The sequence below is a fragment of the Bacteroides sp. AM41-16 genome (assembly GCF_003603495.1).
GTDB classification, from domain to species: Bacteria; Bacteroidota; Bacteroidia; order Bacteroidales; family Bacteroidaceae; genus Bacteroides; species Bacteroides uniformis.
The window spans coordinates 1-57671 of the sequence record NZ_QTNE01000026.1 but is presented as its reverse complement, the minus strand read 5'-3'; the positions used below and the strand labels follow the sequence as shown (position 1 = coordinate 57671).

Genomic DNA, 57671 nt, shown 5'->3' with positions numbered 1-57671 from the left:
CCGCTTGCATAGAGCCAGAGCAGGCTGCAGCCGATGCCTATGATGATGAAGCTACGCAGGGCGTCGCTGCTGACGAGTTCGGCACGCATCTCTCCCAAGTTGGCAAGGATGCCGGAGAGCTCGTTGGCGGGTATCATCTGCTGGTTGACGGCATTCTGCAGCATCTGTGCCTCTTGGGCGGGCACGTAGCCGGAGCCGATGCTGCCCGGGGCAACGGCAAGCAGCAGGGCGATGCCTGCAGTGAGCAGCAGGCTGATGCCGAGGGGCTTCTTTTCCTGTTTTAAGATTTCCGGCTCTTCGAGCAGGCGTTTCAGGGCAAAGATAGCCAGCAAAGGTATCGTGAACTCTGCTATGACAAGGATGGAGGACACGGCGCGGAACTTGTTGTACAACGGGACGTAATCGATGAAGAAATCCGTCAGCGGCATGAAGTTCTTGCCCCAGGACAAGACGATGGAGAAGAAGGTGGCTCCTATCAATGCCCACTTCAACGGTCCTTTCACGATGAAGCATCCCAGTACGAACAGAAACAAGACGAATGCTCCGACGTAGACGGGACCCGACGTCATGGGCTGGGTACCGAAATATTGTGTCAGTGAGCCGTACAGACTGCTGTACATCGGGTTTGCCTTGCTCATGGCAGTTTCACTCTGGCTGAGGGCGGCAGATGCTCCGCCTTTGAAGTTGGGCACCAGCAGAGTCAGTGTTTCGTCGATGCCGTAGCTCCACTGGGTGATGTAGTCGCGGTCCAGCCCGCTACTGGTCTGCTTGGCAGCGTCGCCGGTCTGCACCAGTTCGCTTTTGCCGCGCATGGTTTCTTTGCTGTAGGCATAGGTGTGATAGAGGTTGGATACGTTGGCGGCTATGCCGACGAGGGCTGCCACAATCAGTACGGCACTTGCCTTGAAGAACTGGGGCAATGTCTTGGTACGCCATGCTTTCTCGAAGTAGGCTCCCACAAAGAAAAGGATGACGAAGAAGAAGTAATAGGACATCTGCACGTGGTTCGAGGTGATTTGCAGGGCCACGAACAAGGCGGTGAGGATGCCTCCCCACAGCAGTTTCCCACGATAGGCGAGCACAATGCCTGCTATGGTGGGCGGCACGTAGGCAAGGGTGATGAACTTCCAGATGTGTCCGGCAGATATCAGGATGAAGAAATAGGACGAGAATGCCCACATGATACCGCCCAGTCCGGCCAGCCAGACCGGTATGCCGAAGACGCGCAGCAGGATGTAGAAGCCGAGCATCAGCATGAATGTGAGGCACACATAGTCGGGCAGGAAGAGTTGGTAGGCTTTCTGTACCCACTGCAGTGACTTGGTGGAGTCATACGAAGGGGCTATCTGATACATGGGCATACCGCCGAACAGCGAGTTTGTCCAACGGCTGCGTTCGCCCGTCTGTTCGTAATACTCCTTGACTTCTTGTCCTGCCCCTGCTCCTGCAGCCGTGTCGTGCTGAAAGAGAATACGGTTTTCTATATCCGCCGGGAAGAAGTAGGCGAAGGAAAGGAGGACGAATGCCAAGATGGCAATAAGGTCGGGAAGAAGCTTCTTCATGAGTTATAAGTTATGAGTTATCAATTAATCAATTGTGGGGCAAAGATAGTGCAAACCGAATACAGAACTTTCATGCTTGCGTGAAAAAGTTTTGTTGAGGTGCAGCCTATCTTCGCTTTTGTGGCAAAGATACATAAATGCAGATTGTTATTGTCACGTTATCGGCAGAATGTTGTACCTTTGCCTTTCCAAAAAAAGATTAAAGTGCTTTAATGGTAATATGCAAGCTTAAATTATTATAGATATGACAATAGGGATAATCAGTGCAATGGACAGCGAACACCGCCGGTTGGTGGAGCGCTTGCAGGATAAGAATACGTCGGGCGATGGTAGTTTCCGCTATGTGGAAGGTACATTGGGCGGTAACCATGTAATCTTGACGCAATGCGGCATCGGTAAGGTGAGTGCAGCGGTAGGAGCTTCGGAACTGATACGGCGCTTTTCTCCGGACTGCATCGTCAGCACCGGTGTGGCGGGCGGCATTGATGCTTGCCTGAAGGTGACGGATGTAGTGGCAAGCCAACGTCTGGTGTATCACGACGTCTGGTGCGGCGACGGTAACGAGTACGGACAAGTGCAAGGTTTTCCCGCCTCTTACGAGGGATGTTCCTCTCTGTTGAAACATGCCTTGTCGCTGAACGAAGCCGGAATGGAAAGCCGCATCCACAGCGGACTTGTCTGTACCGGCGACCAGTTCATCACCAACCGTACGGAGCTGGATACCATCAAGCAACGTTTCCCCGACGGTCTTGCCGTTGATATGGAGTCTGCCGCCATTGCGCAGACTTGCTATCTGTACAATGTTCCTTTTCTCAGCTTCCGCATCATCAGCGACACACCCGGAGTAGAGGACCATGCTTCGCAGTATGCCGATTTCTGGGGAACCATGGCAGAGCGTTCGTTCCTCACGATATGGACCTTCCTCTCCACCCTTCCCAGCAATTTATAACTCATAACTTATAACTCATAACTCATGAAGAAGATTCCCAGTTTTACAATTGACCACATCCGCTTGTTGCGCGGTATTTACGTATCCCGCCAGGATGAAGTGAACGGAGAAACAGTCACTACTTTCGACATCCGTATGAAAGAGCCCAACCGTGAGCCTGCCTTGGGACAAGGTGCTCTGCATACTATCGAACATCTTGCCGCCACCTACCTGCGTAATGACCCGCAGTGGCAGGACAAGATTATCTATTGGGGCCCCATGGGCTGCCTCACCGGTAATTATCTGCTGATGAAAGGTGACTTGAAGCCGCAGGACATACTGGTGCTGATGCAGGACACCTTCCGCTTTGTTGCCGAATATGAAGGTGAAGTCCCCGGTGCCGCTCCGCAAGATTGCGGCAACTACCTGCTCCACGACCTTCCGATGGCTAAATGGGAGTCTGCCAAATACCTGCATGAGGTATTGGAACAGATGAAAGAGGAGAATATGAAATATCCGGAAAAAGAAGAAAAATAAGGGGTTAGGGATTAAGGATTAGGGATGGGTTTATACCTATATTAAAGTCTATGCGACCCCAATAATCCCTAACCCTTAATCCCTTATCCTTTATTATCACACAATCTCAATCCCCTGCTCCTTGCAAAGCTGTAATCCCAGGTCTTTCAGCTTGAATTTCTGTATCTTGCCACTTCCCGTCATGGGGAATTCTTTGATGAAGAAGATATACTTGGGTATCTTGTAGCGTGATATTTTGCCGATGCAGAAGTCTCGTACATCCGATTCGTGCATATCCACTCCTTCGTGCAGGATGATGAAAGCGCCTACGGCTTCACCGTACTTCTTAGAGGGAATACCGGCTACCTGCACGTCTTTTACGCCTTCCAGTTGATAGAGGAACTCTTCTATCTCGCGGGGATAGATATTCTCACCACCGCGGATAATCATGTCCTTGATGCGTCCTGTGATGCGGTAATTGCCGTCCTCGTCCTTCACTCCAAGGTCTCCCGAGTGCAGGAAACCGTTCTCGTCAATGACTTCGGCTGTGGCTTCCGGTTTTTTGTAGTAACCCTTCATGGTGTTGTATCCGCGGTTGCACATTTCACCTTGTACGCCTACGGGACACTCTTCTCCGGTTTCGGGGTCGATAACCTTTACTTCCGTATGTTCAAAGTCGTGTCCTACGGTATTGCAACGTACATCGAACGGGTCGTCTATCCGGGTGGCGGTCATTCCGGGAGCAGCTTCGGTCAGCCCGTAAACGCTGGTTACCTTCATGTACATTTTCTCTTCCACCTGCTTCATCAGCTCTACCGGGCAGAGGGAACCTGCCATGATACCCGTACGGAGGCTGGACATGTCGAACATGTCGAACATCGGATGGTTCAGTTCGGCAATGAACATGGTGGGTACGCCGTAAAGTGCCGTGCAGCGCTCCTTGTGGATAGAGGCGAGCACTACCAGTGGGTTGAAGCGTTCCACCATTACTTCTGTACAGCCGTGTGTCAGGCAGTTCATGGTGGCAAGTACCACGCCAAAGCAGTGGAACAATGGTACGCAGACGCAGAGCTTGTCATCGGCGGTAAACTTCATGTGCTCACCGGTAAGGAAACCGTTGTTGGCAATGTTGTAGTGGGTAAGCATGACGCCTTTCGGGAATCCCGTAGTGCCGGAGGTGTATTGCATGTTCACTACATCGTGGCAAGTGACCTGACTTTTGAGTTCATTCAGGCGGCTGTCTTCTATATTGTTGCCCAAGAGAAGTATTTCGGCCGTGTTGTACATGCCCCGGTGCTTCTCCTGCCCCACGTAGATGACGTTTTTCATATAAGGGAAACGTTCGCTTTTCAAGTGTCCGCGTTGGCAGGTCTTCAGTTCCGGAAGCATGGTATAGGTCATCTGCACAAAGTCACTGTCCTTTTCGCCATTGACGATGCAGAGGGTATGCATGTCGGAGTTCTGGCAGAGATATTCCAGCTCGGACTGTTTGTAGTTGGTGTTTACCGTTACGTAGACGGCACCTATCTTGGCGCAAGCGTATAATAGAGTCAGCCAGTCGGGTACGTTAGCTGCCCAGATACCTACGTGTGTTCCTCGTTCCACGCCGATGGCGATAAGCCCTTTGGCCATGTCGTCCACCCGGCGGTTGAACTGGCTCCAGGTGAAACGCAGGTTGCGGTCGGAGTAAACGATATATTCTTTGTCTGGTGTTGTTTCGGCCCAATGTTCCAACCATTGGCCGAGGGTGCGTTCGTATAACATGATGTGGAAGTTGAAAGTGGAAAGGTGAAAATAGAAAGTATTTATCATTTTCCATTTTCACCTTTCAATTTTCCATTAATTTAAATTGGTGTATAAACTACTGCAAGTATCTTGGCTGCCTGCCCTTCATAGGCGTGTACGTGGTGCGGAACGATGGAATCGTAATAGATGCTGTCACCTTCTTCGAGCAGGTAGGTGTTTTTGCCGTAACTGATTTCCATGGTCCCTTCCATCACCATGATGAATTCTTCGCCTTCGTGTGAGGAGAGTACAAAGTCACTGTCGTCCGTAGCGGCCACATCAATGATAAACGGCTCCATGTGGCGGTCGGCTTTGGATTTGGAGAGTGAATGATACTCCATATGCTTGCGGCTGTGGATGGCATTGTTGGAGAAACTGATGCTGTTCTGCGACTCGTCCTTACGGCAGACTACGGGACCGTTCTCATCTTGGTCGTCAAGAAAAGTCCCCAAACGTACACCCAGTACACGCGCTATCTTGATGAGGGGAGCCAGTGACGGGAGGTCGATGTTGTTTTCTATACGTTCAATCTGTTCGATAGCAAGTCCCGAACGCTGTGCCAGTTCTTCCATACTGATGGATTGGCTTTCACGGAGTGATTTTATTTTTTCTCCTACAATTTTGCTGGTATCCATAATGATAGTATTTTGGGGTCGAAAAGTTATAATTTATAGTTCTTAAACCGCAAAAATAAGAGAAACTTTTACTTGATGCAACATTCTGAGGGAAAATATTGCTGAAATATCTCCGCAGGTCGGCTTATTTGTATAATATTCTTCTGTTCTGTTTCTCTTTCTTCCCCAAAGTTCTGTTTATAGCCGCTTCAAGTCTTGTTCCGATACGTGCTTTCCTTTGTACGCTTTGCCTGCTGCATTGAAACGATAGCTTAGGTTCAGGGAGAAGCTGCGCGAGTCCGGGTTTGCCTTTTTCGTATAGGTCAGCCGGGGACCGAACAGCATGAAGGAGCCATACCGGGAATTCCACAGGTCATTGGCTTGCAGTCCGAGCGTCAGCCTTTTGTTGAAGAATGTTTTGCGGATGCCAGCGTCTATGCCCCAATAGGAACGTTGCAGCATGGCGCCGAAGTTGCCTTCGCTCTGGTAGTCGGCATCAAGGGAGAGAATCCACTCGTCCGGAAGCTGGAGACTGTTTTGCAGAAAGAGGTAAATGCTGCCGCGGTTCATATTCTTGCTACTGCCTTGATTGGTGACTTTGAAGAACGGTTGGGCGAAGTAGATGCCGAGCTCCGGTTTCCAGATGCCGACGGTGGGTGACAGATGGGCAGAGGCGGTGAGATACTGCATCCGTTTGAAATTTCCGGTAGTGAAGATGACAACATCCGGATTGTCCTCGTATTCTTTGGTCATGAAGGCAATGGCATTGCGGCGGTATTGGTAGTTAAGTCCGAATTGTACCCACTTGTAAAGGGCCGTGAACTGCAGGTCGTGGTTGGTTTCGGGGGTAAGCAGCGGGTTTCCGCCTTCGTAGATGAAACGGTTGTTATAACTCAGTGTGCTACGTAGCTGGAAGAAGCTGGGGCGGTTGCTTTTGGCTGTATAGCTGAGATTGGCTTGGGCTTTGCCGAGAGGAAAGTCTACCGATAGGTTGGGGCACCAGTCATTGTAAGTACGACTTTGACCGGACACGTACTTTTCCTGCTCCCAATAGTCGGAGACGGCATGCTCGAAGCGCAGTCCTGCAAGAAGGCTGATTTTTCCTAATGTCAGTGAGTATTCGGCAAAGACGGCGGACTTGCTTTCGTCGATTCGACTGTCTGTATCGGGAAGTATGTGCTGCCGGTTCAGGAAATTGTCATTTCGCCGGATGAAGGTGTAATCGGCACCGGTCTTCAGTTCACCTTTCCAAAGGGGATGGGTCAGAATCAACTTGGCGGCATAAAGGCGGTTGTCGGCGTGGTTGAAAGAGCTGATGTCGCGATTGCCTTCGGTCTGGCTTTCTTCTTTAGCCTCCTGGTGATTATAACTTTTTCCGTATACCAGGTCGGTGTTGAAGTTTATGTGGAGTTGCTTTATGCTGCCCTGATAGTAGGCATTCAGCTGGTGCCGGTTGGTTTGCTGCAAGTTTTGGGAGGAATGTATGGTGTGATCGGCCAATTCTTCATTTGCCCGGACGGTATATGCCGAATGGTCACTGCTGTGATAATCGGGGGTACGATGAAACTCATAGGAGGCACCGAGGCTGTGTTGGGGGGTGAAGTCGTAACTGGCGCTTGCTTTTCCTCCGGCAAGTAATCCCTTATTATATAAGTGAACCCGGTTATTTACATCCCATTGTATTTCGGACGGTATCTGGTAGCGAACCTCCTGGTGGCGTTTTCTGTTTTCATAATTGGTGTACAGCATGCCCAGCAGGGACAGTCCTTTCTTCTGATAATTCAGATTGACTTGTCCGTAATGGCTGCTGCGTCTCCGTTGGGTGATTCCTGCACGGAAATTACCGCCAAAACTGTCTCTTTTGTTACGTACGGTGCGTATGCGTACAACGGCTTTAACGGTAGCATCGTACTCTGCACCCGGGTTGGTGATGAGCTCCACTTTTTCAATATCGGCGGCAGAGAGGCGTTGCAGCTCGGAGTTGTCTTGCAGAAGGCGGTTATCTATATAGATGACCGGTGTCCCTTTGCCAAAAACGGTATACCCCTCATCAGAGGAGCGCAGTCCGGGGATATGTTTCAATACGTCGTTGGCATCATTCAAGGATGCGAGCAGGGTTTGCCGTACGCTTGTCTCCAACTTTCCGCCCTTTAGTCGGAAAACGGGGCGGGCGGCGGTGATGACGGTTTCCGCAAGTAGCACGGCATCGGTTTGCAATATCCAGTTGTGGGTACTCCCGGTGGGGCAAGGCTGGCAAAGGGCTTTGTAACCGATGGAAGAAACTTGTAGTAGATAGTTTCCGGGAGCGGGAGGGAGAAGTTCAAAACTACCGTCGCTTCGGCTACACGTTCCTTGTATGAAGGTGGAATCTTCGGAAAGGAGGGCGATGTTGGCAAACTCTATCGGTTGCTTTTCCTCTGTGAGAATTTTACCTCGGATGGAGGGTGTTGCCGGGCTGGTTTGTGCTTTTGTTGTCGTGACGCTCATTAGGAGCAGGGCAAGAATACATATTATCTGTTTCATGTTCCGGTTGCTGTTTGATTTCGGGACACGAAGGTATCCGCTTTCTGCCGGGATGGAAGAAACAAAAAGCGGATAGTTGTCTGACATTTGCCTGACAATAGACTGACAATACTTTCTTTTGTCCTTTTAAAGGGGGAAGATGATTACTTTTCTGTATCCATCTCTCCGGTGAACGAGATGGACTGTTTGTTCATGGGTTGCACATGGATACTGGTAGAACCATCGGGAAAGATGGTGAGGCGGTACTCATAATTGTCTTCATCACTACGGGTCTTGAAGTCTATTTGGATTTTGCCTTTTTTGAGTGCTCTGGTTGTGTATCCGGTGATGGATGCATTGAAATTCAGGCTCTTGCCTCCTCCATACGGAGCATTGTAGGCCACTCCAAAGTAAGGCAGGTAAGAGAAAACGGAGTCGTTTCTGATTTCCAGTGTGTAGTTGGTGGTCAAGTTACGGCTACCGCCTCTCATCGGTTGCATCCGATCTACGTTGATTTTGTATTGTTTAGCAGCAATAGCTTCTTTTACAGCACGTTCAGTGCGCTCTTTCTTTTCGTTACGGTTTTGGGCGGTTGTCGGCATTGCGACAGTCAGGCAGATTAGCCCTAATAGGATAAGTTTGTTAGTCTTCATGATTCTATAATGTTTAGGTTTTTATTTCCAGTCCGTAGGCGCGGCCACGATCTGTTGTTATTCTGAGGTTGCTGTTATCCTCGACAATGGGCTTCAGACGCCGTATCAATGTGTAAAGCGTTTCGTCTGCATTGTCTTTTCCCGGCCATAGCGATTGGCAGATGTCGGATTTGAAAAGTAGGTGTGAGGAAGAAAGGTAGAACATCTCCATCAGTGTGTACTGCATGGGGGTGAGTTTTAGCTTTTCCTGCTGTTCGTTATAGAAGCAGGCTTCCTGGAGGGAAAGCGAAAGGTTGCCGAAGGTAATGAAGTTTTCTTGTTGCTGCCCGTTACTGGCATTAGTCTTTGTGCGCCGACGGAAATAGAAAAAGGTGAATCCTCCCCACAGCAGGGCGGCCAATAGCAATGTTGCCGGAATTGTCTGCTTGGATAAGCTGAACAGCATGGTAGCTGAGCAACGGGCATATCCCCGGAAGGAAAGTGTCAGTCCAGATGCATCGGCTGTGGTGGAGAGCCATACCAATGTGTCGCTGGCAAGACATCCGGCAGGAATCTCATTGAATACGGTGGCGGGAGAGTTCTTTTTCAGTATATGCAGCGAAAGGGTAGAGACATCTTTCAATCCGGTGATGGACAATGCTTCGGTAAAGGCTCTGTGGGAACCGTTTACAGAAACGGGGGCACCTATCACTTCTTGTAGTTTGGCATAAGTCTGGATTGTGTCCGCATTCAACCATAATCCCTTGTTCTGCAATACTGTGCGTTGCAGTGCCTGGTTCAGGTCAGAGACCACACGTTGTTCTGCCTGCGAATAGCTGCGATAACCGAAGCCGAATGATAGCAGTATCAATAGAAAAGTGATTGCTATCGAAAGATTTGCTGCTGATACTTTTCTTTTCATGGATACAAAATTAGGTATAAATCGGATTATAAACAAAAAAGGAAGTTTCCTTTTGGAAAACTTCCTTTTTTAATGGTTTTGCCGCAAGTAGATTACTTACGCAAGCCGAGTTCTTTGACGATAGCACGATATCTGGTGATGTCGCGGTCCTTCAGATAAGTCAGCAACGCACGGCGTTTACCTACCAACATAGTCAAAGCTCTTTCTGTACTATAATCCTTTCTGTTGAGCTTAAGGTGCTCAGTCAGACGAGCAATACGGTAGGAAAACAAAGCTATCTGAGCCTCAGCTGAGCCAGTATCAGTGTTAGACTTTCCGTATTTGCCGAAGATTTCTTGCTTTTTAGCAGCGTCTAAATACATAATGTTTAATTAAAAGTTATTATAAATATTCCCTTTCGGGGCTGCAAAGATAGGGATAAACTTTTATATCACAATGATATTCAGCAAAAAAATCATATCTATACTGCATATCTAATCCAAAATCACTAACTTTGTCGCTTGAAAATAATAGGTATTATATGCAAAAGATTAGAAACATTGCAATTATTGCCCATGTGGACCATGGGAAAACGACGCTCGTTGACAAGATGCTTTTGGCCGGAAACCTTTTCCGCAGCAACCAGAGCACAGGTGAATTAATGTTGGATAACAATGACCTGGAGCGTGAACGAGGTATAACGATTCTCTCAAAGAACGTTTCTATCAACTACAAAGACACCAAGATTAACATTATTGATACTCCGGGACACAGTGACTTCGGAGGTGAAGTGGAACGTGTATTGAATATGGCGGATGGATGCATTCTGCTTGTGGATGCTTTCGAAGGTCCTATGCCGCAGACACGGTTTGTATTGCAGAAAGCTCTGCAGATTGGTCTGAAACCTATCGTTGTTGTGAATAAGGTGGATAAGCCAAATTGCCGTCCCGAAGAAGTGTACGAGATGGTGTTCGACTTGATGTTCAGCCTGAATGCAACCGAGGACCAGCTGGATTTCCCCGTTATCTACGGTTCTGCCAAGAATAATTGGATGAGTACCGACTGGCAGCAGCCGACTGATAACATTTATCCGCTTCTGGACTGTATCTTGGAGAATATTCCTGCCCCCGAACAGTTGGAGGGTACACCGCAAATGCTGGTTACTTCGCTGGATTATTCTTCGTATACCGGGCGTATTGCTGTGGGCCGCGTACACCGTGGCATATTGAAAGAAGGCATGAATGTGTCTTTGGCAAAGCGTGACGGGAGTATCGTGAAATCAAAAATCAAGGAATTGCATACATTCGAAGGTATGGGCCGTGTAAAGGTGCAGGAAGTGTCTTCCGGTGACATCTGTGCGTTGGTAGGTATCGAAGGATTCGAAATCGGAGATACGGTCTGCGATTACGAAAATCCGGAAGCGTTGCCGCCTATTGCCATTGATGAACCTACGATGAGTATGCTCTTCACCATTAATGACTCTCCGTTCTTCGGTAAGGAAGGTAAGTTTGTTACTTCCCGCCACATCCACGACCGTTTGATGAAGGAGTTGGATAAGAATCTTGCACTTCGCGTGCGCAAGAGCGAGGAAGACGGCAAGTGGATTGTTTCCGGCCGTGGCGTGCTTCATCTTTCCGTACTGATTGAGACCATGCGTCGTGAAGGGTATGAGTTGCAGGTAGGGCAACCGCAGGTAATCTTCAAGGAGATTGACGGCGTGAAATGCGAACCTATTGAAGAGCTTACCATCAATGTTCCCGAAGAATATGCCAGCAAGATGATTGATATGGTGACCCGTCGTAAAGGTGAAATGGTGAAGATGGAAAGTGCCGGCGAACGTGTAAATCTTGAGTTCGACATGCCGTCGCGCGGTATCATCGGTCTGCGTACCAATGTGTTGACCGCTTCTGCCGGCGAGGCTATCATGGCACACCGTTTTAAGGAATATCAACCGTATAAGGGTGAGATTGAACGGCGTACCAACGGTTCTATGATTGCCATGGAGTCCGGTACGGCTTTTGCCTATGCCATTGACAAGTTGCAGGACCGCGGCAAATTCTTCATTTTCCCGCAGGAAGAGGTTTATGCAGGCCAGGTAGTGGGCGAGCATTCCCATGACAACGACTTGGTGATTAATGTAACGAAGTCCAAGAAGCTTACCAATATGCGTGCCAGTGGTTCGGATGATAAGGCACGTCTGATTCCTCCCGTACAGTTCTCTCTTGAGGAGGCACTGGAGTACATCAAGGAAGACGAATACGTGGAAGTTACTCCTAAATCAATGCGTATGCGTAAGGTTATCCTCGATGAGCTTGAGCGTAAACGAGCAAACAAGAACTGATAAACAGAAGAGTTTTAGTTGTTATATATGAAAGGAGTGCCCCGCCGAAAGGTGAGGCACTCCTTTTTATTGTCGTCATTCAAACGAAAGTCAATCGATGAATTTTACCTTTGCCGCATTACGGGGTTTGGCAGCGGGCGTTTCGTCCGGATAGCCGAAAGCGATACAGTAAAGTAGCTGATAGCCTTCCGGAATATCCAGTTTCTTCAGGTATTCGGCAGCAGCCGGAGTAGAGGTCATGAAGCGCGTGGGACCGCCCAAGCAGCAAGAACCGATTCCCATGGACCAGGCTGATAGAATCATATTCTCACCCAGCAGTCCGCAGTCAATCTGCGAAAGGTCATAAGACGGGTCATTGGCAATAAATACTACTGTAGAAGCGTTGCGAAACATGTTCTTGAATTTCGGGTCTTCGGCGGCTTTGGGATTTTCCTTCTTGTAGATTTCCGTAATGCCGTTGATGAAATCCGGGTTATCCACTACACGCACTTCCCACGATTGCTTGTTCTGTCCGTTGGGTGCATTGATACCGCAATCCAGGATAATCTGCATGGTGTCGCGATTCACGGCTTGCGGTTTGTACTGGCGGATGCTGCGGCGTGACATGATGGTTTCAATCACCGCATTCTCTTTGCTTTCATTTGCATTGGCAACTTGGGTCTCTTTCTGGACCTGGGCACCGCAACTGCAGAGCAGTAACAAACTTGCGCCTGCCAACATCAATCTGATACTTTTCATATTGCTTTATTTGAATAATGGTTTCTGCAAAACTACTAAAACTTTCGGATTATCAATGAGATAGAGATATTAAAAAAGAAAAAAGGCATCTCCCGGAGGAGATACCTTTTCCATATGTTTCTAACTTTATTGTCAGATTAGAGCTTCGGACCAGCAGCAACCAAAGCCTTACCAGCTTCGTTGCCAGTGAACTTAGCGAAGTTCTTGATGAAGCGACCAGCCAGGTCTTTTGCTTTTTCTTCCCATTGGCAAGCGCATTCGTAAGTATCGCGAGGATCAAGAATCTTCGGATCTACATTAGGCAATTCAGTAGGAACCACGAAGTCGAAGAAAGGAATAACCTTCGTCGGAGCCTTGTCGATAGAACCGTCGAGGATAGCGTCGATGATACCACGAGTATCTTTGATAGAGATACGTTTGCCGCTACCGTTCCAACCAGTGTTAACCAAGTATGCCTTAGCACCAACCTTGTTCATCTTCTTAACCAATTCTTCTGCATATTTAGTAGGATGCAAGCTCAAGAAAGCAGCACCGAAGCAAGCAGAGAATGTCGGAGTCGGTTCAGTGATGCCACGTTCTGTACCAGCCAACTTAGCAGTAAAGCCAGACAAGAAGTAGTACTGAGCTTGTTCAGGGTTCAGGATAGATACCGGAGGTAATACACCGAATGCGTCGGCAGACAAGAAAATTACCTGGTGAGCGTGAGGACCCTTGGAAACCGGCTTAACGATGTTATTGATGTGGTAGATAGGATAAGAAACACGAGTGTTTTCAGTTACGCTCTTGTCAGCGAAGTCAATCTTACCGTCAGCAGCTACTGTAACATTCTCCAACAGAGCGTCACGCTTGATGGCAGCGTAGATATCGGGTTCGCTTTCTTTATCCAGGTTGATAACCTTAGCATAGCAACCACCTTCGTAGTTGAATACACCTTCGTCATCCCATCCGTGTTCGTCGTCACCGATCAACAGACGTTTCGGGTCAGTTGACAAGGTAGTCTTACCAGTACCGGACAGACCGAAGAAGATAGCAGAGTCAGTACCTTCCATGTTAGTGTTGGCAGAGCAGTGCATAGAAGCGATACCACGCAACGGGTTCTTGTAGTTCATGATAGAGAACATACCCTTCTTCATTTCACCGCCGTACCAAGTGTTCAAGATAACCTGTTCGTTGGTCTTCAAGTTGAATACAGTAGCTGTTTCAGAGTTCAGACCCAGTTCCTTGTAGTTGTCAACTTTTGCCTTAGAAGCGTTGAATGATACGAAATCGGGTTCTCCGTAGTTAGCCAGTTCTTCAGCAGTCGGGCGGATGAACATGTTAGTTACGAAGTGAGCCTGCCATGCCACTTCCATGATGAAACGTACTTTCATACGAGTAGCGGGGTTGGCACCACAGAAGGTATCAACAACAAACAGACGCTTGCCGCTCAGCTGCTTAACAGCTTTAGCTTTCAAGTCAGCCCAAGCTTCTTCAGAGCAAGGTTTGTTGTCGTTTTTGTATTCTTCAGAAGTCCACCATACAGAATCCTTGCTGGCTTCATTCATTACGAAGAATTTATCTTTAGGAGAACGACCGGTATAGATACCTGTCATTACATTTACAGCACCCAGTTCAGTTACCTGACCTTTTTCAAAACCTTCCAAACCTGGTTTGGTTTCTTCTGCGAACAGTACATCGTAAGACGGGTTGTGGATAATTTCCTTCACGTCTTGGATACCGTACTTGCTTAAATCTAAATTTGCCATTTCTTTTAATGATTTAAAATGTTGGTATTTGGTTTATAATCTCTTTCCTTAATCTCTTTTTACCTTTGATTTACAAGGAAAAACGGGTGTAGAAAAGCTCTTTTTTTCCTGCTTTTCAGCAGGTCCCTTGTTTTTCGCCTACAAAAGTAATACTTTCTTTTTAAAGAAAAGCTCTATTAGAGAAATTTTTCTCTAATAGGAAATCTTTTATAAAACCATAACAATATCTGCTAACTGAATGTTGCAAATTGGGTGAAATTCGTTTACTTTGCACATCAAAACATTCTATAATTATGAAGGTTATCAACTTTGCCGAGACAAATTCTGTCTTGAACCAATACGTGGCGGAAATTCGTGATGTAGCAGTCCAGGGCGACCGTATGCGCTTCCGCCTTAATATTGAACGCATTGGAGAGATAATGGCGTATGAAATGAGTAAGGAACTGACGTATTCTGTCAAGCAGGTACAGACTCCCTTGGGGGTGGCGTCGGTCAGCACACCCGATGACGAGGTGGTGATTGCCACTGTTTTCCGTGCCGGATTGCCTTTGCATACTGGATTCTTGAATATGTTCGACCATGCCGGGAACGCTTTTGTTTCCGCTTACCGTTATTATAAGGATAAGGAATGCCGTACGGTGGATGTACACATCGAATACATCGCTACTCCGGATTTGTCCAAGAAGACATTATTGATTGTAGACCCGATGCTTGCCACGGGAGAAAGTATGGAATTGGCCTGGAAGGCCTTCGTCACCAAGGGGATGCCGGCCAAGTTGCAGATAGCTTGTGTCATAGCCAGCCAGCAGGGCGTAGAGCATCTGGAAAAGCTGTTCCCTGGAGATGAAGTGACCTTGTGGTGTGCAGCAATCGACCCGGAGATGAACGAGCATTCCTATATCGTTCCCGGGCTGGGAGATGCCGGAGATTTGGCGTTCGGTGACAAGATATAAGGTTCATATATCTTTTCCATCAGCCTTTTCCCAAGTGCGGGCCTATAATGACCCGGTTCATAATAATTGTGGATGTCTTCCGTGTATTCGTTGATACCGGTGAAATCAAATACATTCCGTTTTCCGAAGAAGCGCTTCAGTGTCTTTACGTCGGCAGGGTTTATGTTGACTTGCAGGTAGTCGGGACTGATAATGATTTTTACATCGGTATCATGTTTCCGGCAAATCCACTTTATTTCCTGCAACAGATTGATTTGCTTTTCCCTGAGCACTTGGGGGGCTTCCCGGTATTTCCCGTCTCTATAATTCTTCATTTTCTCTTTGGTGAATTCTCCTTTCCGGTTTTCCCAGTACTTATCTCCCTCTTCCTTTATCATTTTCTCTCTGGGATTTAACACGTCATTGGTTACCGGGTTTCGGGTGGAGCCATAGGGGTTTATAACCCCTTTCATGTAAGGGCGATAGGTATGGAACAGCTTGTAGTCCAGATAGGGGAAGAGAAAGTTCGGGTAGAAGAAGGCTTGGCAGAATTCCTTCTGAAACTTGAAGCTGCTTATTCCCGATATGGCGGGTGGCAGAATGTTGGAATGTCCGGTCAGGCAACGGTCGTTGTGCAATGATTCCTTGTCGATAATCAGCAGCAGGTTCTTGATTGTTGCACCTGCCTTGTCCAGTGCCTTCAGCTTCAGGCAGACGGCGGCAAGGCTTTCGGCATTTCCGAATAGCCGTACGGCTCTTCCGCCGTGGAGGTATTTCTCCCATTCATGGCATTGATAAGCCATAGTGCAGGAGTTTCCCATGATATAGGAGTCGATGGGGATGGTATCCCGGTTGTTCAGATACATCTGCCACCCCACGTGCCCTTCGTTTAGTACAACCGGGGTTTGGTCGTATCGTTCATAGTTCTTCAGGACCATGAAAGGGTCGTCCAGGAAATAGACTGCCAGTAGGGCTATAAAAGGGATAAAAAGGATAAAGAGCTTTTTCATGAAACGTATGGCTGCGTTCCGTTCGCTGTTTTTCTTCATCATGTGTCTTTATTGTCAAAATTGTAAATATATGAAGCTGTCCGAGTTGAACTGTCCCAGTGTGAAAAGTATTATGGCGAGCAGATAATAGATACTCCATCTTACGGCTGCCGGCTGTCGTCCGAGGGCTTCTAGCAAATCATGCTTGGACATGAAATATTCGTAAACCAATATCAGTACGAGTGCGCTTCCTGCCACAATGCTGTTGTGGTCCGGCATTCCGATGTTCATTTCCTTCCAACTGTAATGTACGCCGAAGGAGAGGTGGCTGATGTAGTGGAACGCTTCGGCCATAGAACTTGCCCGGAAGAATATCAGAGATACGGCAAAAAGTAGGTAGGTCCTTACGACGGATAATGTGGCATATAAGCGGCTTCCCAATTGGGCTTTCAGTCTGCGGTGAAATGCTGTGGTCTTCATCTCGTAGAAGATGATGACACCTTGAATTAGTCCGTAGACAGCGAAGTTCCATCCGGCACCATGCCAGATACCCAGTCCCGTGAAGGTCAGCGCCAGACTTAGAAATACGCCCCATTGTCCCCATCCACGCAGGTTCGAGGACAACGGGAGGTACAGATAGTCGCGTACCCAGAATGAAAGCGACATGTGCCATCGGCGCCAGAAGTCGGCAGTGGTCTGTGCAATGAACGGCCGGTTGAAGTTTGGGCTGAGCTTGAATCCCAGCATGCGCGCTCCTCCCAATGCGATGTCGGTATATCCGGAGAAGTCGGCATACAGCTCTATCGGATATAGGAGGCATGCCATCAGCAATTGCACGCCCGAGGCTGTGTATACCGACCCGAAGACACCGTCTATGTATGGGGCGATGGAGTCGGCCAGTATCAGTTTCTTTATTAGTCCCACGACAATCAGTCTCATTCCGTAGACCATGGATGTATAGTCCGTGGCTTTGCAGGACTTCAGTTGGGGGAGCATGTCACTTGCTCTTTCTATGGGACCGGAAAGGAACTTCATGAAGAAGAGCATGTATATCATGAAGTCGGGCAGGCTCTTTTCCGGTTCTTCTTCTTGCCAGTAGATTTCTGTCAGGTACGAAATGGCCTGGAAAGTATAGAAAGAGATTCCCAGTGGAAAGAGAATGTGGCAGTTTGTAAGCCGGTCAGCATACCGGAATGCCAACCAGCTTACAACCAGAAAACACACACCTGAAAAATAAATTCCCTTCATGCCGCTTTCCCGCTTGGCCTGTCCTATCCATTTGCCAAGGTAGAAGGTGGTAAGCGTGAGGATGAGGGCCGTTATCAGAAAAGCGAGGTGGTAGAAGCCTATGAAGAGGCAGCTGGCTGTCAGTAAGGTCGCTTTTCTGAATCGTGAAGGAAGCGTATGGTATAGAATGAAAGTACACGCAAACAGTACGACGAAGTTCAGGGATATGAATGACATTTCCTAGTTGGTTTTGGTTAAAATGGCATGGCAGATGTCTCCCACGTTTTTGAGTTTTACAATATCTCTGAAGGTGAAGCGTACATTGAATTTCTTCTCTATCTTGTTTATCAGTTGCATGTTGGTCAGTGAATCCCATCCTTCCACATCCTGGGCGGTGGTCTCATTGTCAAGTACAATGTTCTCTCTTTTCAGTACCTCCCGAAAGATGAGGCTCATTTCATTCAAAATAGTCTGTGTATCCATTGTCAAGTTTAAATTAGTTCTTGTATTTTCTTTCTGTCTGTTTTGCTACTGGTGTTCAGCGGAAACTGTTCCAGGCAATGCATATGCTTGGGAATCATGTAGTAGGGAAGCCTGCTATACAGATATTCCTCCATCTGCTGTTTGTCGAGCTGTTTCTTCTCTACGACGAGATGTAGTTCGCACTGATTGCCGTTGTCGTATTTGGGAATGACGACTACACGGCATTCACCGTTGAAAAAGTTTTTTGCCACATGTTCAATCTCGCTCAGCTCGATGCGAAATCCTTGTATCTTTATCTGTGAGTCTTTTCGTCCGCAATAGATGATGTCACCGTCGGCATCCATCCGGCAGAGGTCTCCCGTCTTGTAGTATACTTTTCCATTGGCGGTCTCTACGAGGCATTCCCCGTTTTTTTCGGGAGCATTCCAGTATCCACCCATCACTTGATTGCCGCTAATCCATAGTTCGCCGGTTTCTCCGGTAGGCAGCGGGCGACCGTCGTTATCCATAATTAGGGCATCGATGCCTTCGAAAGGCCTTCCGATAGCGGTCATGCCGTTGTGATGCTTGCAGGAGGTGACGGGTATCCGGTAGGCAGTGCAGTAGATGGTTCCCTCTGTCGGTCCGTATAGGTTTATGAAAGAGGCATTGGGGACACATTTTCTGAAAGCATCCAACAGCTCTGCGTCAGAAGCCTCGGCAGTAACCACTAGATATCTAAGTGCGGGGAGGTGTATCTCCGGAAAATAGGGACGTAGCAGCTGGAGCAGTGAAGGGGCCACGGCAGCGAAGGTCAGGTCGTATTTTTCCAGAGTTTCAATTACGTTGATGTATTTCACGCCTTCCGGAGAAACGGTGTATATGCAAGCACCCAGCGTCAGCGGATATAGAAAGGATACGATGGAAACGTCAAAAGTGAGTTCGAACATCTGCAGCATCCGGTCGTTCTCGTCCAGTTGCCAGCCGAGGCGGTGGTAGGCGGTATAGAAAGCATTCAGGTTACGGCGGGAGATGGGTACTCCTTTGGGTTCGCCCGTGCTTCCGGAGGTAAAGATGATGTAGGCATTTTCCTCTTCTGCCGTATGGAGGATGTCTTCTGCGGCATGGAACGTGGCGGAGTTCTCTGCCTGCTCTATTTCGGAGGTACATATCAGTTCCAGATTCCGGGTGTCGAGGTTCAAGACATGGATATTCTCGGTATGCAGCACGAGGCGAATGCCTGCCGAGTCGGCAATTCTGTCGTTCCTATGTTTGGGGTAGGAAGGATGCAGGATGACGTATGTCTTTCCGCAAATCAGTGCAGATAGTATGGATGCGTATGTTTCCAGTCTGTTTTCTGCGACGATGCCGATAATTTTGTCTTCTCTGTCCTTGAATAGGGAGGATATTTTCTGTACGCAAGTTGCCAGCTCTCCATAAGTGCAGGCCGTGTCTTCGATGACGAATGCCGGTCGGTCGGCATATTTGCCGAAGGCTTTCATGATGTCGCCAATCAAGTCATTTGGATACTTTTTCATTTAGTCCGTTATGTTATAGTTCAGTTTTTGCGGAAGCGATGTTTGTCCGTCGTTCATTAAAGACAGTGGTTTCCCGCAATCTCCCTACCGGGAAATCCTTAAGATTTCTAAAAAAGGAGGGATACTGTTCGGAATAAAAGAAACAGAGGGGGCAAATACATACTCACCACAGGATAACACGGATTAACACTGCTAAAAGCTCTTTATTATCAGAACTCCTAAGGCAATCTGTGTTAATCCGTGTTATTCTGTGGTGAGTATGATATACTCTTCGGGCAAAATGGGTTTGCGAACAAAGTCCTTATTTTGCCCAGAACAGTTTGTGGTAGTAAGTGTCTTCGGCTGACACCTCTTTATAGTAGGGATTGTAGTTGACTTCCGTATTCGGGTATCTCCAGCGGTTCGGCACATTTGTGATGGTACCGGCCACTTCGGGGAAGGCCAGGCCGGACGGATAGCCGGTACGTCGGATATCACTCCATGCCTCACGACTGGCTAGGAAACCGAAATGCAGCCACTTTTGGGTAATGATAGCATCCAGCTTGTCTGCATATTCCGTGCTGTTCCATTTGGCAGCAGCGAAAGAGGCTGTTTCTTCGGCAGTGGGGGCATTATACCGGCGTGCGTTTTCACCCGTACTTACCGAGTCGTAATAGTAGTAAAGCGTGATGGACTGGCTGACAGCCTTTTTGAACTCTTCTTCCGCTTTTGCTTCATTCTTTGCCACTCCATACCCCATTTCATAGGATTCCGCTTTCAGGAAATGGATTTCGGGTGAGGCCATTATCAGCATGTCGAATTTATCGTTTTCCCAAAAGAAACCTTTCTGCGTGATTTGTGAGAAACCGGTGTTGCTGGTATTGACTTCGTCTTGTGCCTGCGAGTTGTAATATTCCGTCAGCTCATCTGCCACGGTAAGGTCTGTGCCCAGATAACGGTGTTCGTCCAATTGACCGGTGTTTTGGTTGGTAATCTTCACGGGATTGAAGTTGAGCAGGATGCGCGGGTCGTCTTCTCCTTTCACATAAACGCCGCTCAGTGGGTCATTGCTGGTCATATCATAGTTGCCATGGCCCAGCATGCGGTCGATGATGGCGCCCGAAGCAAGTCGGTTAGTTACCCAGTCACCCAGTCCGTGGCCTGCGGTGAAGTTCAGTTGCCCAGACTTCTGGTTGACAATGAGAATGTTGTTTTCTTGTTCCTCTATCAACGGATAGGCTGACGGATTTTCCAGGATTTCCTTGATGGCGGTACGGCCTTCCGCCTGCAAGTCTCCTTGCGCGGCTACGCGCATGGCAAGGCGCAGTCGCAAGGAGTTTGCATAGCGTTCCCATTTGTCCATGTCCCCGTTGTTGATAAAGTCTTGTGTATTGAAGTTCCTCGGTGTGGGGATGGAACGGAACCGTGGAGCAATTTCTTTGAGCTCATCAAGAATGGTTTTATAAATATCCTCGGCCTTGTCATAATGAGCATACGATTTACCTACATCGTTGGTAAGCGGCAGCGTACAAGCTTCCGAGAAAGGCATATCCCCGAAAACGTCCACTGTGGCGGCAAAGAAATCGTACAACTGTACTTTGGCGGCAAGATAGAATGCCTCGTCCTGGGCTTGTTCTGCCGCGCTTTCTTCCTCGTAGAGAGATTCCAGCTTACGGAACTGGGCCAGTGCCGAATACACATTGTCCCACTGTCCGTCAATAGCGGGTATATAGCCGGGGGTATACATATCCGTAGTGTTGGAGTAGCCGAAGGTTTGTGCATACTTGCCCGTAAACTGTGAATCGAATCCGAAGAACCGGTTGTATTCGTAAACATCATAGTCCTTTACTTTTTGGAAGACTCCTACCATCAGATTACTGATGGTGACTTGGGTTACTTTGGAGGGGTCTTCGTATTTGCTGTCGAAGTCATAATCCGTACAGCCTGATGTTGTCAGGAGGAATGCTCCCAATGAAACAAGAGATAATATCTTTGTCTTTTTCATACTCTTTTTTGTTTTTTGGATGGTTGTTTTGTCAGAAACTTGCACGAAGTGAAACACCGAAACTGCGGGTAGCTGTGGTAGAACTTCCCACGGTAGCCTGGTTGGTCCAGGATGTTCCGACGGACGACTCCGCATCGTAGTTTTTCAGTGCTTTGTAGAAGTAGAAGAGATTACGTCCGAAGACCGACACACTCAGCCGGCCCAGTCCCAGTTTGGAGATCATCTTTTCGGGAAATTGGTAGCCGATGGTCAATTCACGCAGTTTGACATAAGAATTGTCGAATACCGAATGGCGGTATGTCAGCTGTTCGGCCTCCGTTCCCCAATTATAGGTGGTGTTGTAGTAATAGCCTGCCGGAATGATACGTGTGTTTCTTTCGCCAGTGGAGGCCACTACACCCGGAAGAATGATGCCGTCGTGGTAGATTATCTCTCCGTTGGGGCCGACACCCGTGGAAGGGTCTACTTGTACCGGAATTCCGCTGGAATTGTTGTCGCCCGGATAGTAATAGGATAGTCCGCCGTGTTCCGTATCACGGTACTTCAGGGATTCGGGTGTCAGACCCACTGCGGTGGCATATTGGTTCATTTCGTTGATAACATCTCCTCCGATGCGGAAGTCGATACTGAAATCGAGGAATACATTCTTGTAGGAGAAAGAGTTGAATAGACCTCCTACGCCTGCCGGATTGATGTTGCCGACTTTCTGCAATTCGGTTTGGTTGAGGTAAAGACCTTTATCGGAAACGAGGTACTCACCGTTTTCGTTCACCTGGGGAACCTGCGCATAGATGTCACCCATTGGCTGGCCTTCCACAGCTTGTATTTTTATTCCACTACCTCCGGAGTTGAGTATTTCCAGATAGGGCACTCCATCGGCCAGTTTCACTACTTTGTTCTTATATACACCATAGTTGGCTGTCAGGTCCCAGCGGAAATCTCTGGTCAGTATGGGAGTGGCACTGATTGATATATCCCAGCCGTGGTTGGCTACCTCGCCCACATTCATCAACACATTCTTTACGCCTGATGTGGAAGGTTGCGGCGTGGAGAGTATCTGGTCCTTTACACGGTTGTTGTAGTAAGATACATCTATACCCAACCGGTTGTTTAAGAACTTGCTTTCCAGACCTATCTCGTATTCGTACTTCTTTTCCGGACGGATATCTGCATTCCCCCATGAAGAGGGAATGGTGTTCCAGGTGAATCCGTTGTCCGAACCTTGCTCGTAGACGATATTGGCGGTATAGGTTTCAGGAGCATTTCCTACGATACCGTATGAGAGGCGCAGTTTTCCATAGTTCCACCATGACGGCATGTGGAAGGCTTGGGTGAAGAGGAAACTCAGATTGGCGGAAGGATAGAAAAAACTTTGGTCTTTTAGGGTAGACGAGCGTTCCTGGCGTCCGGTCAGTTCAAGGAATAGATAGTTGTCCCATCCCAGGCTCAGTGTACCCATATAGCCGGTTTTCAGTAGTTCCATACGTTGCAGGGTACTGCTTGGCGTGTAGCGGCTGGCATTGAGGTCGAACCAGTTTTCCGTGACAAGCCCGCCATTGGTGGAGACCCTGATATTGTTCATATTTTCGTAGCGTCCGGTCCAGCCTACGGTGGCGGCAATGTCGAAGCGGTTGATATTATAGTTGAAGTTCAACATAACATCTCCATAGACAATGTCGTAACGGCGGTTGATGGACTGGAAGCTACCGTTGGGGTCGTATAGGGAATTGGGTTGTTCGCTTTCATATTTCAGTGTTTGCTTCACATCTGTGATATCAGTTGAAACCTGGGCGCGCAGACTCAGCCAGTTGGTTATCTGCCAGGTGGGGCGAATCATACCGATGAGCCGGTTCTCTGTCTCGTCGCTATGGTGATGGTACATATTCCACAGCATGTTGTTCACTCCGGTGGCGTAACTGGGGTCGTAGGCCCATGATTCCTCAGGAGTCAGCGTGGCGTTTCCTCCGACAAAGGTATTACGGTATCCCAGACTGGTGACGTAACTTTGTTTCAGATAGGGAATGTCCAGGAAGGTGGAGAACATGTTGCCGAAACCGCTGTATAGGTTGAGCGAGGTTTGCGGGCGGTCTTCTACATTCTGTACGATGTAGTTAAGGGAGTATTCCAGTTTCAGCGGTTTCGCCAGTTGATACGAACCGGTCAGCTTGAAGTTGTGTTTGGTGAAGCTTCCGGTCAGGGCATTGGGAATCTCGTCCATGAATGTGTAGGAGAAGCGGTTGCTGGTGGTTTCCGTCCCTTGTGAGATGGCGAGATTGTAAGTCTGGGTCCAGCCGGTGCGAAACAACTCTTTCCACGGGTTGTCGGTCAGTGCCTGGTAGGGGCGCATCTTCCCGTCCCAGTAAAGTACCTCGCTGCCGTCGTATTTCGGGCCGAAGGACAAGGTGGTGGAACGGAGGCTTTTGTAGCTTTGTCCGTTTAGGGTTCTCTGATAGAAGCCTCCCGTCTGTTTCTCATAATCGCTGTATGCGGTGTTGTAGGTTCCCGGCCCGTATACGGTCTGTACTTTTGGTAGATAAGCCGGTAAGTTTGCCATGACTTGGGCATTGAAGTCCACCGTCAGCTTGCCGCTTTTGGTGCGCTTGCTAGTGATGACTACCGCACCGTTTGCAGCCTCCGAGCCGTAGAGAGCTGTGGCGGAAGCTCCTTTCAGAATACTGAGGCTCTCGATGTCCTCTGGGTTGATGTCTACCAGACCATTGGAACGGATTTGTCCGTCGTTGCCAAATTCGGCGAAGTCCGTGCTTTTACCCGTGCCGCCGTTGCGGATGGGTACACCGTCCAGAATGATGAGTGGCTGGTTATTTCCAGTGATGGAAGTCAGTCCGCGTACGTTGATGGAGACAGCTCCGGCAGAACCGCCTTGTGTCTGTGTGATGCGGACTCCCGGTGCTTTACCGTACATGGCAGAGGCAAAGTTGGGTGCTCCTGCCTTTACCAATTCGTCTGCACTGATGGTACTGATGGCATAGCCGACACGTTTCGTGTCTTTTTTGATACCCATTGCCGTTACTACGACTTCTTTCAGTTGCTGGGTATCTTCGCTGAGTGTAATCTTCAGGTCGCCTTGCTTTTTTCGTTTTGCCAGGTTTATCTCCCGAGTAGCATAGCCCATGTAAGCGATAGAGAGTGTTGCATCTGCAGGAACGGTCAGTGTGAAGTTGCCGTCCACATCGGTAATGACGCCGTTGTTGGTGCCTTTCTGTATGACGCTGGCACCGATAAGCGGTTCTCCCGTTACATCTCTTACAATGCCTGTAATGGTTCGGTTCTCTTGTGCAAAGGCTGTTCCGGTGAAAAGAAATGTTAATAACCAACTTGCAATAATCAAACTTTTTTGGAAGTGCGACGCTGAATGTGGAATGTCACACCGTTTTCTCATCCTGATTTTCATACTACTGAAAAATAATTGATTTATCTTATTATAAATGTTACGTCCTTTCGGCAGATATTTTAGCAAGAGGTATGCCAAACGAAAGGCAGACTATCCTTTTAAGGATGAATAATGTTGATAATCAATTGCTTATTTTCTATCGGGAAAAAGGGAAGTTCGGGTGTTTGTGGTGTGGAGATGTGGAAAAAATCCACAGTAGGTATTCCACAATTTCCCTCTCTTCCCTTGAAGTCTTGTTGTCGACCCTTATTGGTAGCCTTGTTCATCGGAGGTATGCTCTATCACTACAATAAAATCTGGTGCAGTTGCAGTGGTTGCATTTTTTTTCAGGGTGGGAGTGTTTTTGACCTTTATCCGGGAAGGATTACTCGAACGAAAGAGCTATCAGCCTGCGGTTTGTGAGATTGATATTAAGCCAGTATAAATCAGAGAATTACTTTCAAAATGTGACTACTATGGTTACTGTGGCAAATATAGTTATTCTTGATGGAAGAACTGCATGTTTGGCGTAATAAGTATCTATGTTTGGGAGAGAAAGGATAGGGAGGTACTCTTACTTTTAGGAAATTAATATCATGTTTGCACCTTATTTGTTTCGTGCAAACATGATATTAATAAATCTTAGTGGTTTATTTTACTTCCCACGTATCATTCGTCATCAATAACTCCTCGAAGTTGTGATACTTCTTCTTGGCAGACACCTCTTCGATTTGTTCATGAACAGCATCGTCGTAAGTAGGAGCTTCCACATCGCGGATAACACCGAGTGCAATCGGGAAGTCGGGACCTTCCATCAGGGCAAGCTTCAGTTGCAGGGTGTTGTCCATGCAGTGGGCATCGTGGATGAGGATATCCTTCTCTGTAATGCCGTTCTCACCGAGTTTCACGACTTTTAGACCAAAGCCTTCCTGCATCAGTCCGTATTCGTTGTTCTCGCCGAAGAGCATTGGTTCGCCGTGTTTCAAGTAGATAGCATTCTTGGCGCGGTCTTCCTTTTTGGCTACGGAGTCATGCGTACCGTTATTGAAGATAACGCAGTTTTGCAGAATCTCGCAAACGGAAGCCCCTTTGTGAGCCATGGCTGCCTTCAATATTTCCACTGTCCCCGGAGCATCGGTAGCTACCGCGCGGGCAAAGAAACGGCCGCGGGCACCGAAGCAAAGCTCTGCCGGGTGGAATGGATCTTCTACCGTACCATAGGGAGACGACTTGCTGACGAAACCACGTGGAGAGGTCGGAGAATATTGACCTTTGGTCAGACCGTAGATGCGGTTGTTCAGCAGAATCATGTTCAGGTCGATGTTACGGCGTACGGCGTGGATGAAGTGATTACCGCCGATGGCCAGACCGTCACCGTCGCCGGAGATTTGCCATACCGTCAGGTTGGGATTGGCAACCTTGGCACCTGTAGAGATGGCAGCAGCACGTCCGTGGATGGTCTGCATCGCATACGTATTCATGTAATAGGGCAGACGGCTGGAGCAGCCGATACCTGAGATGACGGCATTCTCCCAAGGAGCTTTGCCGATTTCTGCCATTGCTTTGTGCAGTGAAGCCAGAAAGAAGTGGTCACCACAACCCGGACACCAACGGGGTTGTCCTTTTTTATAGTCTTTTGCTGTATATTCGCACATAATCTTTTTTAATTGATAGTTGATAATTGATAGTTGATAATTGGTGGCTGGTCATTGATAATCCGCATATTACGCATGGTTATTATCAATTGTCAACTGTCAATTATCAATTAATTTATTGAACGCTGCGACCAGCTCGGCAACGACGAACGGTTGTCCTTTGACTTCGTTGAACTGGTACGGGGTGAAGTTGTCTATCTTCATACGTAGATAACCTGCAAATTGTCCGAGATTCTGTTCGGCAACTACCACCTTCTTGTACTTCTTCAGAACGGTTTCCGTGTTCTTGGGGAGCGGATTCAGATAAGTGAAGTGGGCGAGGGCAACCTTCTTGCCTGCCTTGTTCATCTCTTCCATGGCCGAATACAAGTGGCCGTATGTACCGCCGAAACCGACAATCAGCAAATCGGCATCGTCTGCACAGCCTTGCACTTCTACATCAGGTACGGGGATTTTGGCAACCTTCTCGGCACGCAGGTGGCACATCAAGTCATGGTTTTCGGGATCGGTGGAGATGGCACCGGTATTGCTGTCTTTCTCCAGACCGCCGAGGATGTGCATATAGCCTTCTTGTCCGGGGATGGCCCAATAGCGGACACCTGTTTCGGGATTGCGTTTGTACGGAGTATAGTTGTCCTTCATTTCGGAAGTCACGTAGGGAGGGGTGATGGCGGGATAGTCTGCCAGTTTGGGCAGCTTCCAGGCGCCGGAGCCATTGGCAACAAAGCCGTCGGTCAGCAATACGACCGGGGTCATGTGCTCCAGTGCAATTTTGCTTGCCATGTAGGCTGCGTCGAAACAGCTTGTGGGTGAAGAGGCGGCGATGACGGGCATTGGGCTTTCACCGTTGCGGCCGAACAATGCCTGCAACAAGTCTGTCTGCTCTGACTTGGTGGGCAGACCGGTAGAAGGACCGCCACGTTGCACGTCGAGCACAACCAGCGGAAGTTCTGTAATGACTGCCAGGTTCATAGCTTCCGATTTCAGGCAGACACCGGGACCGGAAGTGGAGGTCACAGCCAGCGCACCTGCAAAAGCGGCGCCGATAGAAGTGGCGCAACCGGAAATCTCGTCTTCGCATTGCACGGTCATCACGCCCAGAGACTTGTGCTTGGAGAGTTCGTGCAGTACATCGGTTGCCGGAGTAATGGGATAGGAGCCGAGGAACAGCTTCAAGCCAGCCTTTTCAGCTGCGGCGATGAAACCGTAAGCAGTTGCTTTGTTCCCCGTGATATCCATGTATCTGCCGGGAACGGTAGTCTTACTTTCAATCTTATATGTATGGGCTACGGAAGCATGGGTGTTGTGTCCGTAGTTATATCCTGCATGGATGACCTTGATATTTGCCCCGGCAATTTCGGGCTTTTTGGCGAATTTCTCGCGGATGAAATCTTCGGCTATTTTCAGATCGCGGTTGAACAGCCAGCATACCAGGCCTACTGCAAACATATTGCGGCATTTCAGCATGGACTTGTTGTCCATTCCGGTGTCGGCAAGGCAGTCTTTCACCATCTTCGAGATGGGGGCGGCGATGACATCCTGCTTAATACCCATTTCCTCTATCGGATTATCGGTCTTGAAAGCGGCCTTTTCCAAGTCTGACTTCTGGAAAGCATCTGTATCGATGATGATACAAGCAGTGGATTTAGCAAACTTATATTGGGTTTTCAGTGCGGCGGCGTTCATCGCTACCAATACGTCGCATTTGTCACCTGGGGTATAGACTTTCTCTGCACCGATATGTACCTGAAAACCGGAAACACCGGTGAGTGAGCCTTGCGGGGCGCGGATATCTGCCGGATAGTCGGGGAATGTACTGATATCATTGCCCACGGTAGCCGAAACTGTTGAAAAGATGTTGCCGGCGAGCTGCATACCATCGCCGGAGTCTCCGGAGAAGCGGACTACCACTTGCTCCAGTTCTTTGACCATCATGTCGTTTGCCATAACTTACGAATTACTATAGATTAATTTTTGGGGGTTACTGTATTCTATCACTGACCGACAAATTTCGTAAAGTTAATCGGATTAACAAAACTTTTTTCGGAAAATCGACAGAATACATTATCTTTGCATCCGCAATCTACTGCAATATGCAGAATCTATGCAAAAGGTCTTGTAGTTCAACGGATAGAATAGAAGTTTCCTAAACTTTAGATCCGGGTTCGATTCCCGGCGAGACTACAAAAAAGGAGGAAATCCATTTCGGATTTCCTCCTTTTTTAGTTTATAGTTTTTTGTCCAAATTCTTATTTGGCTACTTCTACAGCTGGTTCGGTACCTTTTTTGTTCTTCATCAGCAGATATGCGATAGGAGATGCAACGAACAGAGAAGACAGTGTGCCGAATACAACACCCAGAATCATGGCAAATGCGAAGCTGCGGATGGAATCACCACCGAGGATGAAGATACACAGTAACACAATCAAAGTACTCAGTGAAGTATTGATGGTACGTGCCAGAGTTGTGTTCAATGAGTCATTGAACAACTGGAATCTGTCACGCTTCGGATAGAGGCCGAAGAATTCGCGTACACGGTCGAAGATTACCACCTTGTCATTGATAGAGTAACCGATAGCTGTCAGGATGGCACCGATAAAGGTCTGGTCGATTTCCAGAGAGAACGGCATCCAGCCCCAACAGATAGAGTAGGCACCCAGGATGATGATGGTATCACAAGCCAATGCGGCTACTGAACCGATACTGTATGCAATATTGCGGAAACGGATCAGGATATAAATACCGATGGCAATCAATGCAAGTACAACGGACCAGATGGCTGAAACCTTGATATCGTCTGCGATACTCGGACCTACCTTCTGGGAACTGATGATACTTCCGCCCGTATGGTTTTCACGGTCGATGAAGGTTTCCAAAGTGATGTTCTGAGTCAGCAACGGTTTCAGTGTTTCGTATAAGTATGCTTCGATTTCAGAGTCAATGTTGTTACCTTCTTCTTCGATACGGTAGTTGGTACTGATACGTACGGTCTTACCGTCCGTACCGATGGCGATAACGCTGACATTGGCATCGCCGAACTTGCTGGAGATAAGCTCGCGAACTTGTTCCGGCTCTACCTTATTCTCAAACTGTACTTTGAAGTTACGTCCACCAGTGAAATCGATACTCTGGCTCAATCCACGGGTAGCGAGGAAAGCGATACATATCACTATGATAGCTCCCGTAGTGGTCAGCCACAATTTGTTCTTGCCCATGAAGTCGAAGTGTGCATTCGCCATCAAGTTCTTTGAAATCTTGGAAGAGAATGTCAGATTCAGCAGTTTGTCCTTGCTCATGAAATGGTCATAGAACAGACGCGTCATGAATACGGCAGTAAAGAACGAAATCAAGATACCGATAATCAATGTAGTGGCAAAACCACGGATAGGACCTGTACCGAAGTTGAACAAGATAATACCGGTGATGATAGACGTCAAGTTGGAGTCGAAGATAGCAGAGAAGGCGTTGGAGTAACCGTCAGCCAATGCTTTCTTTACACCCTTGCCTGCACGGAGTTCTTCTTTGGTACGTTCGTAAATCAATACGTTGGCATCTACAGCCATACCCAGTGCCAACACCATACCGGCAATACCGGACATCGTCAATGCTGCTTGGAAAGAGGAAAGGATCCCCAATGTGAAGAACAAGTTCAGCACCAAAGCACCATTGGCAACCATACCCGGAATGAATCCGTACATAGAGCACATGTAAACCATCAGCAGAATCAATGCTACGATGAATGACATGATACCGGCATTGATGGAAGCTTGTCCCAGTGAAGGACCTACGATATCTTCTTGTACGATGTGCGCAGGAGCTGGCATCTTACCTGATCTTAACACGTTTGCCAAGTCTTTTGCTTGTTCCGGAGTAAAGTGACCGGTAATCTGTGAGTTACCGCCAGTGATTTCATTGTTTACGTTCGGTGCGGAATAAACATAACCATCCAACACGATAGCGATGCTCTTGCCGATATTCTGTTTGGTGAGCTGAGCCCAGCGACGTGCACCGTCAGTGTTCATAGACATACTTACGGCAGGTTTACCGTAATGGTCGTATTCGTCTTTGGCGCTAACCACTACATCACCTTCCAGAGGCGCCTTGCCGTTACGTTCTGTGGAACGGATGGCATAAAGTTCGAAAGTCTGAGCTTTCGGATCATATTCATAAGGAGATACTCCCCATTTCAGACGCAAGTCTTTCGGCATTTCGGCCTGAACTTCCGGCATGGAAAGGTATCTGTTGATTTCAGCTGTATCCTTGTAGTTGGCATAGGCTACAACAGGACCTTGTCCGCTGGGGTTGACTTGCAAGATTGCGAACAGCGGGTGTTCTTTCTTTATTTGTGCAAGGTCAGCGGTTTGTGTCTTGTTTTCACCCTTTAAAGCAGCGGCAAGACTGTCGGCTGTGCTGGTAGCTTGGGCTACGGCAGGAGCTTCGGTAGCTGCGCTGTCTGCCTCTTCTGCCGGAGTTTCGCTTGCAACGATGGCACGCAACTTGGTGTCGGCAGCTTGCAGATAGGGAGTAACGTCTTTTGCTGTGTATGTTTCCCAGAATTCCAGATTGGCAGAACCTTGTAATAATTTTCTTACACGTTCAGGCTCTTTGATACCCGGAAGTTCTACCATGATACGGCCCATTTTGTCTTCCAGACTCTGGATATTGGGCTGAACTACACCGAAACGGTCGATACGGGTACGAAGTACATTGTAGGAGTTGTCAACAGCTGCCTTTACTTCTTCGCGCAATACTTTCTCAACTTCCGCGTCGGTAGATTTCTGAGTTACCTTGTCTTTTAATTGTTGGGTTGCGAACAGCTGTGACAGCGGAGCACCCGGAGCAAGCTTGTGATACTCTCTGACGAATAGGGTGATCACGTCATCCTGGCTTGTGGTAGCTTGCTTGGCGGCAGTGGCCAATGCTTGGTTGAATGCTTCGTCAGTCTTGTTGTCAGCCAATACTTTGATGACATCGGGTACGGAAACTTCAAGGATGACGTTCATACCACCCTTCAAGTCCAAACCTAAACTGATTTCCATCTCACGACATTGTTTCAGCGTCCAATTGCCGAAATACACTTTCTCATTAGCCAGAGAATCGAGGTAGTCCTGCTCTACTTTCACATCGCCTTTTGCAAACTCTTTGGCCTTACTTGTGTAATGGCGAGTTACAAAAGAGAAGGAGAGATAGAACACACACACCAGTGTGAGCAATATCGCAAAAACCCTTACAAATCCTTTGTTTTGCATGTTACTTTTAGTTTATTATGATTACTTTTTAATTAAATTCTGTTGCATACAAGGCTGCAAATATAGCTTTTTTTTCACAAATCTTACTTCATACCGCGATTTTTTAACATCGGGTCTAATTGAGGCTCAGTTCCTCTGAAGTTTTTATAGAGAGTCATCGGGTCTTCGCTGTCTCCTTTTTCCAGAACATTCTGGCGGAAGAGGTCGGCTGTCTGCTTGTCGAAGATACCGTGTTCCTTGAAAGCTTCGAAGGCATCGTTGTCCAGAACATTGGCCCAGAGATAGCTGTAGTAGCCTGCAGCATAACCGCCGATGATGTGGTTGAAGTATGTGGTACGGTAGCGGGGAGCTATTTCCGGAATCAGCCCCAGTTGGTCCATCGCTTCTTTTTCGTATGCAACGACATCAAGATCTTCGGTATCAGTCAGGTTATGCAGGTTCATGTCGAGGATGGCGGCGGCCAGCAACTCGGTAGTCATGAAACCCTGGTTGAACGTTTTCTGGTTCAGTATCTTTTCAATCAGGCTGTCGGGAATGACCTCGCCGGTCTTGTAATGCTTGGCATACATTTTCAACACTTCGGGTTCGGTAGCCCAATGCTCGTTGATTTGAGAGGGGAGTTCCACGAAGTCGCGTACGACATTGGTGCCTGAAGTACCTTTATACTGGCATTGGGTCAATAATCCGTGCAGGGCATGGCCGAATTCATGGAACAAAGTTTCCACTTCGTCGATAGTCAGCAGGGAAGGAGTGTCGCCTACGGGCTTGGTGAAGCTGCATACGTTGCATACCAATGGACGTATGCTGCCTTGTTGTTCGCGGTAATTGCTCATCCAGGCACCACCGCTTTTGCCGGGACGGGGGAAGTAATCTACATAGAAGATACCTACTTGTGAGCCGTCTGCGGCTTTCACTTCAAACACTTCTACATCGGGATGATAGACGGGGATACCTTCGAGCTTTGTCAGCGTGATGCCATAGAGCTTATTGGCAACGGCAAAGGCGCCTTCACGTACGTTTTCCAGTTTGAAGTAGGGCTTAATCTCTTCTTCTTCAAGGTTATATTTCTCCTTACGGAGTTTTTCGGTGTAGTACCACCAATCCCATGCTTCCAGTTTCTCTCCTTTGCCTTCCTTGTCCATCAGCTTTTGCAGTTCGGCTGCTTCGGCTTTTGCTTTGGGGAGTGCATAACTCCACAAGTTGTTGAGGAAGTCCATCACGGCGGTGGAATTCTTTGCCATTGTATTGTCCAATACAAAGTTGGAGTAACAGTCGAAACCCAGCAGTTGCGCCTTTTCAAGTCTCAGGCGTACGATGTCGGCAATGATTTTCTTGTTGTCGTTCTTGTCATTGTTATTGCCGCGGTTGATGTAGGCCTTGTACATCTGTTCGCGTAGCGGCCGGTTGGCGGAGTATTGGAGGAAAGGCAGGCGGCTTGCATTATGGAGGGTAAACAGCCATTTGCCTTCCTGTCCGGTGGCACGGGCTTCAGCCATGGCGCTTTCGCGGAACCATTGGGGAAGTCCGGCGAGGTCTTCCTCTTTTCCTACATAAAGCTTGAAGTCGTTGTTTTCGTTCAGGATGTTGTTGCTGAACGTGATTCCAAGTGTGGAAAGCTGCTTGTTGATTTCACGCAGACAGGCTTGTTTGTCGGCCGGAAGATTGGCACCGGAACGGATAAATTTCTTATGGGTTTTTTCCAGCAGCCTTTGTTGTTCGCGGGTCAGGCCGAGAGCATCTTTCTGGCTGTAGACAGCATCCACTTTCTTGAAAAGCTCCTGGTTGAGGGAGATGTTGTCTTCATGTTCGGCCAATGTCGGAGCCAGTTTCATGGAAAGGGCTGTCAGTTCATCGGTAGTTTCGGCCTCCGTCAGGTTGAAAAATACACCGCCTACACGGTCCAGGGTGGGAGAGCTGTTGTCGAGGGCAACAATGACATTTTCGAAAGTAGGGGCTTCCGTATTGTCAATGATGGCTTGGATATTGGCGTTCTGCTCTTCTATACCTTTCTGGAATGCGGGTTCATAGTGCTCCAACTTGATTTTATCGAATGGAGGCACGCCATTGGGTGTTTGAAACTCAGTAAGGAACGGATTGCTTTCCGTCTGGGTGGCACAGGAGTACATCATACAACTTGCTGCTAAAATTAGAATACATTTTTTGAACATTGTTTTCTAAGTATTAAATGTTTAAGTATTAATTTTCAATATCTCTTAGTGATATAGCACCATATCGGATAGTGGTCTGACTCTTTGATGGAGCGGTCTACTGTACAATTGTAGGCTCTCAGGTTCTTGCTTGTCAGTATGTTGTCTATCCGGAAATAGAATCTGTTCTGGTTGTAGGAGATGCCCAGCCCCCGTCCTGATTGGGTGAATGCGTCGTCCAAATCCTGGGCGATGGTGCGGTGGGTATAGGAGATGGGGGTATCGTTGAAATCGCCGCATACAATAATGTAAGGATGCGGTGAAGCGGCTATTTCATGTGCAATAGTGTCAGCTTGCGGGGCACGGATGGCCGATGCTTCTGCCAGCTTGCGTATGAGCAGGCGTGCGCCGCTTTTCACTTTTTCCTTTTCGGGAGATTTCAGCATGTCTTCGTACACGACTTTATCGGCTTTGGTCAGCTTGTTGGACTCCAGATGATTGTTGATGAGGGTAACCGTGTCTTCCCCAATCTTGATTTCATAGAGTACCGAACCGTTGTATTCGCTGGGATAATCCAATATGCGTGACGAGAGAATCGGAAATTTAGAGTAACATGCTATCTTGTTGGTATGTCCCTTTCCGCTACCCACTGTGTTGATGCGGTGGTATGGATATGCCTTGAGTTCCCGCTCTACGTCTTTTTGCGAAAGATGCTTTGAGGATTGTACTGTGGAATATTCCTGCAGACAGAGGATATCGGCGCCACTTTCCTTCAAATAGGTCAATATCGGGTTTTTGCCATCTTGTTTGGCGGCACCGTCAAATCCCATAATGTTGTAGGAGAGCAGTTTGATACTTGTTTCCGGTAAGTGGTCTGTATGGAAGTTGATGGGCAGATAGGTGCGTATCTGCGAATAGCAGAGCAACATCCCTATTAGGGGCAGCAAAGCCGACCTATAGCGCTGGATGACCAGCCAAAAAATGAGGAAGCCGGCATTTATCATCAGGAACACGGGAAATGTCAGCCCCAGGCACGATTGCACCGGATGTGTGACCGGCTGGATGTGCGGACTATAGGCGGTGAACAGTAATAGGCCCGTAAATAAGGCATTGACCGCTAAAATCAGGAGAGCGACAAAATTACCGAGATGCTTCATTATAATAGTTGAAAATTGAAAGGTGAAAACTGAAAATAAGAGTGGCGGTTATATTCTCATTTTTCATTTTCCGTTTTCCATTTTCCATTGGTTTAACGTTTACTCGCGTCGAACAAGCTTTTCTTTTCCTCTGTAGTAAGGCTTTCGTATCCCGATTTCTTTAATTTGTCGAGAATGCGGTCTATCTCGTCGGATTGGGCTTTTTTCCGTGCGTTGTAATCATAATCTTTTTGTTTGCCAGTACCGTAGTGTACTTTCATTTTCGGCTTTCTGGGTTTGAAGTTGACGATGGAAACTAAGGTATCCAGACATTTGTTTATCCATGAGGTCAGGTCACTACCTTTGCTGAGGCTGGCGGCAAACCATACCCCTGCCAGCGCACCTCCTAAATGTGCGATGTGTCCACCGGCATTGCTGGAGGTGATGAACAGTAAATCGGTGCCTATAACGATGAGTGCCAGGTATTTCAGCCGGATGGTTCCGAACAGCAGTAGCCGTATCGGATAGTTGGGCTCGCGATAGGAGGTGGCGGCTACAATGGCAAGTACAGAGGCAGAAGCACCCAGCATGAAAGAATAGTCTGTCATGGGACGGAAATACGGGAAAATGTTATAGGCGGCCATATAGAGCAGACCGCCGCAAATTCCTCCCAGAATGTATACACCCCGGAGATGCTTTGCAGAGAAGAAACTCAGGAACAGTGCACCGAACCAGTAAAGCCACAGCATATTGAAAAGAATGTGCATGAATCCTGCATGCATGAACATATATGTCAGTAGTGACCATGGTTGCAGGATGAAGCGTATGACTGATGCCGGCAGTTCCAACCATTCGAATACGCCTGCTATGCTCCGGTTGAACAACTGGAACATGACTTCGGTTAGCGTAGTAAGTATGAATACCGCTACATTGATGTAAATCAGTTGGATATAAATGTTCCCCCTACGGAAGGTTTCTTTCAAATCAGTTATAATAGTAGCCATTTCCTCTGTTCTTTTTTCTCCAGTACATAATTAGGATAAAGCCGAATACCATACCACCCAGATGTGCGAAGTGAGCCACATTGTCTCCTGCACTGTTTGCAAATCCGGCATAAAGTTCAATCAAGGCATATCCGATAACAAAATATTTGGCCTTGATGGGAACCGGTAACGGGAAGATGAACATTTGCTGGTTGGGGAACAACATGCCGAATGCCAGCAGAATGGCGTATACTGCTCCCGAAGCTCCCACGGTAGTCATCATATTGAGATATTCCTCCATCGGGATGATGGCCATGCCAGTATTTACGCTGTCATAGGCGGAAAGTACTGTCTCATAATGAATATACTGTACCACCTCCTGGATAATTCCGGCTCCTATACCGCACACCAGATAGTAGAACAGAAATCGTTTTGGCCCCCATACCTGCTCTAAAATACGTCCGAACATCCATACAGCAAACATGTTGAAAAATATGTGCGCGAATCCGGCGTGCATGAACATATATGTTATCAATTGTGCTGCATTGAAATCTTCGGCAAGGAAAAAATGCAATCCCAGATATTGGGCGAGGTCGATGCCGTAGCTTTGGGCGACGATGGTACCCAGAAACATCAGCACATTAATGATTAAAAGGTTCTTGGTTACAGTAGGTATAGTATTCATAATCTGTTGTTTCAATTCATTTTACAGTTCAAAAACAGTTGCCTGTTTTTGCTTTCTCCGGCAAAAATACGAATAAATTCTGTTCTATAACAGAAAAAGCAGATTCTATTCCTTCTTTTTCGTTGTTTTCCAATATTTTTTTAATGTTTTTATTTGATATTCAGAAATATTGCTCTATTTTTGTGGAGGTTTGTGATGAAAAGTAAAAATATCTTTTGTGTAACATATTAATTAATTTTAAGCATTATGAATAAGGCGGAACTTATTAGCGCTATGGCAGCGGAGTCTGGTTTGTCAAAGACTGATTCAAAGAAAGCATTGGATGCATTTATCGCATCAGTCACTAAGGCAATGAAGGCCGGTGATAAAGTATCATTGGTTGGTTTTGGAACTTTCAGTGTGGTGGAAAGAGGAGCGCGTATGGGTATCAACCCCTCTACTAAAAAGCCTATCGAGATTGCTGCAAAGAAAGTTGTTAAATTCAAACCAGGTACGGAATTGACAGCTGAATAAGAACAGTATACTCAACATACAAAGAGGGGACGTTTTACAAGGAGCGTCCCCTCTTTGTATGTTGAATATCTTGTGAGGCCATAAAAACAAGCCTGCTTGTTTTGTACTGATTTCGGTTTACGCTATCTTTGCACGCAGGAAAATACATTTGAATCATGAATATAGAACAGAAACTGGTATCGTCCGTCATCGGCGGACTGAAAGCGCTTTACGGACAGGATGTTCCTGCCGCACAAGTGCAGTTGCAGAAAACCAAGAAAGAATTTGAGGGACACCTCACGCTGGTTGTATTCCCTTTTCTCCGTATGTCCAAGAAAGGACCGGAGCAGACGGCCCAGGAAATCGGTGAATACTTGCAGGCAAACGAGCCTTCGGTTGCAGCATTTAATGTCATCAAGGGCTTCCTGAACCTGACCATTGCCTCCTCTGCGTGGATAGAATTGTTGAATGGCATTCATGCGGACAAGCAGTACGGTATCGTGGCTGTTACTGACAACTCTCCATTGGTGATGATTGAGTATTCTTCTCCCAACACCAACAAACCGCTTCATTTGGGCCATGTACGCAATAATCTTTTAGGAAATGCGCTGGCTAATATAGTGGCTGCCAACGGTAATAAGGTAGTAAAGACAAATATTGTCAATGACCGTGGAATTCATATCTGCAAGTCCATGTTGGCATGGCAGAAGTACGGAAATGGTGAAACTCCCGAATCATCCGGCAAGAAGGGAGATCACTTGATTGGCGATTACTATGTTTCCTTCGACAAGCATTATAAAGCGGAAGTGAAAGAACTGATGGCCAAGTTCCAAAGCGAAGGCATGAATGAGGAAGAAGCCAAAGCCAAGGCGGAAGCTGAATCTCCTTTGATGAAGGAGGCTCGTGAAATGCTGGTAAAGTGGGAGGCCAATGACCCGGAAGTACGTGCGCTCTGGAAGAAGATGAACGACTGGGTGTATGCAGGTTTTGACGAGACTTACCGTATGATGGGTGTAACTTTTGATAAGATATATTACGAATCAAACACGTACCTCGAAGGTAAGGAGAAGGTAATGGAGGGCCTGGAGAAAGGCTTCTTCTACCGGAAAGAAGATGGCTCTGTATGGGCAGACCTCACGGGTGAGGGGTTGGACCACAAGCTACTGTTGCGTGCGGACGGTACATCCGTCTACATGACGCAGGATATAGGTACTGCCAAACTCCGCTTTGCAGATTATCCCATCGACAAGATGATTTATGTGGTAGGCAACGAACAGAATTACCATTTCCAGGTATTGTCCATCCTGCTCGACAAACTGGGCTTCGAATGGGGTAAAGGGTTGGTGCACTTCTCTTACGGTATGGTGGAACTTCCCGAGGGCAAGATGAAGAGCCGCGAAGGTACAGTAGTTGATGCTGACGACTTGATGGCGGAGATGATTGATACAGCCAAGGAAACCAGCAATGAACTGGGTAAGCTGGATGGTCTGACAAAGGAAGAGGCAGACAATATCGCCCGTATCGTTGGTCTGGGTGCCTTAAAGTACTTCATCCTGAAAGTGGATGCCCGCAAGAACATGACATTCAATCCAAAAGAGTCCATCGACTTTAATGGTAATACGGGGCCGTTCATCCAATATACTTATGCACGTATCCAGTCTGTTCTCCGCAAGGCAAAAGAGGCCGGTATCGAAATCCCTGCCCAGTTGCCTGCCGGCATTGAACTGAGTGAGAAGGAAGAGGGACTGATACAGATGGTTGCCGACTTTGCCGCTATTGTGAAGCAGGCAGGTGAGGACTACAGTCCGTCCATCATTGCAAACTATACGTATGACCTTGTGAAGGAATATAATCAGTTCTACCATGACTTCAGCATTTTGCGTGAGGAGAACGAAGCAGTGAAGGTATTCCGCCTTGCATTGTCCGAGAATGTAGCCAAGGTGGTACGCTTAGGTATGGGATTGCTGGGAATTGAGGTGCCGGATAGGATGTAAACATTGTACTATAAAAGAATAAGCCCGAGGATACTTCTTCGGGCTTATTTTTTTATAGTGCAATATTTATTCTTGTGGTAGAAATAATAGAAGTTTAAATTATCGTCTCCTTTCTCCCATTTTATACGTGTAGACTAAGTCCTATTTTGTCTTGCTTGTTTTGGCAGTTGCCTTGGCGGTTGTTTTAGTCGTTTTCGTTGCTTTCACCGCCTTTGCAGTCCGCTTAGACTTGCCCGTATCCTTGTCGCTTTGCAGTTTCACAATTTCCAGACAAGCCTGAAGGTTCAGGTCTTGAGGGATGATGTCTTTAGGAATCTTGTAGTTGCTGCCTTTATAAGCGATGTAAGGGCCATAGCGTCCATTCAGGATTTCCAGTTCCGGTTCTTCCTCAAACTTCTTGATATGTTTCTGGGCTTCTGCTTCTTGTTTCTTTTGCAAAAGTTCAATAGCTTCTTCCAGCGTAACAGTCATCGGGTCCATTGTCTTGGGTAATGAGGCATACAAGCCGTTGTTCTGGATATAAGGTCCGAAACGTCCCGCACCTACGACTACATTCTTGCCTTCGTACTCTCCGAGAGTACGGGGAAGTTTGAACAGCTCCAGCGCTTCTTCCAGCGTAATGGTCTCGATGGACATTTCTTTTTTTACCTGGGCGAAACGGGGCTTTTCCTCATCTTCGGCAGTACCTATCTGTGCTACTGGGCCGAAACGTCCGATTTTTACAGACACTTGTTTTCCGCTGACGGGGTCTGTTCCTAGAATCCGTTCGCCTGCCTTGTGGGCGGTTTTCGCGGCAAGCGTGTTCTCCACCGAAGGATGGAATTTCTTATAGAATGTTTTCAGAATGGCGGTCCATTGCTTGTCACCTTCGGCTATTTCGTCGAATTGCTTTTCGACGCTCGCTGTGAAGTTGTAGTCAAGGATGTCCGGGAAGTACTCTATCAGGAAGTCATTGACCACAATACCGGTGTCTGTCGGCATCAGTTTTGACTTTTCGGCTCCGGTGATTTCTGTATGGTTGTTGTCCGTTATTTCATTACCCTGCAGGTTAAGCACATTGTAGGTGCGTTCTTCACCTGCTTTTTCTCCTTTTATCACGTATTCGCGTTGCTGGATGGTGGAAATGGTAGGAGCATAGGTAGACGGACGTCCGATACCCAGTTCCTCCAATTTGCGCACAAGGCTTGCTTCCGTGTAGCGGGGAGGGTGTTGGGTGAAACGTTCGGTAGCAGTGATACCTTCATGTTCGAGCTTCTGTCCTTTTTTCAGAGGGGGCAGTAGGCGTGCCTCATCTTCCTGGGTTTCTACGTCATCATCGTATGATTCGCGGTAGACACGGAGGAAACCGTCGAATTTCACCACTTCGCCGGTTGCAGTGAAAGTCTCCGTCTCGTTGCTGATAGCAATGGTTACGGTTGTCTTTTCCACTTCGGCATCTGCCATCTGCGAGGCGATGGTACGTTTCCAGATGAGGTCGTACAGCTTTCTTTCCTGCGGGGTACCTTCTATCTTGGCATTCTCCATATAGGTGGGGCGGATAGCTTCGTGGGCTTCTTGCGCTCCTTTGGTCTTGGTGGCGAAGTGGCGGTTGTGTACGTAACGTTCGCCCATCAGGTTGGAGATGGTTTCACGGCTGGCGTTGACGGCAAGTTCGGAAAGGTTGACGGAGTCGGTACGCATGTAGGTTATCAATCCGGATTCGTACAGACGTTGCGCCACCATCATGGTCTGTGCCACGGTGAATCCCAGTTTGCGGGCAGCCTCCTGCTGCAAGGTAGAGGTGGTGAACGGGGCGGCGGGAGTTTTCTTCAGCGGACGGGTAGTGATGTCGCTGATGGTAAACGTAGCTGCTTTACAGCTCTCCAGCAATTTCCGGGCTTCTGCCTTTGTCTTGAGCCGGTGCGCCAGTTCGGCTTTCATTTCCACTGTTTTGCCGTCAGTGTCCGGAACGAGGAATACGGCGGTAACACGGTAGGATGCTTCGGTTTGGAATGCATGTATCTCGCGTTCGCGCTCTACAATGAGACGGACGGCTACGGACTGTACACGGCCTGCAGAAAGGGCAGGTTTCACTTTCTTCCACAATACCGGTGAAAGTTCAAAACCTACGATACGGTCCAGGATACGTCGGGCTTGCTGGGCATCGACCAGGTTGATGTCAATGTCACGGGGATTTTCTATCGCTTTCAGGATGGCACCTTTGGTGATTTCATGGAAGACGATACGTCTGGTGTGTTCCGGTTTCAGTTTCAGCACTTCGTACAAGTGCCATGCGATGGCTTCCCCTTCGCGGTCCTCATCGGAAGCCAGCCATACGGTTTCTGCCTGCTCGGCTTCTTCTTTCAACTGGGTTACGAGTTTCTTTTTATCCGCCGGTATCTCGTAATGCGGTTTGAAGTCTTTGTCTACGTCAATACTGAATTCTTTTTTCTTCAAATCACGTATATGGCCGTAGCTGGAAAGGACTTTGAAATCTTTTCCAAGGAATTTCTCGATGGTTTTTGCTTTCGCCGGAGACTCGACTATGACAAGGTTTTTCTGCATAAATTTCTGTTTTTTAGTGACTCCCGCCACTGAATTCGCCCGCAAAAGTAGGAAAAAAAGATTCTTCCCACCTTATAATATAAGGAGAATTTAGCAAAAATGACCTTTTTTGTTCAAATTAGAGCTTCGGCTTGTGCTACCTCTATTAAAAGAGGAAGCTTACTCCACCTAAGAAACTGAGACCTTCTGAAGGGTATCCCCAGTAGTACTGGTAATCTTTGTTCAGCAAGTTGTTCACGCGCGCATACACGGAGATTCCTTTGAAGAGTTCGTAGCTGCCGTTTAGATAGAGATTGCTGACGGGGTCTGCCTTGTTGCCCTCCACGCCTTGGCGTGAGATGTGCTGATAGCCGATGCCGACAAGCAGTGGGGAGATGGGGCGTACCTTGAGATTGAGATTGCCTTCTACGGCCGGTTTGAAACTTACTACGACATCAGAACCGTCTGAGTCCGTTGTCCAATGGCGATAGACGGCATTGGCGGCGAGATAGAAAACATCCTTGTAGTTGTAGCTCAGGTCGGCTCCGGCATAGAGGTTCTTGGTGTCTTCTGTGAGGAAAACATTGCTTATCCCGTCGGACTTGACAGTCGGAGTGTCAATCAGGTCGTTTTTCAAATCTTGATACCCGCCGTATAGGTTGAACCACAATCCGCTGACCGGACTTGCCTTGAAGCCGATGGCTGCGTTGAGCTGTTCGTAGGTATTGTCAAGCTGCTGGTTTGTAATGCCATAAGGCGTAATGGTTTCCAGACGGCGGAAATCGTTCTGTAGCCGTCCTCCCTTACCTTGTGCGTAGAGGATGTAGCTGTCCGAGAAGATGTATTGTATTTCTACGTCGGGAGCGGCGCGGAACTTCTTGCCGAAGCCGAAAGCCAGGTCGACGTGTGCGCCGAGACGTATTTTCCAGTCGTCATTCTGAAAGAGATAGTATGGATTGAAGTCTACGTCGGTGTGATTCTCGAAACGTCCGTCGCTGTAGAATGTATTGTCCATGGCAAAAGCCATGCCGATGGTCTGCTCATCGGAGATGGAACCGGTGACATCGGCTTTGGTACGCACGATATTTTCTTTGATATTGCTCACCATGAGGTCGTGTTGGCGCTGGTAGACCAACAAATTGGTTTCGGCACGGAATTGGAGAGGCATATCGTCGCTCGTGGAACTTACCCCGAAATGTACATCACCCGAAACGAATTTCTGCTTGTTGCTGACGAAGTCGGGCAGGAAGTTGAAATTGCTTTGGTTGAACTTTCCGGCAATATTCAAATCGACTTTGCTGAAGGCATGTACATAATCCATGGCAGCATGGGTACGGTAGTAGAATGAATTCCACTTCCCGCCATTATCCGGCAAGTCCAGTTTGCCATCCATGCCATCCATTGTGAATGTCAGGTTGAGGCGGTCTTTGGGGGATAAAGAGAAGAGGTAGTTGGCGCGTACATCGAGGTTACCGTAGTTACCGTATCCCAAGCGTACATATCCGGGCAGCGCTTTCGCCTGCGTCTCTTTTCCGGTATAGGCTTGCATGATACCTGCGGGGATTTGGGTTGCCGGCATCAGGGTGGCGTCATATTCCACCGCCTTTTTGCTGACGGTAGGAGGTTCCACCCTGGGAAGCACGTTCACTTTGGAGGCATCCATGATGTCCGGATTATATTCTTGTTCCACGACTACCGTACGGTTCATGGTGGTGTCTTGGGGTTGTGTCTGGGCTTGTGCTCCCAAAGAGAGGGAGACAAGCATAGTTCCTGCGAGGATATATTGTATCTTTTTCATAATGTGCTATATTTCTTACTTCAATTTCTCCAGTCTTTCGTTAATCATGCTTGCTATATCGTCGTCGGCCTGGTAGTTCTGCTGCAGGCTCAATAGGTATTGGCGTGCATCGAGCTTCTTGTCCATGGCTACATATACATCAGACAGAAGGATGAAACTGCGTGCCAGCCAGTAGGCATACGGTGTGCTTTGGTCGATGAAATTAAGGATTTCCTTTTCTGCAGAGGCATAATTACCGGCATTGTACCATTGTAATGCCACCAGATATTTGGCTTCGGCTCCATAAAGGGTACGGGTGTCTTTGGCCAGCAGCTGAAGGTCATCCATTGCCTTCTTGTCGGCTTTCTGGTTGAGGTATGCCTTGGCACGGTAGTACAACGCCTCGTTCCGGAGCTCCGGAGACAGCTTGGCTTCGGCAAGCAAGGCTGTGGCGGCGTTGATGACTTCCGCATCATCATGCATCAGTGCTCCACAGCGCAGTACACCGATAGCGCCAAGCTGGCGGCGCTCTGCCGTGGTGGCTTTGGCCTGCAATTTCTTGTAGTCGGCCAATGCCAGGTCATATTGCTGGCGGTTGAACAGAATTTCTCCATGCATCAGCAAAGCCTCTTCAGAATATGGGTTATCGGGGTATTCCAGCAGTTTTCCGGCATGTTCCAATACCGCCTCTTCATCTTTCTGCTCTTTGCCTATGACGCAGAGGTAGTAGTGTGCATTCAGGCTGAAAGCGCCTCCCGGATAACTTTGCAGATAACGGGTGAAGCTCTCTTTGGCAGGTGTGGCTTCGCCTTTCATATATACTTTTTCGGCAGCGATGTAAGTCAGCGAGTCTTGCTCACTGGGTTCGAAGCGGATTTCTCCCGGCATCTGGGCGGCAAGGGCGGCAAACTCGTCCACGCGGTTGGCATCTACGTAGATGGACTTCAAGTCGCGCATGGCAAGGCGGGCTTCCTCGCTTCCGGGATATTGGGTGACCACATGCTTGTAGGCTTCTATGGCACGGTCATAGTCATCGTTCTGGTAGTAAAGCAGACCGATTTCGGCGGCGGCTTTACGGCTGACGGGGCTTTCGGGGTATTTGGCAAGCAGCTCGCGGAAGGTGGCGATAGCCTGGCGGCTGTTGTTGCTCTGTACGTAGGAGCGTCCCTTCTCGTAGAGGGCATTGATGGCGTAGGGCGAGTTGGGATATTTGGCTGCAAGTCGGTCCAGCATGCTCACCTTTTCCGTATAGTTTTTCTGCATGCCATATACCAGTGCTAATTGATAGACGGCATAGTCTCCGGCGGGAGTGTTCAGGTTCTCGGCTTTGGCGTAGTATTGCTTGGCTTCCTCGAAACGGCGGACGTGCAGGTTACAGTCACCGATGCGGTTGTAGGCATCTGCCAATGCGGTCGGGTTTTCGCCTTTCTCCAGTTGGACAAAGTTGCGGAAACGGTTCTCTGCCGTCGAATAGTCTTTCTGGTGGAAAGCGATGTAGCCCAGGTTATAGTAGGCAAGGGCAAACATTTCCGTATCCCTCTGCCGGGTGAGTGACAGATATTCGTTGAAATTGCGGGCAGCTTCTCTCATCCGGTTCAGGCGGTAATAAGACTCGCCGAGCCAGTAGAGGGCGTCTGCCTTGGTCTGGAGGTTGTATTGCCCCAACGTGACGCTTTGGTTGAAGTAACCGATGGCTTGTTCGAACTGCGTGTTGGCAAAAGACTGGGTCCCGAGTTGGAACAGAATCTTTTGTTTGGCTTCCAGAATGGCTTTGCTGGGATGGGAGATACGGTCGATGGACTTGAGTGCGGCATCATAGCTGCGTGTATTCATGTATACTTCCACCAGGTAGTTGCTGACCTTTTCGGCATAAGGAGAGTTCGGGAACTCGTTCAGGAATTTCTCGAAGACGGTCACCGATTCGCCGAAAGCGGAATAGGAGGTCTCGTGAATGCATAAGGCGTAGTTATAGGCGGCTTGTTCCTTGACTTTCATATCGGCGTTGGAGGCGGCAGCCTGCTCGAAGGCCATACGCGCTTTGGTCTTGTCTGCCAGTTGCAGATAAGCCAGTCCCATGTGCAGGTATGCGTTCTGCGAAAGGGCATCGTTTTCGGCAGTCACTCTGCCGAGGACGGAGGGGACTTGCGAATACACGCCGCATTGATAATAGGACATTCCCAGCATGTAAAGGGCATCCCTTCTATGAGCGGCAGATTCGGCATTGTGTTCTATATATTGTCCGAAGGACTTTACGGCTTCGTGATACTTCCCGAAATGGTATTCGGCTGTACCGAGGATACGGTTCAGCTCCGCCGTGTGGGTGTAGCTCAGACCGTCGGGATGGGCTGACAGTGCATTCTGCGCCACGATTTCCGCCTTGTCGTACTGCTTCTTCAACAGATAGATTTCGGCGATGTAATAGGGAACCAAGTCCTTGTATTTGGCATTGTCCTGCAAAGGCAGGAAACCGCTGAGCGCTTCGTCATACCGTCCTTGGGTATATCGGATATAAGAGATGTAGTAAGCACAGTCCGCTGTATACTTGCGGCTGGTGCTACGTAGCGTCTCGAACCAGATGGCTGCTTCCTTTACGTTGCCCGTTTTCAGGTAGCAGGTGGCAAGGCGGTAGGTCATGTCGTCTCGCTCCTCGGAACCCAGCAGGTCGAGGCGGACGGAGTTGAACATGGCGAGGGCATCGTCATAATTGCCTTCGAAGAAGTAGGCGGAGGCAATCAGGGCGTAGATGCGGTTGGCATGGGGAGTATCGGGATATTCGTCCAGGAAGGCACGGAGCAGGTCTATGCTTTTGGGGTCTCTGAGCTCGTATGCGGCGCATACCAGCATGTATTCCGCTTCTTGCCGCTCGCCGGTATCGGGCAGAGGCTTGCCGTCTGCATTCATCTGGCGTACATAGGCTTGCAACGGGGAGATGGCGGCAGCATAGGCCTTTTGCTGGAACAGCGTTTGTCCTTCTTGGTAGAGTCGCTTGGGAGAAGTACTCTTCTCGCTTGTTTGTGCTGAGGCGAGTAAAGGTGCGCAACAGAGTGCTGTGCACAATATTCGGGAGATTTTATGTTTCATCTTCTTTTGTTAGAATAGGTATTTTACAAAAATACGGGTTTTAACCCGGAAATGTTACACTTGTTTGGCTTTTTTAGGATATATACCATAATAGGAACGAATAATCATTCGCTTTTGTTCTTCCGCATGTCTTCCAGGAAGATACCCACTCCTTTGCGGATGGAGCCGAGTCCGAACTCTTTCGTACGGATATCTTTTAAGGGGAGGAAGAAGAGGTCTGCCGCGTCGTCCATCGCCTCGAAGTGCAAGGTGTCCTCCACCGTACAACGGAAAAACATATCCAGCGTGTGTACGGGGAAGCCGGAATAGATGTAGATGTTGGGCAGGGAGAAGAGATATTCGGCCTTTGCCACCTTCATGCCGGTTTCTTCTCTTACTTCGCGGGCAACGCCTTCCTCACCGGTCTCGGTCATGTCGATGAAGCCTCCGGGGAGGTCCAGCGTCCCTTTGGCAGGCTCTTTGGCGCGGCGGCACACCAGCAGCTCGTCGCGCTCGTTCAGTATCAAGGCGACGGTGGCGGAAGAGGGGTTGAAGTAGTAGACGAAACCGCAGTCGGCGCACTGCTTCGACTTCTCGTTATGAACTTCGAAATGGGCTGAACCGCATTTCGGACAATATTTGAATTGCGAAAGTGGATGTTCCATGATATTTTAGTCTTTGTCCGGGGGACAAAGATAATGGAAACCAGGTGTAGTATGAAAGGAACGGAGTGAATTTTTCGTATCTTTGGCGACTATAAAACCATATCGGATGAAAGATTTTGCTGCCATTGATTTTGAAACGGCCAACGAACAGCGTACCAGCGTTTGTAGTGTAGGAGTGGTTATCGTACGTGATGGAGAGATTGTGGACCATTATTATAACCTCATCCGTCCCGAACCGGAGTATTACACTTATTGGAATACCCGCGTGCATGGTCTGACGTTGGCAGATACCCGGGATGCTCCTATCTTTCCCGTTGTGTGGCAGGAAATAGCTCCACGCATTGAAGGCTTGCCATTGGTAGCGCACAACAAGGCCTTTGATGAAAGCTGCCTGAAAGCTGTTTTCCGTACTTACTGCATGGATTATCCGGATTATGAGTTTCATTGTACTTTGCAGACATCACGTCGCGTCCTGAAAGGATTGCCCAACTATCAGTTGCACACAGTGGCAGCTTGTTGTGGCTACCAACTGGAGCAACACCACCATGCATTGGCGGATGCGGAGGCTTGTGCATGGATAGCCAAACAAGTCATATAAAGGAGGAAGTTCATGTGGAATCCCGCTCCGTAGCTGTTTATAAAGCCAATCGTAATCCTATGCTTGCGTCATGATACACTTGGCTATTATTGTTTCTACATGAAACACGGCATCTTCGTGGTGATGATAAATAGCATCCGCCTCGTAGACTCCGGTTTGAGCCATATTCATAGAAAGAGGAACACCATTCTTGAATGTTTCCGCTCATGTCATACAATCCCAATTCATTCGGTCTTTTTAAAGCCACGGGATGGGTGTGATGTTCACTGTTCCCATCATACCATGCAACTTCATCAATAGAATTTGAACCGGCGTATTTATACCCTTTGCTTTGATTTCCTCCTCGTGCCGCATACTCCCATTCTTCTTCGGTTGGAAGACGGAACTTGCGTCCGGTAACATTGTTTAGTCTTTGAATAAAATCTATGCAGTCAATCCATGATATATTCTCGATAGGAAGATTCTCCTCTTTGGATTCCGATTGATAGTTTCCCATAATCGCATTCCATAATTTCCGGGTAACAGTGGTTTCTCCCAAGTAGAAGTTCTGTATATCCACTCTTTTGTTGCTTTTTTCGTCACTATAGGCTTCGTGCTCTTGTTCTGAAGTAGCTCCCATCATGAAAGTTCCTGCTTCAACGAAACACATTTTGAATAAAATTCCTTTTACGTCAATTGATAGATATTGGTGGTCTGTCCTTTTTTGTATAACCGTGTTTTCCTTAGAAGAAGATGTACCGTCTTGAGGATGTTCATGAGGCTCCATTGCTATCAGGGACAGAAATTCCGTAATAGATTGTGGCCTTTGTTTGCGTGCTGGAGCCATACACTTTTCTATTGCAGTTGCTATTCTGGGGGCTATATAATCTGGAATTGTTAATCCTTCGTCTACAATGTCAGAAGCTTCGGGCGGTGTTTCTCCTGTCAGTAACTTATACATGGTAGCGCCTAATGAATAAATGTCTGTACTGGGCATGAACATGCTTGTACCACCTTGTCTATATTGTTCTATGGGGGCATAACCTTTACTGATTCCTGTAGGAGTGGTGCTCGTTTGACTTCCGTCTATATCATATCGTTTGGAAATTCCGAAATCTATTAATACGGCATCTTCCTCACCTCTGAGCAGAATGTTGGAAGGTTTGATGTCTAAGTGTAAAATCTTCTTTTGATGGATATACTGTAATGCTTTAGCTGTTTGGCAGATGTAGTTTAATGCTACCGCGGTGTCTAACTTCCCTTGCTTCTGTATTAACCTGTCCAAAGAGTCTCCGTCAATATATTCCATTACATAATATGCAGTTGCATTTTCCTCAAAAATGTCATGAATGCGGATGATATGCGGATTGTCCATCTGGGCAATGGTTTGAGCTTCTTTTATGAATTTTATTCGGAAACGGTCCACTATATCTCGACTACCTTGTGAGCCCAGAAGAACTTTGGAAGTAGTCTCTTCGCGTTCACAGTATTCTTTCATAAAGAACTCTTTAATGGCGACAGATCGGTTCAGTCCCGTCTGAAGCCCTAAGTAAGTAATGCCAAAACCACCTTGGCCAAGTACTTTTTCTATTTTATATTTGCCTCCTTGCAGAGATGTTTCCGGTAGTAGCTGCATATTCTTGGATTATTCTTGTAATATAGTGTTTTCTATTTGGTGATTTGTCTTGGAATGCTCTTTCTCCCCCTTTATAGCTTTCAACAGAACGAAAGAAGCGGCGTAGATAACGATAAAAAGTAATATGGCGAATGCAAGAATCTTGACAATCGGCAGCCTGCGCTTTTGTCTCTTATCCTCTTTAGTTTCAGCGCTCTTTTTCCCCTCTCTTTCGATTGTCCTTGTTCCAGCAGTCATGACACGGTTGTCCGGAACGGATTCTATAGGACTTTCTTCTTTGCCTTTTGCTTCTTTTGTATAATTATCCGGAATTAAGTCTAAAATATGAATAAGAAATGCAGAATGATTATCCCGGTTGTTTTCACTGACCTTGGTCAGGATTTGTATTTTTTCATCATCTGTTGTGTCAGGGTCAGAGAGGATATTCAGCAAGTCACTATCGTCAGTTTCCTCTAACATGCCATCCGAGCACATGAAGAAATAGTCACCGGGGCGGATGTCTGTAATATGTTTTATGTCTGCTTTAGGACGTCTTTCCAGGTTGGGTTGCATGGCACGGGTAATGACATTCTTCTGCTTTGAGGTTTTCATCTCTTCAAGGGTGATTTCACCGATGTCATATAGGTCGTTTATCAACGAGTGATCTCTTGTGTGGAAAATGTATCTTTCAGAAGGTCGGATATGATAGATGCGGCTGTCACCGATATGGGCAAGCAGGCATCCGCCACTATGAAATTTCAGAAGAGTCATGGTGGTCCCCATCTTTTTGGCGGCACCATTATCCTTTTGGTCTAATGAATCATAGGCTGCATTGAGCGCCTCGTTAAATTGCTCGTCTGTGAAAGCCCCTTCCGGTGAAGTTTGTGACAAGATGTATTCACTCATCGTTTGGCATACTGTCTGGCTGGCAACCTCACCCGACTCATGACCACCCATTCCATCGCATACGATAAACAGGCGGTCTTCTGCCGTTACTTCACCTGATACGGGGAAGATGGAATCTTCCTGATTGCTCCGTTGTCCCAGTTCGTAGATAGCTAAGGGGTTTAAAACATATTTCATATCCAATTTTGTTTTAGGTTTAAATGATTGTATCATCTTCAGAAAGAAGTATGAATTTCAATGTCGTATTCGACATTTTTATGATTTCACCTCCATGCAGTATGATACGGTCGCCATTTTCAATTAATCCAGAATTGATATAAGTGGCATTTTTGTTTTGAGCATTCGAAAAATAGTGTATATAACCACCGGTTTTCAGTTTGCGTACCTCAATAATGGAATGTGAACGGCTCATTGTAAGGTCATCTGTATCAATCTGTACAGTGGCGTTTGATGTTTGTGCCTTTCGTCCGATTGTATTTATTCCTAGGGATAAAGTATATATATGACTTGTGCCAATTTTCTGAAGTTTGCCGATACTCTGATTTTTTGAATGGTCAATGTGGGTTTCATCTCCCATGGTGGTGTCATCATTTTCATTTGGTGGAGTATATTGTTGTTTGGGAACTTTGTAGTCAATGTACTTTGATGCCTTTTTGCATACTGGGCATGGAATACTCTTGGTTTCCAGGCCTGCTATCTTTTTTATAGTCAGAACGGCACCGCAGTTCGGACACTTGATTCTTAATAATTCTGATTCCATTTGTTCTATTCTATTATTGTTACCATATCATTACCGGCATAGAATCGCTGAACTTACCCCACATGACAGGGTGCTGCTTGTCCCTTGACAGCTTTTTTACCCCTTGGCTGACAAATTCGAAAAGCTCTTTAGCTGTGATGATCCGATCACGGTTTATGTCGGCTCCGCCTCGTAGTCCCCGTTGCAGGCATGTTGTGAAGAACCCGTTTTTCATGGAAGGAGACTCTATAGAGACTTCATTTTCACGGGAAGAAAGGAACAGCATTACTTTTAACGAAGAGGGGGATATATTCGATGAGTTTCTACGTGGTTCTCTCATCTTTCCAGAGAAACATGCATCTGCAAATATCATTTTGTTCTTGGCTGCACTTTTTGCCATTGTTTTCTTGATGTCTTGATAAGTAATCATTGCATCATAGCCCACAAATCCACCTTTATATCCATGACCACTAAAAAAAAGGACAATGATGTCTTTGGCTGAGGCTTTATTGAAAATTCGCGTCATACTGCTTAATACATTACTTCGGGTGGCTTGTGCATCGGTTAATAATATTGTTTCTGCTTTCTGATTTTTCTGATATATCCATTGTATGGTCTCTGCATCTTTGGCAGGCAATGTTAAATCATTCTCTGTGCCGGGATAGTCTGCAATGCCTACGGAAACTAAATATATATTCTGTGCCAGGCTTTGCAGGCTAAACAAGCATATGCATATCAGTGAAAATAATATCCGCTTCATTCTCATCTTGTCCGTTGATTAGGCAAATCCGCTGGAGTCAGCATCATTAATATAATCAGGCATATCTGCCAGATAATCATCCGAGGGTATTGCATCCATCTGCTGCTGCAAATCGGCAACTTCCAGTCCTTGGTCTTGTATGTTGTAGACTTCATTTTCGCTGATTACTCCATCTCCATTTACATCGGCTCCCATCAGGTCGAAAGTGCCGTTATGATCCACATCTACCACATAAACTTCTTGTCCGTTTATTTCCAGTTGTCCGATGGTAACCATCGAGCCGTCATCCATGGTTTCATCACTGATTCCTACAATCTGAACTTCATCTTCAACGTGTGCATTTTCATGTTCCACATTGACTATTTCCGGTTCTTCCGTTGCATGATGTTCCGCTACATTATGGCTCTCTTCTGTAGCGTGTTCTGCTGTCTCGTGATTTCCCGAACCACTTGCTCCATAGGAAACGCGGCTTCCGAATTCTGCCCGCTGTTCTGGTGTCATGTCACTCCATTCATTGGCGTAATATGTACCGTATACGCCACCGTGCCATTCAAAGACTCCTCCCGGTCCTACCTCCTGGCGCGCTGCTGCAAAGGCTTCGCTGAAAGACATATCGTCACTGACTGTTGCAACCGGTAACCCTTCTACAGAGATGTGTGAGTCTGGAGAAACGGGAGTAGAGCCATGGCTTGTTGCTGACTGGCTGCCGTGGCTGGGAGCGTCACTGTCATTGGCGGCACTGGAAGAGCTGGTGAAAAAGGTACTGGCGGCACCTAATAAAATTCCAGATATGCCACCTATTGTTACATGTTTCCATGAACTGTCTTTTTTCGCAGGCTGTTCCTTTGAGGTGCTCTGGTTGTTGTTCGGCAATGTTTCTTCGTTGTCGTTCTGTTGCTGGTTAAGAATGGTGTCTTCTGAGTTCATAAGGCTGATATTTTTTAGTATTAATAATGTCTTTTCATATAGAAAACAGCTGACTGTCTTCTACAATGGTATCATCACTGTATATAGCATTGTCCAGCAAAGGAATATCCATCGTTTCTCCTGCTACCCAGTCCATGACGTCTTGCATATCTGATTGAAAGATATCTCCTTCGTCTGGATATTCAATGTCTTCGATGACAATTTCATCATTCTCCGTACTGGCCATGTCTATCGCTTCACTTTCAGCCGGAGAAAGAGGGTCTATGGTGTAGGCTATGTCTGCAGTGACGGGATCTGATATTTCTATAGATACAGTTTCTGGTTGTATCATCTCATCAGTGCTGCTTTCCTCTACAATTTCCAGTGTCTCGTTGTCTTCATTAGAGTCAGTTTCCCATGCTCTTGTTGAATAAGCTGCTGCTGCAAAAGCCGCTCCTCCTATTGCTGCTCCCGTGCTTGCGGCTACTCCAAGATTCTTAGCGTATTCTGATTCTGAGACTTTTAACTGCTTCTTTTCCATAACCAATGTTTTCTTTTATGTTTCAAAGATATTGATTTGAAATGATAACCTATATAAGGATTTGTGTATATTACATGAAATGCGGTGATTCTTGTATGAAATAACCGTATAGGTGGTCATTCTCAAGCTGATGAGGTCGTTTTATTCATCAAAGAATGTTTTTGCTGTAGAAGTGACGTGGTTCTTGACTTTGCTGATGGGTATCACAAAGGAGGGAGCGCCTGCTGCGTAACTGGCAATTTCATAGGGAGCATACGAGAAGAAAACACCATCTTTTGTAATCCATGGGTCTGTTTCGGGCAGAGGGAGGTTGTTGATATTGTATAATTCGTTGTTCAGTTGAAGGTTGTCCATCAGCTCGTCATCGGTCACTACCCCGAAATATTTTTTCAAACCAGCTTTTATGTCGTTTTGTATCGCATAAGGGCGCATAATCATGTCTTTTGAGAATTTTTTCCCATCAATTTTCCGAAAGGTGACACCTACGGCAAAACCATATCCATGAGCGCCACCGGCATATGCGTAGCAGTCTTTGATATATGTGATGATTTTGCTTGTCTCATTGGCTTTTTTTATATCTGTGGTTGAATAACCGTCTTCTTCATTGTTGTCTAACCCTTTCGTATAATATGCAAAGAATGTTGCACCGTCGTTCAAGTCGCCGTCGTAAGTTCCTCCAAGTTCTTCATTAATCCACTCTCTGATGTTTTGTAACAATATGGCATTACCTGAAGTGGGATAGTCTATATTCAGCTTGTTGGTACCGGTAGAGGAATCTACCTCTTTGGAGTACCTTTTTGTCTTCAAGTCATTATTTGACGGTGCTTCGTTTAATGGTTCTTCATAGGGTATGGGCATATTATCCTCTGTAACGACATCAGGCATATTTACTGCACTGCTTTGATTCATGACATAAATAACACCAATCACTGCAGCTACTAATAAGGCTATAAGAAGTGTTTTGCCAACTATGGAAGATCGTTTCTTATCTTTCTCCTTTTCAACAGTACCGGAGAAAATTGTTTCTTCTGGAGCGGCTTTTCTTTCATGTATTATCGTAATGAATTGTTGTACCGAAGCCGGGCGGCTTTCTTTTATTGGTTGCATGGCAGTTCTGATTGCCTTGTCAATCCAGGGAGATATGGTAGAGGGTAATTGTGGGAGTCCATGTTGTGATATGTCTATAGCACTGGGTGGCGTTTGCCCTGAAATCATTTTCAGCAGAGTAGCTCCAAGAGCATAAATATCCGATTGTGGTGAGAAATTGTTTACGCCGCCTGTATTGTACTGCTCCAAGGGGGAGTATCCATGGCTGATACCAACTGGAGTGGTTGTTGTACCGTCACCAGTTTCAGGATCATACTGCTTCGATACGCCAAAGTCAATTAAAACAGTTCTATGCTCCTTTTCATCTATCATTATATTGCCAGGCTTGACGTCTAAATGGTTTATATGGCGCTCATGGAGATAGCTTAAGGCTTGTCCGATACTATCAATGATGGAAATGGCTTCCGTCTCATCAATTTTCCCTTTGGCATTAATTTCTTGTGCCAACGATTTTCCAATGATATATTCCATGCTATAGTAGGAAGTGTCATTCTCCTGAAATACGTCAAGCACTCGTATAATATTCTTGTGATTGAGGTCTGAGATAATCTTAGCCTCTTTTAGAAATTTCTTTTGAAACTTCTCTACAAATTTTTTCTTACTGGTTGTTGGCACTGTTACTGTGCCCGACACATTGTCACGCTCACAATATTCTTTAAAGAAAAACTCCTTTATAGCGACTTTTTTGTCGGTTAGCGTTTGGGTGGCCAAATAGGTGATGCCGAACCCTCCTTGTCCTAAGACTGTTTCTATTTTATATTTTCCTCCTTGCAGAAGAGTTCCGTTTTGTAATTGCATAATCTATAAGATTTATTGATGTGTTATATGGTTGATTGCGAGTAGTAGTATGATTGTTGCAGAAAATAAAATCGCATGAAGCTTCTTTCGAGGTGATAACCAAAATATGAGCAAGTCTGGTAAGATGACAAGGCTTGTTATGGTGATAATTCCTCCTACTCCTATGTTGGGTCCAATTATTAGCATTAGAGTCATGACTCCAGCAAAGATGGCCATAAAGCTTTCTTTTGCTATGCTTATGACCTTTGCTCCCTCTTCAGGGGGCGTTTTATTAGAAACTACTGTGAGAACAGTTTCGTTGAAAGAAGGAATTTGGGAAGTGATGGCCCTTTGAAGCCTTGAGAACATGCCATGCCAGTTTTTGGGCAATTCATCGGTGCGTAATTCATCTAAAGCCTCATACTCCACCTTTATATCTGCATAGGATTTTTTTGTAGAGAAGAGGGAGAATCGCATGCGGTAAAAAATATCTGGTGCATTATCCACTTCATAATTGAATGAGTCATAAGCTGTTTGTAAACTTAACTCTCGTAGGTTTGATAATAGTTTTTTGAATTTTTGAGAGGTATATGGATAAGTATAAGTCTGTATCTTGGTTTTTGGTATAGTGAATGCTTTTACGGTAAGTGCAATAGAGTTTGCGGTGATTATAATATCTGTAGAAAAATTTCTATCACTTCCCATGAATAACTTTTCTAATGATAGGGTTATTTTGTTTGTTTCCGGCAAAACTATCAATGAACTATCTTCAATAAGAGTGGTGTCTTCTGCATGACTTCCTTCAATTTCCTGGATAAAAGTTTCTACAGTTTGTGTTCTTGCATTCTTTTCTGGTTTCATTGCATGCCGTATGGCAGTAATGGTCTTGTTACTGATGTTTCTTTCTTGCAATTCGGCTTCCGGAAAGCCATAGTTCATAATATTAGAAGCATTGGGAGGCGTTTTTCCGGTCAATGTTTTAAATAATGTAGCTCCTAAGGCATAAATATCGATTGTTATAGGAAAACCTTCTCCATCGCGATAACAGCTTTGTTCAATTGGGGCATAGCCTGGGGTGCCATATCCGATGGCAGTACTTGTTTCAGGTTCTCCTTGTGAATTGTATTGTTTGGAAAGACCGAAATCGATTAATACTATAGAACCATCTTTACGCCGCATTATATTCTTCGGTTTTAGATCAAGATGCAACATCCTATTGTTATGCATGAATTGCAGTGCTTCCCCTATTTGACGGATGCATGTCAAAGCTTCTGATTCGGAGAGACCGTTTTCTGCTTTTATATAAGAATCAAAACTCCCGCCTTCTAAATATTCCATTACGTAATAGCAAGTATTGTTTGCTTCAAAAGCTTCCAGGATGTCTACAATATGTGGATGTTTGAGTTTTGAAAGATTCTTGGCTTCCCGAAGGAATTTTGTTTTATATTCTTTAAAAGCCTTTTCATTGGAACAAGTTACAGTAGTGCCCTCCCTACCATTGAAATTCTTCTGAAAAAATTCTTTTATGGCTACTTGTGTATGGGTATTTAGGCAACCTAACTCTCCTTGAAGTTGTATTGAAGCAAGATAGGCTATACCGGAAGACCCCTGGCCTAAAATACCTTCAATCTTGTAATTGTAGGAATTACCAGATAGAATAGTACCTTTTCTTAATGATTGTTGAGTTCCTTGCATATTAACTTTGAATTTTGTTTTAAATGTTGGTCACTTTGAAACGGGACGGACAGAACATCCAAGATAGCGAAGGGTGAAGCTTAGCTGATATTGGGTGTTGCTGAAAGAAAGGTAGTTTGAATATCCCGTGGAGTATAAAGTCCCTGACCAATAATAGCCAAAGTTTTTTTGACTGCCAATGTTAGTGCCATAGCGTTGACCTACTGCTGGTAAGAAAATGTAATTTCCACTGGGGCCTGTTATCATATACCCATTGCTCCCTTTATATGAAGTCCATTTCCATGAACATTTCTCGCATAATTCCAACACTTCATTTTTTGTGGGTAAACGCCAGTTTTCTCCCCATTTAATGTGAGCTATATCATAATTGGTGCCGCATATATTGGAGGGTGGATTGTTGTTGGGATAATCAGTATTATTTGTAGATGTATTGTTTCCTGTTGGGTCTGCCCAGCCATATAAGCCTCCATAATCTTCCGGAGAACTTGCACCTACATTCCAACTTGCCCATTTTACACTTAATCCTAAATCAATTGGTTGGGCCGGAAGATTAGGGATTGGATTTTCTATTGCAACTGCTGTATCAGAGTTCTGAGCAGGCACATTGTAGCTTGTTTTGTTTATTACAAAAATAGAGGTTACCAACAATATTAATATTGCAATAAACCATATTTCCCGGTTTGAAAGATGATTGGCTCGTTTGGGAGGAATGTTGGGTGAACCCGGTTCTTCTTCTGCCTTTGGGGAGATAGAGGGAATTATAGTTGTTTCAGATTCTTCTTCATTATACTGCATTGATGGCTTATTGTTATTAGTCAATAACGATAAAAATTCATCAATGCTTTGTGGAGAGGATGTAAATTAAACTGTGTCAGCAAGGAATAAAGTATTAACT

The 57671-nt window shown here is 46.9% G+C and carries 42 protein-coding genes and 1 tRNA gene (1 of these 43 running past the window's edge); 8 read left to right on the top strand and 35 right to left on the bottom strand.

Annotation, left to right across the window (positions count from 1 at the left end):
* Nucleotides 1–1562, bottom strand: the 5' portion of a protein-coding gene (locus DW896_RS19000) for a YfhO family protein (RefSeq protein ID WP_035447195.1). The gene continues 949 nt to the left of window position 1, outside the view; 1562 of the gene's 2511 nt are visible here — the first part of the coding sequence; it begins with the start codon at nt 1560–1562; its stop codon lies beyond the left edge, outside the window.
* A 244-nt stretch (nt 1563–1806) separates the two neighbouring features.
* Here DW896_RS19000 and DW896_RS18995 point away from each other — a divergent pair, with 244 nt between their 5' ends.
* The gene (locus DW896_RS18995; RefSeq protein WP_005830756.1) at nt 1807–2511 is read left to right on the top strand and encodes a 5'-methylthioadenosine/adenosylhomocysteine nucleosidase; all 705 of its coding nucleotides are present in this window, start codon (nt 1807–1809) and stop codon (nt 2509–2511) included.
* A 24-nt stretch (nt 2512–2535) separates the two neighbouring features.
* Nucleotides 2536–3027, top strand: a complete 492-nt coding sequence (locus DW896_RS18990) for an S-ribosylhomocysteine lyase (RefSeq protein WP_118132331.1) — start codon at nt 2536–2538, stop codon at nt 3025–3027.
* Between the two features lie 96 nt (nt 3028–3123).
* Here DW896_RS18990 and DW896_RS18985 read toward each other — a convergent pair whose 3' ends face one another.
* The 6 genes from DW896_RS18985 to rpsO form a co-directional block, all read right to left on the bottom strand.
* Complete coding sequence (locus DW896_RS18985; RefSeq protein ID WP_165859054.1) at nt 3124–4770, bottom strand: AMP-binding protein; 1647 nt, start codon at nt 4768–4770, stop codon at nt 3124–3126.
* Nucleotides 4771–4850: 80 nt separating this feature from the next.
* A complete protein-coding gene (locus tag DW896_RS18980; protein WP_005830747.1) occupies nt 4851–5426 on the bottom strand; it encodes a helix-turn-helix domain-containing protein in 576 nt (191 codons plus the stop codon).
* 177 nt (nt 5427–5603) lie between these two features.
* Nucleotides 5604–7928, bottom strand: a complete 2325-nt coding sequence (locus DW896_RS18975; protein ID WP_119993709.1) for an outer membrane beta-barrel family protein — start codon at nt 7926–7928, stop codon at nt 5604–5606.
* 143 nt (nt 7929–8071) lie between these two features.
* The gene (locus tag DW896_RS18970) at nt 8072–8560 is read right to left on the bottom strand and encodes a DUF4251 domain-containing protein (protein WP_005830743.1); all 489 of its coding nucleotides are present in this window, start codon (nt 8558–8560) and stop codon (nt 8072–8074) included.
* A gap of 13 nt (nt 8561–8573) precedes the next feature.
* Nucleotides 8574–9461 (bottom strand): helix-turn-helix domain-containing protein, encoded by an 888-nt coding sequence (locus DW896_RS18965; protein WP_005830741.1) that lies wholly within the window; start codon nt 9459–9461, stop codon nt 8574–8576.
* 92 nt (nt 9462–9553) lie between these two features.
* Nucleotides 9554–9823: a 30S ribosomal protein S15 gene (rpsO, locus tag DW896_RS18960; protein ID WP_005830737.1), complete on the bottom strand. Its 270-nt coding sequence runs from the start codon at nt 9821–9823 to the stop codon at nt 9554–9556.
* A gap of 158 nt (nt 9824–9981) precedes the next feature.
* Between rpsO and typA the strand changes: the two genes are divergently transcribed.
* Entirely contained in the window at nt 9982–11781 is a 1800-nt protein-coding gene (typA, locus tag DW896_RS18955; protein ID WP_005830735.1) for a translational GTPase TypA, read from the top strand.
* A gap of 90 nt (nt 11782–11871) precedes the next feature.
* Here typA and DW896_RS18950 read toward each other — a convergent pair whose 3' ends face one another.
* Together DW896_RS18950 and pckA are read right to left on the bottom strand one after the other, a co-directional pair.
* Nucleotides 11872–12519 (bottom strand): nitroreductase, encoded by a 648-nt coding sequence (locus DW896_RS18950; RefSeq protein ID WP_008662557.1) that lies wholly within the window; start codon nt 12517–12519, stop codon nt 11872–11874.
* A 137-nt stretch (nt 12520–12656) separates the two neighbouring features.
* Nucleotides 12657–14264, bottom strand: coding sequence for a phosphoenolpyruvate carboxykinase (ATP) (pckA, locus tag DW896_RS18945; protein WP_008662559.1), 1608 nt, complete (start codon nt 14262–14264; stop codon nt 12657–12659).
* Nucleotides 14265–14557: 293 nt separating this feature from the next.
* Here pckA and upp point away from each other — a divergent pair, with 293 nt between their 5' ends.
* Nucleotides 14558–15217, top strand: a complete 660-nt coding sequence (gene upp / locus DW896_RS18940) for a uracil phosphoribosyltransferase (protein ID WP_119993701.1) — start codon at nt 14558–14560, stop codon at nt 15215–15217.
* Here upp and DW896_RS18935 read toward each other — a convergent pair.
* The 8 genes from DW896_RS18935 to DW896_RS18900 all read right to left on the bottom strand — a co-directional run bounded on the left by DW896_RS18935 (nt 15160) and on the right by DW896_RS18900 (nt 28389).
* Nucleotides 15160–16248, bottom strand: coding sequence for a hypothetical protein (locus tag DW896_RS18935; protein ID WP_005830721.1), 1089 nt, complete (start codon nt 16246–16248; stop codon nt 15160–15162). The genes upp and DW896_RS18935 overlap by 58 nt on opposite strands.
* Nucleotides 16249–16260: 12 nt before the next feature.
* Entirely contained in the window at nt 16261–17649 is a 1389-nt protein-coding gene (locus tag DW896_RS18930; RefSeq protein WP_008662563.1) for an MBOAT family protein, read from the bottom strand.
* Nucleotides 17650–17652: 3 nt separating this feature from the next.
* Complete coding sequence (locus DW896_RS18925) at nt 17653–17895, bottom strand: acyl carrier protein (protein WP_005830717.1); 243 nt, start codon at nt 17893–17895, stop codon at nt 17653–17655.
* 8 nt (nt 17896–17903) lie between these two features.
* Nucleotides 17904–19412: an amino acid adenylation domain-containing protein gene (locus tag DW896_RS18920; protein ID WP_008662567.1), complete on the bottom strand. Its 1509-nt coding sequence runs from the start codon at nt 19410–19412 to the stop codon at nt 17904–17906.
* Nucleotides 19413–19713: 301 nt separating this feature from the next.
* Nucleotides 19714–21396, bottom strand: a complete 1683-nt coding sequence (locus DW896_RS18915) for a SusD/RagB family nutrient-binding outer membrane lipoprotein (protein ID WP_008662569.1) — start codon at nt 21394–21396, stop codon at nt 19714–19716.
* A 31-nt stretch (nt 21397–21427) separates the two neighbouring features.
* Nucleotides 21428–24808 (bottom strand): SusC/RagA family TonB-linked outer membrane protein, encoded by a 3381-nt coding sequence (locus DW896_RS18910; RefSeq protein WP_371413399.1) that lies wholly within the window; start codon nt 24806–24808, stop codon nt 21428–21430.
* Between the two features lie 629 nt (nt 24809–25437).
* Complete coding sequence (locus DW896_RS18905) at nt 25438–26442, bottom strand: 2-oxoacid:ferredoxin oxidoreductase subunit beta (RefSeq protein WP_005834397.1); 1005 nt, start codon at nt 26440–26442, stop codon at nt 25438–25440.
* 99 nt (nt 26443–26541) lie between these two features.
* The gene (locus tag DW896_RS18900) at nt 26542–28389 is read right to left on the bottom strand and encodes a 2-oxoacid:acceptor oxidoreductase subunit alpha (RefSeq protein ID WP_009037628.1); all 1848 of its coding nucleotides are present in this window, start codon (nt 28387–28389) and stop codon (nt 26542–26544) included.
* Nucleotides 28390–28554: 165 nt separating this feature from the next.
* Between DW896_RS18900 and DW896_RS18890 the strand changes: the two genes are divergently transcribed.
* A tRNA-Arg gene (locus DW896_RS18890) sits at nt 28555–28626 on the top strand.
* 65 nt (nt 28627–28691) lie between these two features.
* On the opposite strand, the gene secDF is transcribed toward DW896_RS18890, so the two are convergent.
* From secDF to DW896_RS18865, 5 genes are all read right to left on the bottom strand, one after another.
* The gene (gene secDF / locus DW896_RS18885) at nt 28692–31691 is read right to left on the bottom strand and encodes a protein translocase subunit SecDF (RefSeq protein ID WP_008662577.1); all 3000 of its coding nucleotides are present in this window, start codon (nt 31689–31691) and stop codon (nt 28692–28694) included.
* A gap of 83 nt (nt 31692–31774) precedes the next feature.
* Nucleotides 31775–33859, bottom strand: a complete 2085-nt coding sequence (locus tag DW896_RS18880) for a M3 family metallopeptidase (RefSeq protein WP_009037630.1) — start codon at nt 33857–33859, stop codon at nt 31775–31777.
* 35 nt (nt 33860–33894) lie between these two features.
* A complete protein-coding gene (locus DW896_RS18875) occupies nt 33895–34995 on the bottom strand; it encodes an endonuclease/exonuclease/phosphatase family protein (RefSeq protein ID WP_005834432.1) in 1101 nt (366 codons plus the stop codon).
* 92 nt (nt 34996–35087) lie between these two features.
* A complete protein-coding gene (locus DW896_RS18870) occupies nt 35088–35978 on the bottom strand; it encodes a rhomboid family intramembrane serine protease (protein ID WP_009037631.1) in 891 nt (296 codons plus the stop codon).
* Complete coding sequence (locus DW896_RS18865; RefSeq protein WP_005830648.1) at nt 35959–36642, bottom strand: rhomboid family intramembrane serine protease; 684 nt, start codon at nt 36640–36642, stop codon at nt 35959–35961. Before DW896_RS18865 ends, DW896_RS18870 begins: the two co-directional genes overlap by 20 nt.
* A 246-nt stretch (nt 36643–36888) precedes the next feature.
* Here DW896_RS18865 and DW896_RS18860 point away from each other — a divergent pair, with 246 nt between their 5' ends.
* Together DW896_RS18860 and argS are read left to right on the top strand one after the other, a co-directional pair.
* Complete coding sequence (locus DW896_RS18860; protein ID WP_005830643.1) at nt 36889–37155, top strand: HU family DNA-binding protein; 267 nt, start codon at nt 36889–36891, stop codon at nt 37153–37155.
* Nucleotides 37156–37310: 155 nt separating this feature from the next.
* Complete coding sequence (gene argS / locus DW896_RS18855; RefSeq protein ID WP_005834435.1) at nt 37311–39128, top strand: arginine--tRNA ligase; 1818 nt, start codon at nt 37311–37313, stop codon at nt 39126–39128.
* Nucleotides 39129–39269: 141 nt separating this feature from the next.
* On the opposite strand, the gene topA is transcribed toward argS, so the two are convergent.
* The 4 genes from topA to DW896_RS18835 all read right to left on the bottom strand — a co-directional run bounded on the left by topA (nt 39270) and on the right by DW896_RS18835 (nt 47153).
* Entirely contained in the window at nt 39270–41672 is a 2403-nt protein-coding gene (topA, locus tag DW896_RS18850) for a type I DNA topoisomerase (RefSeq protein ID WP_005834437.1), read from the bottom strand.
* Between the two features lie 145 nt (nt 41673–41817).
* Nucleotides 41818–43449 (bottom strand): TonB-dependent receptor, encoded by a 1632-nt coding sequence (locus DW896_RS18845; RefSeq protein WP_009037632.1) that lies wholly within the window; start codon nt 43447–43449, stop codon nt 41818–41820.
* 15 nt (nt 43450–43464) lie between these two features.
* Complete coding sequence (locus DW896_RS18840; protein WP_009037633.1) at nt 43465–46509, bottom strand: tetratricopeptide repeat protein; 3045 nt, start codon at nt 46507–46509, stop codon at nt 43465–43467.
* Between the two features lie 104 nt (nt 46510–46613).
* Nucleotides 46614–47153, bottom strand: coding sequence for an NUDIX domain-containing protein (locus DW896_RS18835; protein ID WP_009037634.1), 540 nt, complete (start codon nt 47151–47153; stop codon nt 46614–46616).
* Between the two features lie 106 nt (nt 47154–47259).
* On the opposite strand from DW896_RS18835, the gene DW896_RS18830 reads away from it, so the two are divergent.
* On the top strand, nt 47260–47751 hold the full coding sequence (locus tag DW896_RS18830; protein ID WP_009037635.1) for a 3'-5' exonuclease: 492 nt from the start codon (nt 47260–47262) through the stop codon (nt 47749–47751).
* Between the two features lie 37 nt (nt 47752–47788).
* On the opposite strand, the gene DW896_RS21555 is transcribed toward DW896_RS18830, so the two are convergent.
* From DW896_RS21555 to DW896_RS18785, 9 genes are all read right to left on the bottom strand, one after another.
* Nucleotides 47789–49366 carry a bifunctional serine/threonine-protein kinase/formylglycine-generating enzyme family protein gene (locus DW896_RS21555; protein ID WP_009037636.1) on the bottom strand — a complete coding sequence of 526 codons (1578 nt, stop codon included), beginning with the start codon at nt 49364–49366 and terminating at the stop codon, nt 47789–47791.
* Between the two features lie 9 nt (nt 49367–49375).
* A complete protein-coding gene (locus DW896_RS18820; protein WP_009037637.1) occupies nt 49376–50428 on the bottom strand; it encodes a PP2C family serine/threonine-protein phosphatase in 1053 nt (350 codons plus the stop codon).
* 19 nt (nt 50429–50447) lie between these two features.
* Nucleotides 50448–51011, bottom strand: coding sequence for an FHA domain-containing protein (locus DW896_RS18815; RefSeq protein ID WP_009037638.1), 564 nt, complete (start codon nt 51009–51011; stop codon nt 50448–50450).
* A 19-nt stretch (nt 51012–51030) separates the two neighbouring features.
* Nucleotides 51031–51750 (bottom strand): caspase family protein, encoded by a 720-nt coding sequence (locus tag DW896_RS18810; RefSeq protein ID WP_157131992.1) that lies wholly within the window; start codon nt 51748–51750, stop codon nt 51031–51033.
* An 18-nt stretch (nt 51751–51768) separates the two neighbouring features.
* Nucleotides 51769–52677 (bottom strand): hypothetical protein, encoded by a 909-nt coding sequence (locus tag DW896_RS18805; protein ID WP_009037640.1) that lies wholly within the window; start codon nt 52675–52677, stop codon nt 51769–51771.
* 34 nt (nt 52678–52711) lie between these two features.
* Nucleotides 52712–53197, bottom strand: coding sequence for a hypothetical protein (locus DW896_RS18800; protein WP_009037641.1), 486 nt, complete (start codon nt 53195–53197; stop codon nt 52712–52714).
* Nucleotides 53198–53338: 141 nt separating this feature from the next.
* Nucleotides 53339–55102: a protein kinase gene (locus DW896_RS18795; protein ID WP_009037642.1), complete on the bottom strand. Its 1764-nt coding sequence runs from the start codon at nt 55100–55102 to the stop codon at nt 53339–53341.
* 12 nt (nt 55103–55114) lie between these two features.
* A complete protein-coding gene (locus tag DW896_RS18790; protein WP_009037643.1) occupies nt 55115–56776 on the bottom strand; it encodes a serine/threonine-protein kinase in 1662 nt (553 codons plus the stop codon).
* A 30-nt stretch (nt 56777–56806) separates the two neighbouring features.
* Complete coding sequence (locus DW896_RS18785) at nt 56807–57571, bottom strand: hypothetical protein (RefSeq protein WP_243634832.1); 765 nt, start codon at nt 57569–57571, stop codon at nt 56807–56809.
* Between the last annotated feature and the right edge of the window lie 100 nt (nt 57572–57671).

Excerpts from the sequence above, each read along its gene's own strand:
- DW896_RS18925 (WP_005830717.1), bottom strand. The coding sequence starts at position 17,895 with ATGGATACACAGACTATTTTGAATGAAATGAGCCTCATCTTTCGGGAG.
- DW896_RS18800 (WP_009037641.1), bottom strand. The coding sequence starts at position 53,197 with ATGGAAAAGAAGCAGTTAAAAGTCTCAGAATCAGAATACGCTAAGAAT.
- argS (WP_005834435.1), top strand. The coding sequence starts at position 37,311 with ATGAATATAGAACAGAAACTGGTATCGTCCGTCATCGGCGGACTGAAA.
- DW896_RS18970 (WP_005830743.1), bottom strand. The coding sequence starts at position 8,560 with ATGAAGACTAACAAACTTATCCTATTAGGGCTAATCTGCCTGACTGTC.
- DW896_RS18980 (WP_005830747.1), bottom strand. The coding sequence starts at position 5,426 with ATGGATACCAGCAAAATTGTAGGAGAAAAAATAAAATCACTCCGTGAA.
- DW896_RS18845 (WP_009037632.1), bottom strand. The coding sequence starts at position 43,449 with ATGAAAAAGATACAATATATCCTCGCAGGAACTATGCTTGTCTCCCTC.
- DW896_RS18985 (WP_165859054.1), bottom strand. The coding sequence starts at position 4,770 with ATGTTATACGAACGCACCCTCGGCCAATGGTTGGAACATTGGGCCGAA.
- DW896_RS18900 (WP_009037628.1), bottom strand. The coding sequence starts at position 28,389 with ATGGCAAACGACATGATGGTCAAAGAACTGGAGCAAGTGGTAGTCCGC.
- DW896_RS18840 (WP_009037633.1), bottom strand. The coding sequence starts at position 46,509 with ATGAAACATAAAATCTCCCGAATATTGTGCACAGCACTCTGTTGCGCA.
- DW896_RS18930 (WP_008662563.1), bottom strand. The coding sequence starts at position 17,649 with ATGTCATTCATATCCCTGAACTTCGTCGTACTGTTTGCGTGTACTTTC.
- DW896_RS18880 (WP_009037630.1), bottom strand. The coding sequence starts at position 33,859 with ATGTTCAAAAAATGTATTCTAATTTTAGCAGCAAGTTGTATGATGTAC.
- DW896_RS18935 (WP_005830721.1), bottom strand. The coding sequence starts at position 16,248 with ATGATGAAGAAAAACAGCGAACGGAACGCAGCCATACGTTTCATGAAA.
- DW896_RS18815 (WP_009037638.1), bottom strand. The coding sequence starts at position 51,011 with ATGGAATCAGAATTATTAAGAATCAAGTGTCCGAACTGCGGTGCCGTT.
- DW896_RS18950 (WP_008662557.1), bottom strand. The coding sequence starts at position 12,519 with ATGAAAAGTATCAGATTGATGTTGGCAGGCGCAAGTTTGTTACTGCTC.
- DW896_RS18810 (WP_157131992.1), bottom strand. The coding sequence starts at position 51,750 with ATGAAGCGGATATTATTTTCACTGATATGCATATGCTTGTTTAGCCTG.
- DW896_RS18830 (WP_009037635.1), top strand. The coding sequence starts at position 47,260 with ATGAAAGATTTTGCTGCCATTGATTTTGAAACGGCCAACGAACAGCGT.
- DW896_RS18835 (WP_009037634.1), bottom strand. The coding sequence starts at position 47,153 with ATGGAACATCCACTTTCGCAATTCAAATATTGTCCGAAATGCGGTTCA.
- DW896_RS18995 (WP_005830756.1), top strand. The coding sequence starts at position 1,807 with ATGACAATAGGGATAATCAGTGCAATGGACAGCGAACACCGCCGGTTG.
- secDF (WP_008662577.1), bottom strand. The coding sequence starts at position 31,691 with ATGCAAAACAAAGGATTTGTAAGGGTTTTTGCGATATTGCTCACACTG.
- upp (WP_119993701.1), top strand. The coding sequence starts at position 14,558 with ATGAAGGTTATCAACTTTGCCGAGACAAATTCTGTCTTGAACCAATAC.
- rpsO (WP_005830737.1), bottom strand. The coding sequence starts at position 9,823 with ATGTATTTAGACGCTGCTAAAAAGCAAGAAATCTTCGGCAAATACGGA.
- pckA (WP_008662559.1), bottom strand. The coding sequence starts at position 14,264 with ATGGCAAATTTAGATTTAAGCAAGTACGGTATCCAAGACGTGAAGGAA.
- typA (WP_005830735.1), top strand. The coding sequence starts at position 9,982 with ATGCAAAAGATTAGAAACATTGCAATTATTGCCCATGTGGACCATGGG.
- DW896_RS18975 (WP_119993709.1), bottom strand. The coding sequence starts at position 7,928 with ATGAAACAGATAATATGTATTCTTGCCCTGCTCCTAATGAGCGTCACG.
- DW896_RS18915 (WP_008662569.1), bottom strand. The coding sequence starts at position 21,396 with ATGAAAAAGACAAAGATATTATCTCTTGTTTCATTGGGAGCATTCCTC.
- DW896_RS18805 (WP_009037640.1), bottom strand. The coding sequence starts at position 52,677 with ATGAACTCAGAAGACACCATTCTTAACCAGCAACAGAACGACAACGAA.
- DW896_RS18990 (WP_118132331.1), top strand. The coding sequence starts at position 2,536 with ATGAAGAAGATTCCCAGTTTTACAATTGACCACATCCGCTTGTTGCGC.
- DW896_RS18795 (WP_009037642.1), bottom strand. The coding sequence starts at position 55,102 with ATGCAATTACAAAACGGAACTCTTCTGCAAGGAGGAAAATATAAAATA.
- DW896_RS18965 (WP_005830741.1), bottom strand. The coding sequence starts at position 9,461 with ATGAAAAGAAAAGTATCAGCAGCAAATCTTTCGATAGCAATCACTTTT.
- DW896_RS18910 (WP_371413399.1), bottom strand. The coding sequence starts at position 24,808 with ATGAAAATCAGGATGAGAAAACGGTGTGACATTCCACATTCAGCGTCG.
- DW896_RS18790 (WP_009037643.1), bottom strand. The coding sequence starts at position 56,776 with ATGCAAGGAACTCAACAATCATTAAGAAAAGGTACTATTCTATCTGGT.
- DW896_RS18905 (WP_005834397.1), bottom strand. The coding sequence starts at position 26,442 with ATGTGCGAATATACAGCAAAAGACTATAAAAAAGGACAACCCCGTTGG.
- DW896_RS18865 (WP_005830648.1), bottom strand. The coding sequence starts at position 36,642 with ATGAATACTATACCTACTGTAACCAAGAACCTTTTAATCATTAATGTG.
- DW896_RS18820 (WP_009037637.1), bottom strand. The coding sequence starts at position 50,428 with ATGAAATATGTTTTAAACCCCTTAGCTATCTACGAACTGGGACAACGG.
- DW896_RS18870 (WP_009037631.1), bottom strand. The coding sequence starts at position 35,978 with ATGGCTACTATTATAACTGATTTGAAAGAAACCTTCCGTAGGGGGAAC.
- DW896_RS18785 (WP_243634832.1), bottom strand. The coding sequence starts at position 57,571 with ATGCAGTATAATGAAGAAGAATCTGAAACAACTATAATTCCCTCTATC.
- DW896_RS21555 (WP_009037636.1), bottom strand. The coding sequence starts at position 49,366 with ATGCAGCTACTACCGGAAACATCTCTGCAAGGAGGCAAATATAAAATA.
- topA (WP_005834437.1), bottom strand. The coding sequence starts at position 41,672 with ATGCAGAAAAACCTTGTCATAGTCGAGTCTCCGGCGAAAGCAAAAACC.
- DW896_RS18920 (WP_008662567.1), bottom strand. The coding sequence starts at position 19,412 with ATGAAAAAGTATCCAAATGACTTGATTGGCGACATCATGAAAGCCTTC.
- DW896_RS18860 (WP_005830643.1), top strand. The coding sequence starts at position 36,889 with ATGAATAAGGCGGAACTTATTAGCGCTATGGCAGCGGAGTCTGGTTTG.
- DW896_RS18875 (WP_005834432.1), bottom strand. The coding sequence starts at position 34,995 with ATGAAGCATCTCGGTAATTTTGTCGCTCTCCTGATTTTAGCGGTCAAT.